Annotated in this window: 54 protein-coding genes and 1 other RNA gene (2 of these 55 only partly in view); 40 read left to right on the top strand and 15 right to left on the bottom strand. The window is 44.6% G+C overall.

What is annotated here, in order from left to right; all coding sequences use genetic code 11:
- Positions 1-471, bottom strand: partial view of a DUF2189 domain-containing protein gene (locus tag QWZ04_RS15480; protein WP_290329152.1) — the 5' portion only. 327 nt of this gene lie to the left of the window's left edge; the window shows 471 of its 798 coding nt (coding positions 1-471); its start codon is at positions 469-471; its stop codon lies off the left edge, out of view.
- Between the two features lie 258 nt (positions 472-729).
- Positions 730-1,884, bottom strand: a complete 1,155-nt coding sequence (gene metK, locus QWZ04_RS15475; RefSeq protein ID WP_290329150.1) for a methionine adenosyltransferase — start codon at positions 1,882-1,884, stop codon at positions 730-732.
- Between the two features lie 352 nt (positions 1,885-2,236).
- Here metK and tkt point away from each other — a divergent pair, with 352 nt between their 5' ends.
- Positions 2,237-4,246, top strand: coding sequence for a transketolase (gene tkt, locus QWZ04_RS15470; protein ID WP_290329149.1), 2,010 nt, complete (start codon positions 2,237-2,239; stop codon positions 4,244-4,246).
- Positions 4,247-4,328: 82 nt separating this feature from the next.
- Here the strand turns inward: tkt and QWZ04_RS15465 are convergent, their stop codons facing one another.
- Positions 4,329-4,565 carry a hypothetical protein gene (locus QWZ04_RS15465; protein WP_290329148.1) on the bottom strand — a complete coding sequence of 79 codons (237 nt, stop codon included), beginning with the start codon at positions 4,563-4,565 and terminating at the stop codon, positions 4,329-4,331.
- A gap of 198 nt (positions 4,566-4,763) precedes the next feature.
- Between QWZ04_RS15465 and epd the strand changes: the two genes are divergently transcribed.
- From epd to mscS, 4 genes are all read left to right on the top strand, one after another.
- Positions 4,764-5,789, top strand: a complete 1,026-nt coding sequence (epd, locus tag QWZ04_RS15460) for an erythrose-4-phosphate dehydrogenase (protein WP_290329147.1) — start codon at positions 4,764-4,766, stop codon at positions 5,787-5,789.
- Positions 5,790-5,939: 150 nt separating this feature from the next.
- Positions 5,940-7,103 (top strand): phosphoglycerate kinase, encoded by a 1,164-nt coding sequence (locus QWZ04_RS15455; RefSeq protein WP_290329146.1) that lies wholly within the window; start codon positions 5,940-5,942, stop codon positions 7,101-7,103.
- A gap of 135 nt (positions 7,104-7,238) precedes the next feature.
- Entirely contained in the window at positions 7,239-8,315 is a 1,077-nt protein-coding gene (gene fbaA / locus QWZ04_RS15450) for a class II fructose-bisphosphate aldolase (protein WP_290329145.1), read from the top strand.
- Positions 8,316-8,560: 245 nt separating this feature from the next.
- On the top strand, positions 8,561-9,427 hold the full coding sequence (gene mscS, locus QWZ04_RS15445; RefSeq protein WP_290329144.1) for a small-conductance mechanosensitive channel MscS: 867 nt from the start codon (positions 8,561-8,563) through the stop codon (positions 9,425-9,427).
- Between the two features lie 126 nt (positions 9,428-9,553).
- Here mscS and QWZ04_RS15440 read toward each other — a convergent pair whose 3' ends face one another.
- Positions 9,554-10,183, bottom strand: a complete 630-nt coding sequence (locus QWZ04_RS15440) for a LysE/ArgO family amino acid transporter (RefSeq protein ID WP_290329143.1) — start codon at positions 10,181-10,183, stop codon at positions 9,554-9,556.
- A 221-nt stretch (positions 10,184-10,404) separates the two neighbouring features.
- Here QWZ04_RS15440 and QWZ04_RS15435 point away from each other — a divergent pair, with 221 nt between their 5' ends.
- The 3 genes from QWZ04_RS15435 to QWZ04_RS15425 all read left to right on the top strand — a co-directional run bounded on the left by QWZ04_RS15435 (position 10,405) and on the right by QWZ04_RS15425 (position 14,201).
- On the top strand, positions 10,405-11,301 hold the full coding sequence (locus QWZ04_RS15435; RefSeq protein ID WP_290329141.1) for a LysR family transcriptional regulator ArgP: 897 nt from the start codon (positions 10,405-10,407) through the stop codon (positions 11,299-11,301).
- 84 nt (positions 11,302-11,385) lie between these two features.
- Entirely contained in the window at positions 11,386-12,078 is a 693-nt protein-coding gene (locus tag QWZ04_RS15430; protein ID WP_290329140.1) for an oxidative stress defense protein, read from the top strand.
- Between the two features lie 251 nt (positions 12,079-12,329).
- Positions 12,330-14,201: a methyl-accepting chemotaxis protein gene (locus tag QWZ04_RS15425; protein WP_290329139.1), complete on the top strand. Its 1,872-nt coding sequence runs from the start codon at positions 12,330-12,332 to the stop codon at positions 14,199-14,201.
- 63 nt (positions 14,202-14,264) lie between these two features.
- On the opposite strand, the gene serA is transcribed toward QWZ04_RS15425, so the two are convergent.
- From serA to zapA, 5 genes are all read right to left on the bottom strand, one after another.
- Positions 14,265-15,494 carry a phosphoglycerate dehydrogenase gene (serA, locus tag QWZ04_RS15420; RefSeq protein WP_290329138.1) on the bottom strand — a complete coding sequence of 410 codons (1,230 nt, stop codon included), beginning with the start codon at positions 15,492-15,494 and terminating at the stop codon, positions 14,265-14,267.
- A gap of 239 nt (positions 15,495-15,733) precedes the next feature.
- Positions 15,734-16,390, bottom strand: a complete 657-nt coding sequence (rpiA, locus tag QWZ04_RS15415) for a ribose-5-phosphate isomerase RpiA (protein WP_290329137.1) — start codon at positions 16,388-16,390, stop codon at positions 15,734-15,736.
- 57 nt (positions 16,391-16,447) lie between these two features.
- Entirely contained in the window at positions 16,448-17,098 is a 651-nt protein-coding gene (locus tag QWZ04_RS15410; RefSeq protein WP_290329136.1) for a 5-formyltetrahydrofolate cyclo-ligase, read from the bottom strand.
- A 1-nt stretch (position 17,099) separates the two neighbouring features.
- A non-coding RNA gene (gene ssrS, locus QWZ04_RS15405) (6S RNA) lies at positions 17,100-17,282 on the bottom strand.
- 1 nt (position 17,283) lies between these two features.
- Positions 17,284-17,589 (bottom strand): cell division protein ZapA, encoded by a 306-nt coding sequence (gene zapA / locus QWZ04_RS15400; protein WP_290329135.1) that lies wholly within the window; start codon positions 17,587-17,589, stop codon positions 17,284-17,286.
- Positions 17,590-17,836: 247 nt separating this feature from the next.
- On the opposite strand from zapA, the gene QWZ04_RS15395 reads away from it, so the two are divergent.
- The 3 genes from QWZ04_RS15395 to QWZ04_RS15385 are packed head-to-tail and all read left to right on the top strand — an operon-like array spanning position 17,837 to position 20,801.
- Positions 17,837-18,406 carry a YecA/YgfB family protein gene (locus QWZ04_RS15395; RefSeq protein WP_290329134.1) on the top strand — a complete coding sequence of 190 codons (570 nt, stop codon included), beginning with the start codon at positions 17,837-17,839 and terminating at the stop codon, positions 18,404-18,406.
- A 9-nt stretch (positions 18,407-18,415) separates the two neighbouring features.
- Positions 18,416-19,594 (top strand): 2-octaprenyl-6-methoxyphenyl hydroxylase, encoded by a 1,179-nt coding sequence (gene ubiH / locus QWZ04_RS15390; protein ID WP_290329133.1) that lies wholly within the window; start codon positions 18,416-18,418, stop codon positions 19,592-19,594.
- A gap of 1 nt (position 19,595) precedes the next feature.
- Positions 19,596-20,801 carry an FAD-dependent 2-octaprenylphenol hydroxylase gene (locus tag QWZ04_RS15385; RefSeq protein ID WP_290329132.1) on the top strand — a complete coding sequence of 402 codons (1,206 nt, stop codon included), beginning with the start codon at positions 19,596-19,598 and terminating at the stop codon, positions 20,799-20,801.
- 98 nt (positions 20,802-20,899) lie between these two features.
- On the opposite strand, the gene QWZ04_RS15380 is transcribed toward QWZ04_RS15385, so the two are convergent.
- The 3 genes from QWZ04_RS15380 to ygfZ all read right to left on the bottom strand — a co-directional run bounded on the left by QWZ04_RS15380 (position 20,900) and on the right by ygfZ (position 23,080).
- Positions 20,900-21,106 (bottom strand): DUF1107 domain-containing protein, encoded by a 207-nt coding sequence (locus tag QWZ04_RS15380; RefSeq protein ID WP_290329131.1) that lies wholly within the window; start codon positions 21,104-21,106, stop codon positions 20,900-20,902.
- A gap of 536 nt (positions 21,107-21,642) precedes the next feature.
- The gene (locus tag QWZ04_RS15375; RefSeq protein WP_290329130.1) at positions 21,643-22,119 is read right to left on the bottom strand and encodes an aminoacyl-tRNA deacylase; all 477 of its coding nucleotides are present in this window, start codon (positions 22,117-22,119) and stop codon (positions 21,643-21,645) included.
- Positions 22,112-23,080 (bottom strand): tRNA-modifying protein YgfZ, encoded by a 969-nt coding sequence (gene ygfZ, locus QWZ04_RS15370; protein ID WP_290329129.1) that lies wholly within the window; start codon positions 23,078-23,080, stop codon positions 22,112-22,114. The genes QWZ04_RS15375 and ygfZ overlap by 8 nt, the downstream gene beginning before the upstream one ends.
- Before the next feature lie 238 nt (positions 23,081-23,318).
- Between ygfZ and QWZ04_RS15365 the strand changes: the two genes are divergently transcribed.
- Positions 23,319-23,579 carry an FAD assembly factor SdhE gene (locus QWZ04_RS15365; protein ID WP_102520979.1) on the top strand — a complete coding sequence of 87 codons (261 nt, stop codon included), beginning with the start codon at positions 23,319-23,321 and terminating at the stop codon, positions 23,577-23,579.
- A 510-nt stretch (positions 23,580-24,089) separates the two neighbouring features.
- Here QWZ04_RS15365 and nadB read toward each other — a convergent pair.
- Entirely contained in the window at positions 24,090-25,700 is a 1,611-nt protein-coding gene (gene nadB / locus QWZ04_RS15360; protein ID WP_290329127.1) for an L-aspartate oxidase, read from the bottom strand.
- Positions 25,701-26,019: 319 nt separating this feature from the next.
- Here nadB and rpoE point away from each other — a divergent pair, with 319 nt between their 5' ends.
- The 11 genes from rpoE to acpS all read left to right on the top strand — a co-directional run bounded on the left by rpoE (position 26,020) and on the right by acpS (position 35,150).
- Complete coding sequence (gene rpoE, locus QWZ04_RS15355; RefSeq protein ID WP_290329126.1) at positions 26,020-26,598, top strand: RNA polymerase sigma factor RpoE; 579 nt, start codon at positions 26,020-26,022, stop codon at positions 26,596-26,598.
- A gap of 12 nt (positions 26,599-26,610) precedes the next feature.
- On the top strand, positions 26,611-27,219 hold the full coding sequence (locus QWZ04_RS15350; RefSeq protein ID WP_290329125.1) for an RseA family anti-sigma factor: 609 nt from the start codon (positions 26,611-26,613) through the stop codon (positions 27,217-27,219).
- The gene (gene rseB / locus QWZ04_RS15345; protein WP_290329124.1) at positions 27,216-28,214 is read left to right on the top strand and encodes a sigma-E factor regulatory protein RseB; all 999 of its coding nucleotides are present in this window, start codon (positions 27,216-27,218) and stop codon (positions 28,212-28,214) included. Before QWZ04_RS15350 ends, rseB begins: the two co-directional genes overlap by 4 nt.
- Positions 28,211-28,714, top strand: a complete 504-nt coding sequence (locus tag QWZ04_RS15340; protein ID WP_290329123.1) for a SoxR reducing system RseC family protein — start codon at positions 28,211-28,213, stop codon at positions 28,712-28,714. The genes rseB and QWZ04_RS15340 overlap by 4 nt, the downstream gene beginning before the upstream one ends.
- Before the next feature lie 91 nt (positions 28,715-28,805).
- Complete coding sequence (gene lepA / locus QWZ04_RS15335; protein WP_290329122.1) at positions 28,806-30,599, top strand: translation elongation factor 4; 1,794 nt, start codon at positions 28,806-28,808, stop codon at positions 30,597-30,599.
- Positions 30,600-30,713: 114 nt separating this feature from the next.
- Positions 30,714-31,613: a signal peptidase I gene (gene lepB / locus QWZ04_RS15330; protein ID WP_290329121.1), complete on the top strand. Its 900-nt coding sequence runs from the start codon at positions 30,714-30,716 to the stop codon at positions 31,611-31,613.
- Positions 31,614-31,623: 10 nt separating this feature from the next.
- A complete protein-coding gene (gene rnc, locus QWZ04_RS15325) occupies positions 31,624-32,301 on the top strand; it encodes a ribonuclease III (RefSeq protein WP_290329119.1) in 678 nt (225 codons plus the stop codon).
- Positions 32,294-33,262, top strand: a complete 969-nt coding sequence (gene era, locus QWZ04_RS15320) for a GTPase Era (protein WP_290329118.1) — start codon at positions 32,294-32,296, stop codon at positions 33,260-33,262. Before rnc ends, era begins: the two co-directional genes overlap by 8 nt.
- Before the next feature lie 60 nt (positions 33,263-33,322).
- Positions 33,323-34,042: a DNA repair protein RecO gene (recO, locus tag QWZ04_RS15315; protein WP_102520989.1), complete on the top strand. Its 720-nt coding sequence runs from the start codon at positions 33,323-33,325 to the stop codon at positions 34,040-34,042.
- Positions 34,039-34,770 (top strand): pyridoxine 5'-phosphate synthase, encoded by a 732-nt coding sequence (gene pdxJ / locus QWZ04_RS15310; RefSeq protein WP_290329117.1) that lies wholly within the window; start codon positions 34,039-34,041, stop codon positions 34,768-34,770. Before recO ends, pdxJ begins: the two co-directional genes overlap by 4 nt.
- Positions 34,770-35,150: a holo-ACP synthase gene (gene acpS / locus QWZ04_RS15305; RefSeq protein WP_290329115.1), complete on the top strand. Its 381-nt coding sequence runs from the start codon at positions 34,770-34,772 to the stop codon at positions 35,148-35,150. The genes pdxJ and acpS overlap by 1 nt, the downstream gene beginning before the upstream one ends.
- Positions 35,151-35,288: 138 nt before the next feature.
- Here the strand turns inward: acpS and barA are convergent, their stop codons facing one another.
- A complete protein-coding gene (gene barA, locus QWZ04_RS15300) occupies positions 35,289-38,063 on the bottom strand; it encodes a two-component sensor histidine kinase BarA (protein WP_290329188.1) in 2,775 nt (924 codons plus the stop codon).
- 190 nt (positions 38,064-38,253) lie between these two features.
- Here barA and rlmD point away from each other — a divergent pair, with 190 nt between their 5' ends.
- The 13 genes from rlmD to rpoS all read left to right on the top strand — a co-directional run bounded on the left by rlmD (position 38,254) and on the right by rpoS (position 52,213).
- Positions 38,254-39,570, top strand: coding sequence for a 23S rRNA (uracil(1939)-C(5))-methyltransferase RlmD (gene rlmD, locus QWZ04_RS15295; RefSeq protein WP_290329114.1), 1,317 nt, complete (start codon positions 38,254-38,256; stop codon positions 39,568-39,570).
- Between the two features lie 75 nt (positions 39,571-39,645).
- Positions 39,646-41,868 (top strand): GTP diphosphokinase, encoded by a 2,223-nt coding sequence (gene relA, locus QWZ04_RS15290; RefSeq protein WP_290329113.1) that lies wholly within the window; start codon positions 39,646-39,648, stop codon positions 41,866-41,868.
- Positions 41,869-41,997: 129 nt separating this feature from the next.
- A complete protein-coding gene (gene mazG / locus QWZ04_RS15285; protein ID WP_290329112.1) occupies positions 41,998-42,801 on the top strand; it encodes a nucleoside triphosphate pyrophosphohydrolase in 804 nt (267 codons plus the stop codon).
- A gap of 209 nt (positions 42,802-43,010) precedes the next feature.
- Positions 43,011-44,648, top strand: coding sequence for a CTP synthase (gene pyrG, locus QWZ04_RS15280; RefSeq protein ID WP_290329111.1), 1,638 nt, complete (start codon positions 43,011-43,013; stop codon positions 44,646-44,648).
- Positions 44,649-44,726: 78 nt separating this feature from the next.
- Positions 44,727-46,028 carry a phosphopyruvate hydratase gene (gene eno / locus QWZ04_RS15275; protein WP_102520997.1) on the top strand — a complete coding sequence of 434 codons (1,302 nt, stop codon included), beginning with the start codon at positions 44,727-44,729 and terminating at the stop codon, positions 46,026-46,028.
- Positions 46,029-46,189: 161 nt separating this feature from the next.
- Positions 46,190-46,477, top strand: a complete 288-nt coding sequence (ftsB, locus tag QWZ04_RS15270; RefSeq protein WP_102520998.1) for a cell division protein FtsB — start codon at positions 46,190-46,192, stop codon at positions 46,475-46,477.
- A 38-nt stretch (positions 46,478-46,515) separates the two neighbouring features.
- Positions 46,516-47,223: a 2-C-methyl-D-erythritol 4-phosphate cytidylyltransferase gene (gene ispD / locus QWZ04_RS15265; RefSeq protein WP_435433621.1), complete on the top strand. Its 708-nt coding sequence runs from the start codon at positions 46,516-46,518 to the stop codon at positions 47,221-47,223.
- Positions 47,224-47,225: 2 nt separating this feature from the next.
- Positions 47,226-47,702 carry a 2-C-methyl-D-erythritol 2,4-cyclodiphosphate synthase gene (ispF, locus tag QWZ04_RS15260; protein WP_290329109.1) on the top strand — a complete coding sequence of 159 codons (477 nt, stop codon included), beginning with the start codon at positions 47,226-47,228 and terminating at the stop codon, positions 47,700-47,702.
- A 4-nt stretch (positions 47,703-47,706) separates the two neighbouring features.
- The gene (gene truD / locus QWZ04_RS15255) at positions 47,707-48,756 is read left to right on the top strand and encodes a tRNA pseudouridine(13) synthase TruD (RefSeq protein WP_290329108.1); all 1,050 of its coding nucleotides are present in this window, start codon (positions 47,707-47,709) and stop codon (positions 48,754-48,756) included.
- A gap of 12 nt (positions 48,757-48,768) precedes the next feature.
- Positions 48,769-49,515 carry a 5'/3'-nucleotidase SurE gene (surE, locus tag QWZ04_RS15250; protein WP_290329107.1) on the top strand — a complete coding sequence of 249 codons (747 nt, stop codon included), beginning with the start codon at positions 48,769-48,771 and terminating at the stop codon, positions 49,513-49,515.
- A complete protein-coding gene (locus QWZ04_RS15245; protein WP_290329187.1) occupies positions 49,515-50,141 on the top strand; it encodes a protein-L-isoaspartate(D-aspartate) O-methyltransferase in 627 nt (208 codons plus the stop codon). The genes surE and QWZ04_RS15245 overlap by 1 nt, the downstream gene beginning before the upstream one ends.
- Before the next feature lie 10 nt (positions 50,142-50,151).
- A complete protein-coding gene (locus QWZ04_RS15240) occupies positions 50,152-51,141 on the top strand; it encodes a peptidoglycan DD-metalloendopeptidase family protein (protein WP_290329106.1) in 990 nt (329 codons plus the stop codon).
- Positions 51,142-51,214: 73 nt separating this feature from the next.
- Positions 51,215-52,213, top strand: coding sequence for an RNA polymerase sigma factor RpoS (gene rpoS, locus QWZ04_RS15235; protein WP_290329105.1), 999 nt, complete (start codon positions 51,215-51,217; stop codon positions 52,211-52,213).
- Positions 52,214-52,337: 124 nt separating this feature from the next.
- Here the strand turns inward: rpoS and mutS are convergent, their stop codons facing one another.
- On the bottom strand, positions 52,338-54,896 hold the full coding sequence (mutS, locus tag QWZ04_RS15230; RefSeq protein ID WP_290329104.1) for a DNA mismatch repair protein MutS: 2,559 nt from the start codon (positions 54,894-54,896) through the stop codon (positions 52,338-52,340).
- Positions 54,897-54,992: 96 nt separating this feature from the next.
- Here mutS and pncC point away from each other — a divergent pair, with 96 nt between their 5' ends.
- The 4 genes from pncC to QWZ04_RS15210 all read left to right on the top strand — a co-directional run.
- A complete protein-coding gene (gene pncC, locus QWZ04_RS15225) occupies positions 54,993-55,499 on the top strand; it encodes a nicotinamide-nucleotide amidase (RefSeq protein ID WP_435433622.1) in 507 nt (168 codons plus the stop codon).
- A gap of 132 nt (positions 55,500-55,631) precedes the next feature.
- Entirely contained in the window at positions 55,632-56,672 is a 1,041-nt protein-coding gene (gene recA / locus QWZ04_RS15220; RefSeq protein WP_290329102.1) for a recombinase RecA, read from the top strand.
- 304 nt (positions 56,673-56,976) lie between these two features.
- Positions 56,977-57,381, top strand: a complete 405-nt coding sequence (locus QWZ04_RS15215) for a DUF2170 family protein (protein WP_290329101.1) — start codon at positions 56,977-56,979, stop codon at positions 57,379-57,381.
- Positions 57,378-57,671 carry the 5' end (the start) of a PspA/IM30 family protein gene (locus tag QWZ04_RS15210; protein WP_290329100.1) on the top strand. The gene runs 393 nt beyond the window's last position, so 294 of the gene's 687 nt are visible here — the first part of the coding sequence; the start codon lies at positions 57,378-57,380; its stop codon lies beyond the right edge, outside the window. Before QWZ04_RS15215 ends, QWZ04_RS15210 begins: the two co-directional genes overlap by 4 nt.

Raw genomic sequence — 57,671 nt, 5'->3', positions numbered from 1 at the left:
TTGCACTGACGGGTATAGAGCATGGAGCAGCGCTGCAATTCTCATCCAAAATATCATAGCAACCGCAAGCAGCACGGCAAAAGCCCATTGCGAAGACGAGTTACGCTGAATGGCTTTCATTGAGTGAAGTAAGCTAGTGGGTTGGCCTTTCTCTCTGGCCCAACTGGCATCATATAACCCTAGTGCTAAGAATGGGCCTATTAACATATAGACAACCAGGCTGGGCATAACCACAAGGTGCGTGCCTTGCCATTGTACCAAGAGCACAATACCAATGGCTGCAGCCATAAAACAGAGCCCATAAAAAGCACTGATGAGTGGCATGCGAACAAAGTCGTGTAGGCCTAATGCTAGCCAATGAAAAGGAGCTGAAATACTCAGCTTGTTGCAAGGGACGGTTCGGGCGTACAAATGATCCGGTACTTCGTTTTGCTTGCCGGATGCGTCTGACGGGTTAATCGTACGAGGCATATATCCTCCTTGATCGATTCTCGTTTTCGCTGGTGCAATTCCAACGACCAATTAAGATGAACAATGACGAAATACCACGACGCTGTGCATCAAATAACCTTAACAATACGGGGAGCCTATATTAGGTTTATTGTTAATGTAATGTTAACTATTGACGCTGTTTTACAAAAACACAAATGTTATTAAGGCCGATCTCCGCATAAAAAAAGCCCCTGCATTATGCAAGGGCTTGTATTTGTTAGTGAATGCTCACAAGAATTATTTAATTCCAGCGAACTCACGTAAGATGCTTGCTTTGTCTGTCGCTTCCCAAGGGAATTCTTCACGACCAAAGTGACCGTAAGCAGCTGTCTTCTTATAGATAGGCTGAAGTAAGTTCAACATTTCTTGTAGGCCGTATGGGCGTAGGTCGAAGTTTTGACGTACCGCTTCAATGATGATGTCTTGTGATACTTTCTCAGTACCAAACGTTTCAACCATGATAGATGTTGGATCAGCAACACCGATTGCGTAAGACAATTGAATCTCACAACGGTCAGCCATGCCAGCAGCAACAATGTTCTTCGCTACGTAACGAGCTGCGTATGCTGCAGAGCGGTCTACTTTTGAAGGATCTTTACCAGAGAATGCACCGCCACCGTGACGAGCTGCGCCGCCGTAGGTATCAACGATGATCTTACGACCTGTTAGACCACAGTCACCCATTGGGCCACCGATAACAAAACGACCGGTTGGGTTAATAAAGAAGTTGGTGTCTTTATTTAACCATTCAGCAGGTAATACTGGCTTGATGATCTCTTCCATTACCGCTTCACGTAGATCTGGTGTAGATACTGAATCACAGTGCTGAGTAGATAGAACAACCGCATCAATACCCACAATCTTGCCTTGGTCGTATTGGAAAGTCACTTGAGATTTCGCGTCTGGGCGAAGGAAGTCTAGTTTGCCGCTTTTACGAACTTCCGCTTGCTTTTGAACAAGTAGGTGAGAGTAAGTAATTGGTGCAGGCATTAGAATTGGTGTTTCGTTGGTTGCGTAACCAAACATAATACCTTGGTCGCCGGCGCCTTGCTCTTTTGGATCTGCTTTATCAACACCTTGGTTGATGTCTGGAGACTGCTTACCAATGGTGTTCAATACTGCACAAGAATCTGCATCGAAGCCCATGTCTGAGTGCACATAACCAATCTCACGAACGGTTTCACGAGTGATCTCTTCGATATCAACCCATGCTGAAGTGGTTACTTCACCGCCAACCATGACCATGCCGGTTTTTACGTAAGTTTCACAAGCAACACGTGCTTTTGGATCTTGTTCGATGATTGCATCAAGTACAGCATCTGAAATTTGATCGGCAATTTTATCTGGGTGACCTTCTGATACTGACTCAGAGGTAAATAAGTGCTTAGCCATGAGAGCTCCAATATTTCTTTTGAAAGAACAGGAATGCACCAAAAAAGCAGACCTATTCACAAGTTAAACGGTATAAACTGTAGGTGTATCTACATCTAGACGTCTATTCTAATTTGAACTGACCGAATTACAAGCTAAATTTTCTTGGTGTAGAAGCCAATCGATTGCGTTTTTGGCCTATTAAATTCAATTAGTTCGACAACATGTTAGAAAATAGTAGCAAAAATCACCAATTTCCCCAGTAAATCGTTTGCAGTGCTAGAGGGGCTTTGAGACAATATGCGCCGCCGAATTTGGTTATTCGGCGTCTTAATCCCTATTTTTTGATTCGCTTATGCACTCAGGAGCGTAAATGTCTTCTCGTAACCTTACTTCTAATAAAGAACTCGCTAATGCTATTCGTGCGTTGAGCATGGATGGTGTTCAACAAGCTAACTCAGGTCACCCAGGTGCACCAATGGGCATGGCTGATATCGCCGAAGTTCTTTGGCGTTCTCACCTAAACCACAACCCACAAAACCCAGAGTGGGCCGATCGCGACCGTTTTATCTTGTCTAACGGCCACGGTTCAATGTTGATCTATTCTTTACTGCACCTTTCTGGTTACGATCTTTCAATTGACGATTTGAAAAACTTCCGTCAATTGCACTCAAAAACTCCGGGTCACCCAGAGTACGGCTACGCGCCGGGCATCGAGACAACAACGGGTCCACTAGGCCAAGGCATTACTAATGGTGTTGGCATGGCAATGGCTGAAAAAGCACTAGCGGCTCAGTTTAACCGTGAAGGTCACGAGATCGTTGACCACAACACATACGTGTTCATGGGCGATGGTTGTTTGATGGAAGGTATTTCTCATGAAGCATGTTCTCTTGCGGGTACTTTAGGTCTAGGTAAGCTGGTTGCATTCTGGGATGACAACGGCATCTCTATCGATGGTGAAGTTGAGGGCTGGTTCTCTGATGACACGCCTAAGCGTTTTGAAGCTTACGGCTGGCATGTTATTCCAGCTGTAGACGGTCACGATCCTGAAGCTATTAATGCAGCAATCATTGCGGCTAAAGCTGATCCACGTCCTACGCTTATCTGTACTAAGACGGTTATCGGCTTTGGTTCTCCAAATAAAGCGGGTACGCACGATTGTCACGGTGCTCCACTAGGTGCTGATGAAATCGCAGCGACTAAAGCGGCACTTGGTTGGGAACACGGTCCTTTCGAAATCCCTGCTGATGTCTACGGCCAATGGGATGCGAAAGAAGCGGGTACTGCGAAAGAAGCGGCTTGGAACGAGAAGTTTGAAGCATACGCGGCAGCATTCCCTACAGAAGCGGCTGAGCTTAAGCGTCGTCTAAATGGTGACCTTCCTGCGCAGTGGGAAGAGAAAACAACTCAAATCATCGCTGACCTTCAAGCTAACCCAGCGAACATTGCTTCACGTAAAGCGTCTCAAAATGCCCTAGAAGCATTTGGTGCGATGCTACCAGAATTCATGGGCGGCTCTGCTGACCTTGCGCCTTCTAACCTAACCATGTGGTCAGGTTCTAAGTCGTTAACTGCTGATGACTTCTCTGGTAACTACATCCACTACGGTGTTCGTGAATTCGGTATGACGGCTATCATGAACGGTATTGCTTTGCACGGTGGCTTCGTACCATACGGCGCAACTTTCCTAATGTTTATGGAATACGCTCGTAATGCAATGCGCATGGCTGCTCTGATGAAAACTCAGAATATCCAGGTGTACACGCACGACTCAATTGGCCTAGGTGAAGATGGTCCAACTCACCAACCTGTTGAGCAAATCGCTTCTCTACGTGTTACTCCAAACATGAGCACATGGCGTCCATGTGACCAAGTTGAATCTGCAGTTGCATGGAAACTGGCCATTGAGCGTAAAGATGGCCCTACGGCACTGATCTTCTCTCGTCAGAACCTTGCACAGCAAGCTCGTGATGAAGAGCAAGTCGCTAACATTGCTAAGGGTGCTTACATCCTAAAAGACAGCGCCGAGAAACCAGAGCTTATCTTCATTGCTACCGGTTCAGAAGTTGAACTGGCTGTTGCTGCGCACGCAGAACTTACAGCACAAGGTAAGCAAGTACGTGTTGTTTCAATGCCATCTACGGATGCATTCGATAAGCAAGACGCTGCTTACCGTGAAGCGGTACTTCCTTCAGACGTAACCGCTCGCGTTGCGGTTGAAGCGGGCATTGCTGATTACTGGTATAAGTACGTTGGCCTAGACGGTCGTATCATCGGTATGACAACATTTGGCGAGTCTGCACCAGCAGGTGAACTATTCAAAATGTTCGGCTTTACGGTTGAAAACGTAGTTGAAACAGCACAAGAACTTTTAGCTTAATTCGATAGCTAAACGATAAAATAAAAAACCGAGCCCTAAACAGGCTCGGTTTTTTGTTTATCGGAATTAAAATAACACGAAGTTATTCGAACTCATTACCCCAATTATCCAACTCTTTAGCGCCACATACTTTACATTTCACATGACGATCCATGTCGTAGTAGTGACCACCATTGATAAATGTATGAACTAACAACTTAATTCTACTCACCAATGATGGATTAGAGTCGTAGCTGCTGCTCTTTCGTGTAAGAACTTCGCTATGAGGTGTCTCTTTATTACATTTTTTGCAAAAATGAGTCGCTGGAAAGCCAGACATAACCTTTTCCTTTGGTTGAAAAACTAGAAAAGAAACAGCCGAAGAAATAGGTAAATGCTCATCATTGGTATTTATACTTGAGGGTGGATGTATTTGCTATGACTATAATGTGTTTTTCCTCGCAAATAATGCTCTTTGTTGACTATTCAGTTACTATCAACGGCATAAAATTTGTAAAACGTGCTGGAGAAGGAATTGATGCTAAAAGTAGCGATTAATGGTTTTGGCCGCATTGGCCGAAATATATTGCGTGCCGTATACGAAAGTGGCAAAAACCATCAAATTAAAGTGGTGGCAGTAAACGAGCTTGCTCAGCCTGAAGCCATGGCCCATTTGTTGCAATACGATACCTCTCATGGGCGCTTTTATAAAAAAATCTCTCACGATCAAGAGCACCTATTTATCGAACACGATAATGGCGACAGAGACTCAGTTCGTATTTTGCATTTAAAAGATATTGATTTACTGCCTTGGCAAGATTTGGATGTTGATATCGTTCTAGACTGTACAGGTGTGTATGGCTGCCAAGACGATGGGCAACGTCATATTGCTGCAGGTGCAAAAAAAGTGATTTTCTCTCACCCTGGCGCAACCGATCTCGATAACACCATTATTTATGGCGTGAACCACGACACGCTTAAGCCTGAGCATAAGGTCATCTCGAATGGCTCATGTACCACGAACTGCATCGTGCCTATCATAAAAGTGCTTGATGATGCATTCACGATCGAATCTGGTACCATCACCACGATCCACTCTTCTATGAATGATCAACAGGTTATCGACGCCTATCATCCTGATCTACGTCGTACGCGTGCTGCAAGTCAATCTATCATTCCTGTGGATACAAAACTTCATGTGGGCATTGAACGAATTTTTCCGAAATTTTCCAACAAATTCGAAGCGATTTCAGTGCGCGTCCCTACAGTGAATGTCACCGCAATGGATTTAAGTGTAACTGTTGCAACAAAAGTGAAAGTTAATGACGTAAATCAAACCATAACTGACGCTTCTAGGTGTACATTACATAACATTGTTGATTATACTGAAGCACCGCTTGTTTCCATCGATTTTAATCACGATCAACATAGTGCGATAGTAGACGGCACTCAAACCCGTGTAAGCAACGGGCATCTGATTAAAATGTTAGTATGGTGTGACAATGAGTGGGGCTTTGCCAATCGCATGTTGGATACTGCGTTGGTAATGCATTCGCTTAAATAAGAGCGATGAGAAGGAACTTGGAAAAGATTTATTTTCCGTATTGAAATAAATCACTATCGCCCCAAGTTAAAACAGTAGTTAAAGAATTAATCGGCTTAGCATGATGCTGGGCTTTCAAAACTTTGTAATTTAACGTTGAGAGGACAAACAATGTCTGTAATCAAGATGACTGACCTGGAACTAGCAGGTAAACGCATTTTCATCCGTGCTGACCTAAACGTACCAGTGAAAGACGGTAAAGTAACTTCAGATGCACGTATTCTTGCATCACTACCAACTATCAAAATGTGCCTAGAAGCTGGCGCAAAAGTAATGGTTACTTCTCACCTTGGTCGTCCTACTGAAGGCGAATACAACGAAGAGTTCTCTCTAGCTCCTGTTGTTAACTACCTAAATGACGCTCTAGATTGTGATGTTAAGCTAGCAAAAGATTACCTAGACGGCCTAGAGCTGAACGCTGGTGAGCTAGTTGTTCTTGAAAACGTTCGCTTTAACAAAGGCGAGAAGAAGAACGAAGAAGCTCTTTCTAAGCAATACGCTGCACTTTGTGACATCTTTGTGATGGACGCATTTGGTACAGCTCACCGTGCTCAAGCGTCAACTCACGGTGTTGGTACAAACGCTCCTGTAGCGTGTGCTGGTCCTCTTCTTGCTGCAGAGCTTGAAGCACTAGGCAAAGCAATGGACAACCCAGCTCGCCCTCTAGTTGCGATTGTTGGTGGTTCTAAAGTTTCTACTAAGCTGACTGTTCTTGAGTCTCTTTCTAAAATTGCTGACCAACTTGTTGTTGGTGGTGGTATCGCAAATACGTTCATCGCTGCTGAAGGTCACAACGTAGGTAAGTCTTTGTACGAAGCTGACCTAGTAGATACTGCTAAAAAGCTAATGAAAGAGTGTGCAATTCCAGTTGCTACTGACGTTGCATGTGCAAAAGCATTTGATGAAAACGCTGAAGCTGAAATCAAGCACGTTTCTGAAGTTCAAGACGACGACATGATCTTCGATCTTGGCCCAGATTCAACAGCGGCGCTTGCTGAAATCATCGGCAACGCAAAAACAATTCTTTGGAACGGCCCTGTAGGCGTATTTGAATTCAAAAACTTTGAAGCAGGTACCGCGGGTATTTCTAAAGCTATCGCAGATTCTGAAGGATTCTCTGTTGCTGGTGGCGGTGATACGCTTGCAGCTATCGACAAATTTGGCATCAAAGCAGACGTTTCTTACATCTCTACAGGTGGCGGTGCTTTCCTTGAATTCGTTGAAGGTAAAGTACTTCCAGCGGTTGCGATGCTAGAAGAGCGCGCGAAAGCATAACGATTTTATAGCGGGGAAAGTAATTTCCCCGTTTTCACGTTTGCTGCGGCGCATTATTTATTGATACAATGCGGCCCGTTGTGAGCAAACGATTGCAAATTTTAAATTAATACGACAGAAAATAGGATTATTTCCATGTCTAAGATCTTCGATTTTGTAAAACCTGGTGTGATTTCTGGCGATGACGTACAGAAAGTATTTGAAGTAGCAAAACAAAACAAATTTGCACTTCCTGCTGTAAACGTTGTTAACACTGACACTATCAATGGTGTTCTGGAAGCGGCTTCTAAAGTTAAAGCTCCAGTAGTTGTTCAGTTCTCTAACGGCGGCGCTGGTTTCTTTGCTGGTAAAGGCGTGAAACTTGAAGGTCAAGGTGCACAAATCCTTGGTGCTGTTGCTGGTGCTAAATACGTACACGCTGTAGCGGCTTCTTACGGCGTTCCTGTGATTCTTCACACGGACCACGCTGCTAAGAAATTGCTTCCTTGGATCGACGGTCTTCTAGATGCAGGTGAAGAATTCTTCGCTGAAACTGGTAAGCCTCTTTTCTCTTCTCACATGATCGACCTTTCTGAAGAGTCTCTAGAAGAAAACATCGAAATCTGTGGTCAATACCTTGAGCGTATGGCTAAGATGGGCATGACTCTAGAAATCGAACTAGGTTGTACTGGTGGCGAAGAAGACGGCGTTGATAACTCTGATATGGATGCATCTGAGCTATACACTTCTCCTGAAGATGTAGCTTACGCATACGAGAAACTAACGGCTATCAGCCCACGTTTCACTATCGCTGCTTCTTTCGGTAACGTACACGGTGTTTACCAAGCGGGTAACGTTGTACTGACTCCAACTATCCTACGTGACTCTCAAGCACATTGTGCAGAGAAATTCGGTATTGCTGCTGACGCACTGAACTTCGTATTCCACGGTGGTTCTGGTTCTTCTGAAGCTGAAATCCAAGAGTCTATCGGCTACGGTGTTATCAAAATGAACATCGATACTGATACTCAGTGGGCTTCATGGGATGGCGTTCGTACTTACGAAGCTGAAAACCGTGATTTCCTACAAGGTCAAATCGGTAACCCAACTGGTGAAGCTGCGCCAAACAAGAAGTACTACGATCCACGCGTATGGCTACGTGCTGGTCAAGCTTCAATGGTTGCTCGTCTAGAGAAAGCTTTTGCTGACCTAAACGCAATCGACGTACTATAATTCGTCTTTCGCGATGAGCTAGCGAAGCCTATTTGTTGGTTCAAAAGACAGATTATTAAAAGCCCACTCTTCTGAGTGGGTTTTTTTATACCACCGTATCGTCATTTACTGGCTTAATATTGATACTGGTGATGTAATATGCTTTATGGTTATCGATAAACTCTTTTAAATACAGTGGAAGTAAGATATTTTGTCAAAAATTATCGCTTTCAGCGGTGCATTAAAATAAGTAAAGGAAGCTCAACATGGCACAAGAATCATCCGTAATAGATGCAGTGGATATTGGTGAAAATATCTCTATGGTTAGCACTTGGCTGACGGACAACAGTGATCTTTTAGTTCAATATGGCGTCAACATTATTTCAGCATTACTGATTCTATTTATCGGTAACATGATAGTAAAAGGCATTGCCAACAGTGTCGGCAAGCTACTTAAAAAACGCAAAATGGACAAAGCGGTGGTGGAGTTCATCAGTGCCTTAGTTCGTTATACGTTATTTGTTATTGTTCTTATTGCCGCTCTTGGTCGAATTGGCGTTCAAACTGCTTCTGTCGTTGCGGTGATTGGTGCGGCTGGTTTAGCGATTGGTCTGGCACTGCAAGGTTCTCTATCTAACTTTGCTGCAGGCGTATTGATTGTTGCGTTCCGTCCGTTTAAGTCGGGCGATTACGTTGAAATTGGTGGTGTTGCTGGTTCTGTTGAATCAATCCAAATCTTCCAAACAGTGCTAACCACACCTGATAACAAAATGGTCGTAGTACCAAATGGTGGTGTTATTGGTAGCCCAATCACCAACTATTCTCGTCATGCTACTCGTCGTATCGATCATGTTATTGGTGTTTCGTATGGTGCCGATCTGAAGAAGACAAAAGATGTGATCACTAAGCTTCTTGAAGCTGACGAGCGTATTTTGAAATCGCCAGCTCCAACAGTAGGTGTCGTTGCACTGGCTGACTCTTCTGTTAACTTTGTGGTTCGCCCATGGGTTAAAACTGCTGATTACTGGGATGTGTACTTTGATTCACTACAAGCAATCAAAGAAGGTCTGGATGCAGAAAATATTGAAATTCCATTCCCGCAAATGGACGTTCATTTGAATAAAGCAGATTAGTATTTGCAAGGCTAAAGGCTAAAGGCTAAAGGCTAAAGGCTAAAGGCTAAAGGCTAAAAGAAAAGGGAGAGATCATACGATCTCTCCCTTTTTTGGTTCTATGTCTCATCCTGAAATGCGTTTAGGTTACATGTATTGAATCCATAGCCCTTTTGTTAGGAAGAAGGCGATGGTAAACATCATGGTAGCAACAGCAAAGTCGATGCCTTTTTTCACTTTTGGCTTAGAGAGTGTAGGCCCTACTTTTGCTGCGCCAATAGATAGACTATAAAACCAAACGAACGAAGCCATGATGGTGCCAATAGCAAACGCTATGCGATCATTGCCGTCAAATTGGCCGCCAATAGACCCTAAGATCACGACCGTATCTAAATATAAGTGAGGGTTTAAAACCGTTACCGCTAATGCGCCGAGAATCACAGCGCGCTTACCCCTAGCTGTCATTTGCTTTTTGGATTCGCTCTTACTTGGTGACTTCAGTGCGCTTCGTAGTGAAATGACGCCGTAGATCGAAAGGAATGCGATTCCGCCTAAGGTGACTGAGGTCAGTAGCATTTCATTTTTTGACAACAATGCACCACCACCGAATACACCCAGTGAGATAAAAAACGCATCTAGGCAGCTACAAATTGTGGCGGTTGTTAGGTGATGATTGCGCTTAATGCCTTGATTCAAAACATAAGCATTCTGAGCGCCGATCGGAATGATCATTGTTGCGCCTAATCCAAAACCCTGCAATAAAACCCAAATGTTCACGGCAAAATCCTTACAAAAAACTGAAGATAAATCAAAGTTCGGCAAGCATACCTAGGGTCACTAAATAAATGAAACTAATAATATTAATGAATCATAAGTTTGACTTATAATTAGGCGGAAGGCGGAAGGCGGAAGGCGGAAGGCGGAAGGCGGAAGGCGGAAGGCGGAAGGCGGAAGGCGGAAGGCGGAAGGCGGAAGGCGGAAGGCGGAAGGAGAAGAGAGTGAGAGGATTAGATTATCGTTGGATTGAGGCGCTAGATAGTGTGCTTAATCAAAGAGGGTTTGAGCGGGCAGCGGAGCAGTTGTGTATTTCACAGTCTGCCGTTTCTCAGCGGATCAAGCAGCTAGAGAAGTGGTTGGCACAACCTGTTTTGGTTAGGGAGCAGCCACCCAGAGCGACTCAGGCCGGAAAAAAGCTGCTTGGTTTGTATCGTCGAGTTTGTTTACTAGAGCAAGAGCTACTGCCTGAACTGAGTACTGAAAACCGCGAAAGACCGCTATCGATTAGCCTTGCTACCAATGCTGATAGCCTAGCAACATGGCTATTGCCAAGTATGACAGACTTACTGAAGCAGAAACGGATTGAACTCAACCTTATTGTCGATGATGAAGGTCGAACATTGGATAAAATACGCAATGGTGAAGTGGTGGGGGCAATAAGTTTAGAATCTCAGGCTATTCAAGGTTGCGATGCAGACTATTTAGGCCGAGTAGATTATTTGTGTGTCGCTAGCCCAGAATTTCATGCTCAGTATTTTCCACAAGGGGTTACCCGTGAAGCGCTTAAACGAGCTCCAGCGGTGGCTTTTGATCAACATGACGATATGCATGAGCGTTTTGTTCATCAGCACTTTAACTTACCTCACGGCAGTGTACTCAAGCATACCGTGAGAAGTTCGGAAGCGTTTGTTAAGTTAGCTCTGGATGGCGTCGCGTATTGTTTGATACCAAGACAGCAGATCGAAACTGAGCTGAAACAGGGCAAATTGATTGAGGTTGCTCCGGGTTTTTTGTTGTCGCATCGTATGTATTGGCACCACTGGCAGCTCGAAAGTGGGGTGCTTAAGGAAGTGTCACAAAGCATTATCTCATACGCTAGGCGGCATCTTCCTCAGTAAAAGTTCTGTCAATTGTGGAGAGGTAAGGATCAAATTTGAATGAACAAGCGCTATGATGAAGTGGAATTCATTTGGAGTCACATAATGAAAAAACTTTCTATAGCAGCGTTGCTTGTTTCAGCGCTTAGCCTACCGCATATGGCGATGGCTCAACCTGATTTCCCTCATCTAGCGACAACAGGCTACGGTGAAGTCGTTGCAACACCAGATATGGCTGTGATTTCGGTTCAGGTTGAAGAGACCATGCTTAATGCTGAACAAGCGAAACAGGCGGTTGATAAAGCCATTGGTGCATTTGTAGAGCGCTTATTAAAAGAGGGCATAAGTCGAGATAGCATCAGCAGTACCAACTTGTATTTATCCCCTCAATATCATTACCCTAAGGCGGGACAAGCAGAGCTCGTTGGGTACCAGGCTTCACGTAGTGTGACTCTGACTATCGATGATCTTGAGAACCTTAATGCGTATTTGGAAGGTGCATTGGGTGATGGCATCAATCGCATTAATGACATTGCACTCAAAGTGAAAGATGAATCTAAGTACCAAGAGCAAGCCCGATTGGCTGCCATTAAAGATGCCAACACAAAGGCCAAGTCTTTAGCTAAAGGCTTTGAACAGACCTTGGATGGTATTTGGAAGATCAGCTACAACAATAGCAGCAGTCGTCCAGTTCTAATGAAATCGATGGCGATGGACGCCCGGGGTGAATCCAATAGCTACCAAGACTCTCAGATTGTTATTCGTGATCGAGTGGATGTGACCTATAAGCTGAAGTAATCGACTGCTTTTTGATTAAATGTCATGCATTTTATTTTGAATGCGAGTCTTATGGCTCGCATTTATTTTATCTAATTGTTAATGATTGGTGTTAATCTCTGCTGGGATTCGCATTCTCTAATGAATGTGATGAACACGCATATACTAAAAATTGCCAGCTAAGGTAATTAGATCCGTAAAATACACGCGACATTTATCAAGGTTTGAGGGTTTATGACCTTGATCGGTTTACTTTCACAATAAGAAAACGAATGAAAAATCTATCTTTAAAACACAAAATATTGTTATCCGTCACCATTGCCTTGTCATTGGTAATTGCGTTACTTTCTTGGCGTAGTTACTCCATTCAAAAAACACTTTTACTCGAGGAGAGTACAGAACAAGTGCATCGCCTTGGTATTCAAAAAGTGGATAGCATTAGTACTTGGTTATCCGCTCGACAAGACGTGATTAAAGGCTTAGCAAAAAAAACATCTTCTTCTCCTTTAGACTCTTTGCAACAAGCTCAAATCTCCGGCAGTTTCCAACTTACCTACTTTGGTGAAAATACAGGAAAAATGCATGACTCTGATCCAAGTATCGACCGTACAGGTTACGATCCTCGTCAGCGTCCTTGGTATAAAGAAGCCATGAACAGCAGCCAACAAATCGTAACTAAGCCTTATTATGACGTGGCTTACAATATTATGGTCGTAACATTAGCTGAGTCGATACCACAAGGTGTTGTCGGGGGCGACTTATCTATCGACTCTCTGGTGAAAGACATCACGGACATGACATTGCCCGCTAACGGTGTGGCTTTGTTAGCGCACAAAGACGGTACTGTTATTGCCTATAAAGATACTAATAAAGCAATGAAGCCTGCTTATGAGATCGATAATGATCTCACTTCTGCCAATATTGAAAACATGAATGGCAAGCAAGATATGCTGCCAATTATGATGGAATCTGAACGAAGAGAGAAGTTAGCTTGGGCGGCAGATGTTCCTGGTACTGATTGGCAATTGGTCTTATTGCTTGATAAACAGACACTAGAGTCTCCGTTATCTTCTTTACTGGTGGGGCAGTTGACCATCGCGTTGGCTGTACTTGCTGTGAGCATTATAGCGATTTCATGGCTTATCAGTGTATTGCTCGGTCCGTTATCAAACGTTTCACAAGCACTTGCTCGTATTGCCGATGGTAATGGTGACCTAACTCAGCGAATTGACGTGGTAAATAAAGACGAAGTCGGTTTGTTGGCGGAAAATTTCAACCGATTTGTTGGTAGCCAGCATCGCTTGATAAGCCATATTCGCACCTTGGCGCATGAGTTGGATGCCGATGCGGAACGGAGCTTAGTCACCAACCAAAATTCGGTTGCCGAGCTGCAAAGGCAGCAACAAGAAGTCACCATGGTGGCAACCGCAGTAACAGAGATGGCATGTGCGACGTTAGAAATCGCAAATAATGCTGAAAATACGGCAACCGCTTCTCAGCAATCGGCGCAAAGTAGCTCTGATGGTAAACTATTGGTTGATAAAACGCGTAATTCGATTAATAGCTTGGCTGAAGAAGTGGAGCAAGCTACCCAAGTTATTGCTGACTTAAGTCATCATGCCCAATCTATATCAGGTATTTTATCGACGATTCAGAGCATTGCAGAGCAGACGAATTTACTGGCTTTGAATGCGGCTATTGAAGCTGCTCGAGCTGGTGAGCAGGGCCGTGGCTTTGCGGTTGTTGCTGATGAAGTTCGTGTCCTCTCTCACCGAACTCAACAGTCCACCCTTGAAATTCAGTCAACGATAGAGACTCTTCAACAGACAACGGCAAGTGCAGTTGCTTTGATGGAAAGTAGCCAAGGGCTGGCAAACAATAGTGTTGAAGATGCTGATGCGGCGGTGCGTTCACTTGAAGAGATCACTCAAGCAATAACGTTGATCTCTGATATGGCTGGGCAGATTGCAACCGCTGCGGAAGAACAAACACAGGTGACCGATGAGATCACGAAGAATACGACGGAAATTAAAAGCGTGACTGATGAAATTACCGATGCTGCAGAAAATGGCTTAGGCCAAGCACATGGCCTCAAGGGGCGTGCTACTGACTTGAATCAGCAAGTGGCGACCTTCATCCTTTAACTTTTGAAGAGTATATGAAAAGGGCAGCTTTCGCTGCCCTTTGTTGTTTTTTAATAGGAGCAATTAATGAAGAATACGAGCACGAATAGTGCCGTCGATTTTCTTCAATTGAACCAAGGCTTCTTCAGAGCGATCGACTTCTACGTCGATGACAACATAGCCCATTTCTGCACTGGTTTGTAGATACTGACCTGCGATGTTAATGCCAGCCTCTGCAAAGATGGTGTTGATTTGAGTAAGAATACCCGGGCGGTTTTGGTGAATGTGAAGTAAACGTGACGTCCCTCGGTGGGTCGGCAGTGATACCTCAGGGAAGTTAACACTTGATAGTGTTGAACCGTTGTCTGAGTATTTCGCGAGTTTACCAGCCACTTCTACTCCGATGTTTTCTTGAGCTTCTTGTGTTGAACCGCCTACGTGCGGAGTCAGGATAACGTTGTCGAATTTCATGAGAGGAGATTCGAATGCTTCCTTATTCGTGCCTGGTTCCACGGGGAATACATCCACAGCAGCGCCTGCAAGGTGGCGTGACTCTAATACTGAACACAGTGCTGGAATATCAACGACTGTGCCGCGAGCGGCGTTAATGAAGATTGAGCCAGGTTTCATGCGGGCAAATTCAGCTTCACCCATCATGTCTTTGGTTTCTGCCGTTTCTGGAACGTGTAAGGTGATCACATCACACTTATTTAGCAATTCACTCATGGTGTGAACCTGCGTTGCATTACCCAAAGAGAGCTTGTTCTCAATATCGTAAAAGTAAACGCGCATGCCTAGGTTTTCAGCAATAATGCCGAGCTGGGTTCCAATGTGGCCATAACCAATAATACCTAAACGTTTACCGCGCGCTTCATAAGAGTTGTCGGCACTTTTCTTCCAAATACCACGGTGTGCTAATGCGTTCTTCTCTGGAATGCCACGTAGCAGAAGTAATATCTGGCCTAGAACCAACTCAGCAACACTACGAGTGTTTGAGAATGGGGCATTGAAGACAGGAATACCACGTTTGGCAGCCGCCGTTAAATTAACCTGATTGGTACCAATACAGAAGCAACCGACACTAACCAGCTTTTCTGCGGCGTCAAAAACTTCTTGAGTGAGGTTTGTGCGCGAGCGAATACCAATAAAGTGTGCATCTTTCACGGCTTCTAACAGTTCGTCTTGGTCTAATGCGCCTTTGTGATACTCAATGTTGGTGTAACCGGCAGCTTGAAATACTTCAACAGAAGATGGGTGTAAGCCCTCTAAAAGAAGAATTTTAATTTTGTCTTTTTCCAGTGATACTTTGGCCATGTATTAGCGTCCTTAACTTTTTAGAGGGTATAAATTGCTCACACACTTTGATGATAAAAATTCCTTGTGTGTATTCTGTTCAATAAAGTATCAAAATTTTATTATGTTGGGTAAGAAAATTACGGAATAAGGCATACTATTTATGTTTGAAGCAAAAAAACTTAGGTTAGAAGCAAAAAAAACGGCACCTTAAGGTACCGTTTGTAATCTAATAACAGAAATAATCGGTTATTTTATAATTATTCAGCGATATGAGCGCCTTCAGGGGTGCCGGTAATCACTACGTCAGCACCACGGTGAGCAAATAGACCAACCGTTACCACTCCAGCAATGGCGTTGATTTTGTCTTCTAGCGCTTTAGCATCGGTAATTTTAAGGTTATGTACGTCTAGAATGATGTTGCCATTATCCGTCAATACACCTTCACGGTAAGCGGGATCACCGCCTAGTTTTACTAGCTCACGGCCAACGTAAGAACGTGCCATTGGGATCACTTCAACAGGAAGTGGGAATTCACCTAATACGTCGACCGCTTTTGTGCCGTCTACGATACAAATGAATTTGTCTGCAATTGCCGCCACTATTTTTTCACGAGTCAATGCAGCGCCGCCGCCTTTGATCATATCGCGAGTTGCGTTAATTTCGTCTGCACCATCTACATAAACATCCAGATTAGCAACTTCGTTACAATCGAACACTTCGATGCCAAGCTCTTTTAGCTTTTCGGTAGAAGCAATAGAGCTTGATACCGCGCCTTTAATGTCGTCTTTGATTGAACCAAGGGCATCAATGAAGTGATTTACCGTAGAGCCAGTACCTACACCAACAATGCTGCCTTCTTCTACGTATTTAAGCGCCGCCCAACCAGCTGCTTTTTTCATTTCATCTTGAGTCATGCCTATCTCCTGAATATAAATGGTAACGTTTGCTAAAAACGGCGCGATTATAGCCTGTTACTCTTTAGATTCCCATTGCCAAGTGTGGCTTGGTGTCAAAATAATGGGAAGTGGTACGTCCCAGGTTTCGCAAGTTAACTTAGTCACTTGTTGGCAGTCATGGGCAAGGCCTATAGCGATGGCATTTGGGTTATGATCAAGCCAAGGGGCAAGAGTTCGGTCATAATATCCGCCGCCCATTCCCATTCGTTGACCATGGGCATCAAAGGCGACTAACGGCGTGAATATGATGTCGATGTCGTTGACGGGCACAATATCGCATGCGGCAAGCTTAGGCTCCTGGATTTGATAGCGATTGAGCACCATTGCGGTATCCGGCTGATATTTCAGAAATAACAACTGGCCTTTTGAAAAAGGGTGGATCACCGGCAAGCAGACTTGGTATCCATGTTGCCAAAGCCATTGAATGCTCGGCATTGGATCTATTTCACCATCGGCGGCCAAATAGATAGCGACGTTTTTAGCTGTTATCAGTGCCGGAAGTTGGGATACTTGTTTGAGAAGCTGCTGTGAAGCTTGCTGCTGTTGTACCGAAGTAAGGGCTTGACGCTTGGTTCTAATGGATTGACGCAGTTGCTTTCGATAAGCGAGTTGGTGTTGTTCTGGCTGTGATTGCGTTGTCGATGAATTAAGCGGTGTTTGTTGCATGAGGTACCCCAGAGTGCCGTTGAGAACAATGACCCTTGAACCAGTTCGTTCAAGGCGGGTCAGCAATGATTACCGTAGGCTTCTCGGTACAAGCCGAGCATGCTCAATAGCAACTAAATACTAACCCTTAAGGATTGCTTATCGGCTCGGGGACTTAGTCCTCTGACAAACACCCCAGGGTAAAATTATTTTTGCTGTCCTAGCTGTTTTAACGCCCCATCAAGTGACGCTGCAAGCGATTCCATGCGCTCGGTAATTTGGCTCGACTTTCCATCGGCTTTTTCTTTTGATACTTGCAATTCATAGCAAATATTAAGTGCGGCAATCGTCAGCAGTTTTTCAACGTTGTTGACTTTTGTTCGCTCAGTCATGTCTTTCAAACGAGTATCTAGGTCTTGTGCTGCCTTGATCAGTGACTCTTCTTCACCGGGAGGACAGTTTACACGGGTTAACTTACCTAAAATTTCAACTTCAACAGCTTGATTACTCATTCAAATAAACTCTTTCATGTTACGAAGACAGCCTGACTACGTGTATGCCGCCGAGAGGGAAACTATAGGTAATGCCTCTCTAAGATTCAAGCTTTTCACTCACGCTTTGCTCAATTGAGTGACTAACTAGCTACGAAAGCAGCAAATTGACGCATTGCTGCGCAGAATACTCACCTAGAGCATTTTCGCTGGCAGGCTGAAATGATAGCATTGCTGTAATTATTATCTATCAGTGAATCTTTTGCATATGAGTAAAATATCTTTGCCGACCTATCAGGCACTTGAAAATGAACTAAAGTCAGCACAAATTGCAGTGACGCCAGCGGAATTGCATGGCTTGTTAACTGGGATGGTCAGTGGTGGGCTTGAGATAAGTGCAAGCACATGGCAAACACTGTTATACGATTACACCAACGACGGCATGGGTTGGCCAATGACGTCACTGGCAATGGCTGAAAATATGGTTAAGTCAACCAGCGCAGAGCTATTGAGTAGTGATTTTGAATTGACGTTACTTGTGGCTGAAGAGGGAGCTGACTTGGTGACATTGGCCGATAGTCTGTCAGACTGGGTTAACCACTTTATCTCAGGACTAGGTTTAATCGATGCTCAGTTAAATAAAACAGAAGAAGATGTTAAAGAGGCACTGCGTGATTTAGAAGAGATCGCCAAGCTTGGCATTGATGAAGACGACGATATGGCCGAGCAAGCTGTCTTACTTGAGCAAGTGATCGAACACGTAAAAGCGTGCGTGATGACGATTCATCTCGCTCTTGGTAGCAAGCAGACCATCGAAACTAAACCGACTCTTCATTAATGGAATAATATGAAACGTTACGACATCGTTATCGCTGGTGGCGCAATGGCTGGAGCGACGCTGGCACTGGCTCTTAACGCGTATTGCCAAGAGACACTTTCAATCGCGGTGGTTGAGCCATTTTTAGCTCAACATGATGAGCACCCTGGCTATGATTCTCGGTCGATAGCGCTTTCATATGGCACGGTAGAGTTACTTAAAAACATGCAGTTGTGGTCGGCTATTAAGCCTTATGCGGTGGCGATAAACCATATTCACGTTTCCGATCGCGGTCATGCTGGAATGACCGATATGGACGCCAATGAAATGGGAATCGAAGCATTGGGTTACGTGGTTGAATTGGCTGATACTGGCCGAATTTATCACGAAAAATTGCAACAAGCGGCTAATATCGACTTTTTATGCCCAGCTTCAGTGACGTCGATTGAGCGTGATGCAATGTCGGTTTCCTTGTTGTTATCGAGCGGCGAAACTATCCAAGCTCCACTGTTGGTGGCAGCGGATGGTACACAGTCTGTTTGTTGTGATGAAATTGGCTTAAAGCAAACGGAACAAGATTTTGGGCAGGTTGCCGTTATTGCGAATATTACGGCTGAACAAGCGCATGAAGGGCGTGCCTTCGAACGGTTTACTGAGTCAGGTCCGTTGGCTCTGCTGCCGATGTCTGAAGGGCGATTATCGTTGGTTTGGTGTTTGTCTTCTGACGAAGCTAACAAAGTGCTGTCTTTATCTGACAGCCAGTTTTTAGTTGAGCTTCAGAGCGCGTTTGGCTGGAGGCTTGGCAAATTTACTTTAGCAGGTTCTCGGACGAGCTATCCATTGCTACTTCGTACCCGAGATCAGTTTATTTCTCATCGAGTTGCGGTGATTGGTAATGCGGCACAAACGCTTCATCCAATTGCAGGTCAAGGGTTTAACCTCGGAATCCGTGATGTCGCAACGTTGGCGCAAGAAATTGCTAAAGCAGGTCAAGATATTGGTGAATATCGACTTCTCAGCCGTTATGCACAACGTCGTAATTCAGACAGAGAGCAGACTATTTCATTAACGGCCGGGCTGGTTCACTTGTTTTCCAATGATTATCCAGCCATGCGTATTGGACGTAACTTAGGCCTTATGTTGATGGATAACGTTTCACTTGTTAGAACACCGCTATTACGCAGAACCATGGGGTTAGTAGAGAGATAATATGATGCAGAGTTTTGATATTGCGATCGTCGGTGGTGGCATGGTGGGTTTGACACTGGCGGCTGCACTGGCAAAAACGGAACTGCGAGTTGCGATTGTCGAGGGCAAACTGCCAAGTAGTGAATTGAATGAATTGCCGGATATTCGAGTGTCGGCATTGAGCCGCTCAAGTGAGCAGGTGTTGAGAAGTGTTGGTGCTTGGTCAGGAATAGAGCAGCGCCGCGCTAGCCCATATGTCGCGATGGAAGTGTGGGATAAAGACAGCTTTGCCTCTATCGATTTTCATGCCAACCACTTATCGCAGCCTAATTTGGGGCACATTGTTGAAAACCGTGTCATTCAGCTTTCCTTACTGGATCGAATCAAACAACTGGATAACGTGACGTTATTTGCTCCTCAGAAGTGTCAGTCTGTTGTTGTCGGTGAGAGCGAAGCGTGGATAACACTAGATTCTGGCCAAGCCCTCACGGCTAAGTTAGTGGTGGGAGCGGATGGTGCACACTCATGGTTACGTCAGCAACAAGACATACCATTAACCCATTGGGACTATGGTCACCATGCGCTGGTTGCCAACATTAAAACTGAGCTGCCGCATCATTATACCGCAAGACAAATCTTCACCCCGCAAGGGCCGTTGGCATTTTTACCGATGCAAGACGCTAATATGAGTTCTATTGTTTGGTCAACAGAGCCAAAGCAAGCAGATGCGCTCATGGCCATGTCGGACAAAGAGTTCAATAAAGCTCTTTCTGCCGTGTTCGATCTTCGATTGGGGTTGTGTGAAGTAAAAGGAGAGCGTCAAGCTTTCCCATTAAAAATGCGTTATGCACGAGACTTTGCTAAGGATCGTGTCGCACTTATAGGTGATGCTGCGCACACGATACATCCATTAGCAGGGCAAGGTGTGAATCTTGGCTTGTTGGATGCAGCAAGCTTGGCACAAGAAGTCACAAGGCTATGGCAAGAAGGCCAAGATATCGGCTTGAAACGAAACCTAAGGCCATTCGAACGTTGGCGTAAGGCGGAAGCTGCAAAAATGATAACGTCAATGCAAGGCTTCAGGGATTTGTTTGCTGGGGATAATCCGGCTAAGAAATTGCTTCGTGGTGTGGGGATGTCGGTTGCTGACAAGTTACCGGGCGCAAAAAACCTCATAATGGAGAGAGCGCTTGGCCTGAAAGGGCAGTTACCGGATATTGCTAGGTAGCCAGTAGGTTGAAATAAAACAGGGCTGATGCAAGCATCAACCCTGTATAAATTCTTATATTATTAGCAAAGCCTTAATTTAGTGTAAATACTCAATTTTTATGCATAAGCACATTTCAATCGAGATATCTCTTGGTTTACTTCGTTCACGGTCTGAAAGTGACGTTTCTCTGCCTTTGCAGGCAAAATCAGTTTACCGTTATCGAACTCGAATTTCCCTATTCCGTAGATATAAATTCTACCTTTAAAAAGCCGACTTATGTGTTTAGCTATCATGCCAGGCGTGTAGCGCTTAAACAGTCTCATACCTTTATCCTTATTCTTCTAGCGCGACAAATTATAAGAAATCTACCGTGACAATATTGTGACTGGACTGGGGTAAAATGCAGTATTTTTGATTTCAGTTGGCGAATTGTGCTGGGATTATCATTTACCCAATACAAATCCCTACTTTATGTGACTGGTTCCTCATTTAACACGGACGAAAGATTAAAAAATAATCAGTGACTCATGCGCATGTATTTGCGTCGATTATAAGAGTAGACCAAGTTAGAAAGGATTTAGTTTCATTGTAACAAAAATAAAAAAAAGCCCGCATTGAGAATGTCGGGCAAATAGTCACAGATGTATTACACAAAAAGTGGATTCACTTTTACCGCCTAGTAGATCGAACGCCCGTATTAAAAGGGCCGAATCAACATTAGCGGCAGGAAGTACATTACATGAAAAGTATATTGATGACTAATTATTCATTAATATCGTATAAATATATATTATCTTTGGTTGTTATATGAGGTCGTTGTCAAGTTTAGGGTGTAACATCATGGCTGTTACATTCTAAACTATAGATCTCGGACGATATTCGATATGACGGGGGAGCAAAGTGCTAATAGGTCTTCTAGCTTGAGCGCGATACCAGCCATGTTCGAACCACTGCTAATAGTGACTTCGTTCTGTTTTAATAGCTCGAAATCAAACACAATCGGCATTTGAGTAGACAGTGTTATCGGAGCCACACAACCCACTTCGTAACCGGTGATTTCTAGCAACTCATTAGAACTTACGCAAGTCATTCGTCTGCAATTAAGTTCCGCTCGAACTTTTTTGGGGTCAACCTGCCTATTGCCTGGCACGCAAGCCAAAGCATATTGATTGCCCATATCTCTAAGTAAAATGGATTTTACCATTTGCTCTGGACGGCATTTTCTTTGTAAAGCGGCGTCTTCAATGCTGGTGGCTGGCGTTTTGTGGGGAAGCAGGCGATAACTCACCTGCTTTTTTTCAAGATATTGAGTTATAGAGGTAGCGGTATTACTCATCTTCTTCCAAAGAGTAGGGTAGAGCTTGAATTTTCCAACGAGTTTCTGGTTGGTCAGTTAAGCGTAGTGCCGTATCGAGCTCGATGTCTTTCGGTAAGACGATGAGGCCACAGGCTTTATTGTCGTCAAACTGGTACTGAACAATAAGAGAGCCAGCATTACGCCAGTTTTCACCGACAGCGCGCTCTAGAGTGGCTTCTGCAGGCAATTCTGCAGATAGCTCGCCCGTTACCTTAAACAATGCTCGCTTGTTCATGCCACGATACTTTGCTCGCGCGACGGTTTCTTGGCCTGTGTAGCATCCTTTGGTAAAACTGATCCCGCCTAGAGCTTGTAGGTTAAGCGCCTGTGGGATGTGTTGGTTCTGTTGAGTGGCAGAGATACTTGGCAAGCCAGACTCAATTTCTGCCCAGTCCCAAATACTATCGTTACTTAACTCAACGGGACTATTAGCAATAATAGCGTCTGAATGAGTTGGGGTAACCGCGAGTAACCATCGTTTGTCGTCGATCTTGACTGCGGTGCCACCTTCAAATGCGGCCACGTTTTCTTCGGTGTTTACAAAGCTACTGAGCCACTGTTTGGCATTTTCACCCATCACACCGAGTAACATATCGTCACTTTTTTTGATGTCGACTTTGGAAAAAACCGCGTATTTTTTTATTTCATTCAGCGCGGTCTCAAAAGCGTTCGCACGAGTAATCAGGGCGTAGCCATCAAGATGATGGAATAGACGGAAGATGCTCCACATTTTCCCTTTTGCATCACAGTGAGCCCCCAATGTGGACTGGTTCGCTTCTAGAGAGACAACATCACAAGTGACCTGACCTTGTAGGTAGGATTTTTTGTCATCGCCAACCATGGTAATTGCCGACCAAGAGGTTAACGGGCATATAACCAGTGGCGGTAATGCTTGAGTTGAAGTGTGGGCGTGTTGCTTGAGCGATTGTTGCCAATTCATATTGAGGCTACCTAAGTTCTTTGTCTTATGCAGTTATGGTAAACGGTCTGTTACGATTTGTCAGTGTTTGTGCTTTTTCTCATCAATAAAAGTTATTCCGGGCTGGAGTCTGTGACTTGCTTAGTGGTTGTAAGCATTGGCTCTTGCTAAACTGCTTTCACAATGACATAACGCCAATAGATACGATGCCTACAAGGTATTTTTTGGTGAATTTATTGATTCTTATTGAGGAGTATCCATGTACACGCCAGAAGCAAAAGCACGCGTTAAATGGGGCTGTCGCCGCGGAATGCTAGAATTAGACGTAGTTATGATGCCATTCTTTGATGAATGTTTTGAAGCATTGACCGAGCAAGAGAAAAACGACTTTGTTTCTTTGTTGGAATGCGATGACCCAGATCTATTCACTTGGGTCATGGGGCACGGACGCAGTGAAAATCTAGGGCATGCCTCTATGGTAGATAAAATTGTTGCTCATAACCTCAGCAAGGTCCGTTAGTTTTCGATTAACGACGTCTTATCACGCCTGCATAATTCGCAGTTTTACCGCCGCGATCATTGTGTGGGCGTTATGCACTTCTTGGCTACCGACCGCAGCCACACTATCTCTATGTTGTGTTGTTTTTAATTCTCGCAATTTGGCTCTCCTTTATCCATCCCAAACATCACGCTTAGTTGCTTGTACTTTAAATGGTGACATAGCCATTAATCGTAGCAACGACAAAATCACACGAAGTTGGCGATTGTTATTTGCATTGTTTGTCGTTATACAGACTCGTGAACATGGGCGTATTTTCATCTGGCGAGATCAATGCGAAGAACCGCAATACCGTCGACTGTTGTATCTTTTGCAACAATTAGAACACAGTGATGAATGCGTGAATTAGCGAGCTCATCACTATTAGTGAATGCAAGTGTGGGATGCATGGGCGAAAAAAAGAGCGCTCAGCGCCCTTTTTGTCACGTTACCAGAATGGTTACCGAATTATCCCACTTTAAAGCTGCAAGTTTATTTCTTACTTGGAACGAGAATGGTCGGCTGGCTGTTTTCGGCAAGTTCAGGGTAGTCCAACGTGTAATGTAACCCTCTACTTTCTTTACGTTGCATTGCACATTTCACCATTAACTCGGCAACTTGCAATAAGTTTCGCAGCTCAAGCAAGTTGTTAGATACTCGGAACGTGCTGTAATACTCATTGGTTTCTTGTTGCAGCAGTTGGATGCGACGCAATGCGCGTTCAAGGCGCTTATCAGTGCGAACAATGCCCATGTAATCCCACATAAACAGACGTAACTCATGCCAGTTATGTTGGATCACGACTTCTTCATCAGAGCAATTCACCTGACTTTCATCCCAATGAGGTAAGCTAGGGGGTAGTTCGGCATCTTTGATGTGTTTAACGATGTCTTTGGCTGCAGACCATGCGTAAACGACACACTCAAGCAAAGAGTTCGACGCCATGCGGTTAGCGCCATGAAGCCCGGTGTAGCTCACCTCACCAATGGCATAAAGCTGGCTTAAATCTGTTTTACCTTGTTGATTGACCATCACACCACCACAGGTGTAGTGCGCTGCCGGAACAATTGGAATCGGCTCTTTGGTCATATCAATGCCTAAATCTTGCAGGCGCATATGAATAGTCGGGAAGTGCTTGGTAATGAATTCTGCCGGCTTGTGGCTAATGTCTAGGTACATGCAATCTGCACCCAGTCTTTTCATTTCAAAGTCAATGGCTCGAGCGACCACATCCCTAGGTGCCAGTTCTTCTCGTTCATCGAAATCGGGCATAAAGCGAGAGCCGTCGGGGCGACGAAGATAAGCACCTTCACCACGCAAGGCTTCCGTTAATAGAAAGTTTCGAGCTTCAGGATGGAATAAGCATGTTGGGTGGAACTGATTGAATTCCAAGTTTGCAACTCGGCAACCTGCACGCCACGCCATAGCGATACCATCACCAGATGAAACGTCAGGGTTCGACGTGTACTGGTAAACTTTTGATGCTCCGCCTGTGGCAAGCACAACAAATTTAGCTCGTACAGTTTCAACGTGCTCTCTGTCGCGGTTCCAAATATAGGCTCCGACCACTTTATTGGCATCGCCACCGACTTTGTCTTCGGTGATCAAATCTAATGCATTGTGACGTTCAAAAATATCAATGTTTGGGTGATTGTGAACGTTGTCTTGTAGCGACGTTTGCATGGCCATGCCTGTGGCATCTGCTGCGTGCAGAATACGACGATGGCTATGTCCGCCCTCACGAGTTAAGTGATAGCGAGGGCTGTCATCAGAGTCGTCATCCTCGCGATCAAATGGCACTCCGCCGTCAATGAGCCACTGAACGCATTTCTTTGCGTTTTGAGCAATGAAGGTCACGGTGTCTTCTTCGCATAGGCCGCCACCAGCAATTTGAGTATCTTCTACGTGAGATTCAATACTGTCAGATTCGTCGAATACAGCGGCGATACCACCTTGTGCGTAAAAGGTGGCCCCTTCGCTGCGAGGTCCCTTGCTAAGTACAATAACTTTACCATGTGGTGCAACACGTAACGCGAGTGATAAACCCGCGGCACCACTACCAACCACTAACACATCACATTGATGTTCACGGTGTATGTTCATATAACTTTCAAAATCCCAGAATATCCTAGAGCCAACTAACGGCCTCTATTTACGTCATTAGCAAACTGCTAATCCCTTTATCCACTCAATGGTGATGACGTTTTTTTATTTGTTTTCTACGCCCGACTGAGTCGCTACACTGCAGGATACATCACATTGCGACAGAAAATTGGTAAAAAAAACACAAAGCATTGAACTTTTTTTCTACCAATGAGTCACAATAGTGCTCATGTAAGCGGTGGTGTCAATACTATAATTGGCAGATTTTAGCCTATCCCTGTAAAGGTGAGGGTTAATAACTATAGGAGTACACGCTCGAATGAGCGAGCAGCTAACTGATCAAGTATTGATAGAGCGAGTTCAGCGAGGAGATAAGCAGGCGTTTAACCTTTTGGTGATTAAATATCAAAACAAAGTTTGCAATCTAATTTCTCGCTATGTGAGCAACTCCGGAGACGTACAAGATGTAGCACAAGAGGCGTTTATTAAAGCGTATCGTGCCATTCCTAATTTTAGGGGTGAAAGTGCTTTTTATACTTGGCTCTATCGGATTGCCGTCAATACGGCTAAAAATTATATCGTTGCCCAAAGTCGTAGACCGCCAGCAACGGACTTAGATGCTGAAGAAGCAGAATATTACGAATCAGGCAGTGCGTTAAAAGAAATATCGAACCCTGAGAACTTAACGTTGTCCAAAGAATTGCAGAACGTTGTGTTTGACGCGATTGAAACACTACCTGAAGACCTAAAAACGGCAATGACATTGCGAGAACTGGACGGCCTTAGCTACGAAGAAATAGCTGAAGTAATGGATTGTCCAGTAGGCACAGTACGTTCCCGAATATTCCGTGCTCGAGAAGCGGTTGAGAAGAAAATCAAACCTCTTATTGCGCACTAACCAGTGAATGAAATGGTGAAAATAATGGCTGACAAAGAAAAGCTTTCGGCTCTCATGGATGGAGAAAGTGTCGACCAAGCTCTGCTTGCAGAATTGGCGCACGATGCAGAAGGTCAGAAGTCTTGGCAGAACTATCACTTAATTGGTGATGTTATGCGGGGTGAAAATCCTGTAAATGCTGATTGGGACATTGCCGGCAAAGTTGCTTTAGCACTTGAAGATGAGCCTGCGCACCATATTAATCCAACCCCAGTGGTTGAAGCGCAACCAACACCAAGGGAAGCTCGCAGAGCAATGCCTAGTTGGCTGTCACAGTTTGGCCAAGTCGCAATGGCAGCGTGTGTTTCTCTTGCGGTTATACTTGGTGTTCAACAGTATGGTGGTGTAGAAGGTGATCCTGCTCAAGCTGAATTGCCTGTACTGCAAACTATCCCATTTACGGGTAGCGCAGAGCCTGTAAGTTTAACGGCAAACAGCGCTCAGTCTTCATCTTCTGAAGCCCAATTGATGGAGCAACGCCGCCGCGTGAACGCTTTATTACAGGATTACAACCTTCAGTTACGTCTAAATAGTAAAGCTATTGATGACGAAGCGAATAATCTAGAACCGGTAGTAGAATGAAAAAAACTCTGATCAGTGCACTAGCACTGTTCAGTTTGGTCAGTTACTCAGCCTCGGCAGAAGAAGCTTCTGCCGAGGCTTTGTTGCATCAAATGAACGAAGCTAGTCAGCATTTAAACTATGAACTCTCGTATATTCTGATCAAAAAGAACAGCATTGAGCCTTTGTTATATCGTCATGCTAAAAAAGACGATTTACACTTAGCGCACTTGGTTTATTTGAGCGGGCCTAATCGAGAAGTGATTCGTCGCGGTGATGAAGTCAGTTACATTGAGCCGGGCGTTGATCCGTTTTCAATCGAGTCTGGAGAGATGGTCGCACCGATCATTCCAATGCTAAAGACGGATATCACTAAGCTGAGCGATTATTATGATTTCGTTAAGTTAGGCCGTGCTCGTGAGGCTGGCTCACCAAGCCAAGTGATCCGTATCGTGCCTAAAGACGGTGAGCGTTATTCTTACGTCTTGTGGGTGGATGAACGCAGTTACTTACCATTGCGAGCCGATCTTGTTGATCGTGATGGTGAGGTGTTAGAACAATACCGCACAATCTCTTACGCAGTGAATGATAAAATCTTCGAGCATATGTCGGGCCTAAATGACATTCAGTTACCAGAAATCTTAACCTTACCAGAAGCAGCCAAAACGGATTCATTCTGGAAAGTCACTTGGGTACCTGATGGTTTCAAAGCGAATAATATGAATCGCTATCGAATGGCGATAACGGATAAAATCGTTGAAAGCCAAATGTTCACCGATGGCCTGTTTAGTTTCTCTGTGTATGTTGCAGAAAAAGACGCCATGTCATTAAAAGGGCAACTGGTTCGTCAAGGCAGGCGTACGCTGCATTCTTTTGTCGTCAATGATAAAGAAGTGTCCGTGGTCGGCGACATACCACCTTCCACGGCTAAGCGCATTGCGCTGTCGGTAAGAATGGATGATGTCAGTGGTCCAAAATCTACCGGTCTTGATAACAAAGCGGTCGCAACGCCATGATGACCGCACTGGCGACCGTTGCTTCTGTTGAACCAACGGTACATGGTTTTCGAGCCGAGCTCAGCTGTGAGCAACAAACCAGTTGCTCACACTGTTCCTCGCAAAAAAGCTGTGGAACGGGCATTGTCTCTAAAGCGGTTGGCAATAAGAGTCATACATGGTGGCTTGAGACGTCCGCTAAGGTTGAATCTGGTCAAGTGGTTGAAATAGGCCTTCCTGAAAAGCAACTTTTGCAATCCGCAGCCGTTGTCTATTTATTTCCATTGTTTTTTTTGATGCTCGGTGCGGCGATTGGCCAGCTTTGGCTCGCTCCAATGTTGGGCGGCGGCGAAGGCATTATCATTTTGTTATCCTTTGCCTTTGGTGTCATTGGTTCCATGCTAGCTCGACATTGGACTCAGAAAAATGAGCACCAATCGGTTGAAAAAGTCACGTTAATCCGGATTATGGGGCAACCTTTGAAAGGAATTGCTACATTTGATGATAGCGACAACGCCTGAAATTCGGTAGAATCGGCCAACTTGATCGAAATGCCAGCAAATTTTGGCGTTTCTCCTATCCATTTTGTAAGAGTTAAGTCACCCCATACCTATGAAAAACATTCGTAATTTTTCGATTATTGCCCACATCGACCACGGTAAGTCGACCCTTTCTGACCGTTTAATCCAAGTTTGTGGTGGATTGAGTGAGCGTGAAATGGACGTACAGGTCCTTGACTCTATGGATATCGAGCGTGAGCGCGGTATTACCATTAAAGCACAAAGTGTAACCCTAGATTACAAAGCCAAAGATGGTGAAACCTACCAGCTTAACTTTATCGATACTCCAGGACATGTCGACTTCTCGTACGAAGTTTCTCGCTCTCTAGCGGCGTGTGAAGGTGCATTGCTTGTTGTTGATGCCGGTCAGGGCGTAGAAGCTCAGACATTGGCGAACTGCTACACTGCTATCGAAATGGATCTTGAGGTTGTGCCAATCTTAAACAAGATCGATTTACCAGCAGCCGATCCTGAGCGTGTTGCAGAAGAGATCGAAGAAATTGTTGGTATCGACGCAATGGAAGCGACCCGTTGCTCAGCAAAAACAGGCTTAGGCGTTGATGATGTTCTAGAAAACATCGTATCAGCAATTCCTGCACCTGAAGGTGACCCTGAAGCGCCGTTACAAGCACTGATTATCGACTCATGGTTTGATAACTATCTCGGTGTTGTCTCTTTGGTTCGAGTTAAGAATGGCTCACTAAAGAAAAACGCTAAGATTAAAATGATGAGTACTGGTCAGGTATGGGGCGTTGATCGTCTTGGTATCTTTACACCAAAACAAATTGATACAACGGAACTAAACACTGGCGAAGTTGGCTGGGTTGTTTGTGGTATTAAAGACATCCTAGGTGCGCCAGTAGGTGACACCATTACACTTGCAAAAGATGGCTGTGATGAGCCATTACCAGGTTTCCAGAAAGTGAAGCCACAGGTTTATGCGGGGCTGTTCCCTGTATCATCTGACGACTACGAAAACTTCCGTGACGCTTTGGGCAAATTGAGCCTGAATGATGCCTCGTTGTTTTACGAGCCAGAAAGCTCAGCGGCGCTTGGTTTTGGTTTCCGTTGTGGTTTCTTGGGTATGCTCCACATGGAGATCATCCAAGAGCGTTTAGAGCGTGAATACGATCTAGACCTGATCACGACAGCGCCAACCGTAGTGTACGAAGTCGTGAAAACAGACGGCGAAACTCTGTATGTAGATAGCCCTGCTAAACTACCAGCGGTTAACGATTTAGAAGAAATTCGTGAGCCGATTGCTCGCTGTAATATCTTAGTGCCGTCGGATTACCTAGGTAGCGTTATTACCCTATGTGTAGAAAAACGCGGTGTGCAGGTAGACATGGTTTACCACGGAAACCAAGTAGCGATTACTTACGACTTGCCTATGGCTGAAGTCGTATTGGATTTCTTCGACCGTTTGAAGTCAACGTCTCGTGGCTATGCGTCATTAGATTACAACTTCCACCACTACCAAGAATCAAGCATGGTTCGTGTTGACGTTCTACTGAACGGCGACAAGGTAGATGCGCTGGCTATCATCACTCACAAAGACATCGCACAATCACGTGGTCGTCTATTGGTTGAGAAGATGAAAGAGTTCATTCCTCGTCAAATGTTTGATATCGCGATTCAAGCAGCAATTGGTAACCACATTATTGCGCGCTCGACTGTGAAGCAATTGCGTAAAAACGTAATCGCAAAATGTTACGGCGGCGATATCAGTCGTAAGAAGAAACTGCTTAAGAAGCAGAAAGAAGGTAAGAAGCGTATGAAGCAGATCGGTAACGTTGAACTGCCTCAAGAAGCCTTTTTAGCAATCTTGCACGTAGGTAAAGATTAATAGAACTTAATCTTGGCTCAAGGCTCCAATAAATAACCAATCAAGGAAAGGGTACTTAGTTGCCCTTTCTTGTTTTATTGATTCAACCCAAATTTCAACCGCAAAGGGATTTTAATGGCTAATACATTTTCACTCATCCTAGTGATCGTAACTTTGGTTACTGGCATTGTTTGGGCACTAGAGAAATGGGTATGGGCAAAGAAACGCCAACAAGCGTTAGGGCAAGTTGAAGCGCAAACCGCAAACGGTCTTGATGCTGCAACTCAAGCGAAAGTAGTTGCTCAGCCTTGGTGGATTGAAAATAGCGTTTCTATATTTCCTGTGATTGCGTTTGTATTGGTGCTTCGCTCATTTGTGTACGAACCATTTCAAATTCCATCTAGCTCGATGATGCCAACGCTACTTGTTGGTGATTTTATCTTGGTAGAGAAATACGCATATGGTCTTAAAGACCCTGTGTGGCGTACACAATTGGTTGAAACGGGTAAGCCAGAGCGTGGTGACGCCGTGGTGTTTAAATACCCACCTCAGCCAAACATTGATTACATCAAGCGTGTTGTTGGTTTGCCAGGCGATACAGTGAAATATAATGCTAGCAAGGAACTATGTATTCAGTCTGCAGGTGAAAATAGCTGTAAGCCCGTTCCAATGAACAATGTAAAAGAGAGTCCGTTTGTTCAAAATGGCATTCCGCTGATTCAAATGAATGAGCAGCTTGGTGAACAAGAACATCAAATTTTGGTGCATCCATTAGCACGAGATCAGGTTGATCGTTATCAGCCTCGTCCAGGTGTTTCAGAATGGGTAGTACCTAAAGGTCAGTACTTTGTTATGGGTGATAACCGTGACAACAGTGCAGACAGCCGTTACTGGGGTTTTGTCCCTGAAGGCAATTTAGTCGGCAAGGCGGTCGGTATTTGGATCAGCTTTGAATTTGAACGAGACCCAAGCAGCGTATTACCGTCTTGGATCCCTACTGATGTACGCTTTAATCGCATCGGTGGCATTAATTAATAGAGAGAGTATGACTACTCCAATAGCGAAACTACAAAGAAGGATCGGTTATCAGTTCAATGATACCGATCACCTAGATTTGGCACTAACACACCGTAGTGCCAATAGTAAACATAACGAGCGTCTTGAGTTTCTGGGCGATTCAATTTTAAGTTTTGTCATTGCAGATGACCTCTATCACCGTTTCCCTAAAGTAAACGAAGGTGATATGAGCCGCATGCGCGCAACACTTGTGCGTGGAAAAACACTGGCTGAATTAGGCCGTGAATTTCAACTTGGAGACGACTTAAAATTAGGTCCAGGCGAGCTGAAAAGTGGCGGATTCCGTCGTGATTCAATTTTGGCTGATGCAGTCGAAGCCATTATTGGCGCAATATACTTAGACAGTGATAGCGAGACGATTCGCCAAGTCATTTTAGCGTGGTACAAGACCCGCTTAGATGCCATTGAGCCGGGTATTTCGCAAAAAGATCCTAAAACTCGTCTACAAGAGTTTTTACAGGGCCGAAGAAAGCCGCTTCCTGTCTACGAAGTGACTAAGATTAAAGGTGAAGCACATAACCAAGAGTTTACGGTTGCGTGTGAAGTGGCAGGTTCAGATGAGCCTGTAATAGGTAAAGGCAGCAGTCGTCGCAAGGCAGAACAGTCGGCCGCTGAATTGGCATTAGGATTATTGACAGATGTCTGATAATAACGAATTCGATTTGGATGCGTACTTTGCGTCTGGTGAAGGAAAAAGTACTGATCCAGAAAATCAGCATTGTGGTTTTGTAGCAATCGTTGGTCGCCCTAATGTGGGCAAATCAACCTTGCTAAACCAACTGCTTGGTCAGAAGATTTCAATTACTTCACGTAAGCCGCAAACCACTCGTCACCGTATTATGGGTGTTGAGACAGAAGGTGACTATCAAGCAATCTTTGTTGATACCCCAGGCCTGCATATAGAAGAAAAACGTGCAATTAACCGTTTGATGAACCGCGCTGCAAACAGCTCACTAAGTGATGTGAACTTAGTGTTGTTCTTAGTTGATGGTACGCATTGGACTGCTGACGATGAAATGGTGCTTAACAAGTTAAACAAAGCCAATTTCCCCGTAGTGCTGTGCATGAATAAAGTCGATAACGTTAAAGACCGTAACGACGTAATGATGCACATGCAAGCACTGACTGAAAAAATGGACTTCGTTGATGTTGTGCCAATTTCAGCAAAGCATGATACTAACATCGACGTTTTACGTAAGCATGTTCGTGCACATTTGCCGAAAGCAACGCATCATTTCCCTGAAGAATATGTGACAGACCGTTCTCAGCGTTTTATGGCGTCTGAAATTGTCCGTGAAAAGCTGATGCGATTTACCGGTGAAGAACTGCCATATTCAGTAACGGTTGAGGTTGAGCGTTTTGACTACAACCCAGAAACTGATGGTTTTCATATCAATGCGCTTATCTTAGTTGAGCGTCTTGGTCAGAAGAAAATGGTGATCGGTAAAGGTGGTGAGAAAATAAAAATCATCGGCCGTGAAGCTCGTCTGGATATGGAAGAACTATTCGAACGCAAAGTGTACCTAGAAACTTGGGTGAAAGTGAAATCAGGTTGGGCAGATGACGAACGCGCACTGCGTAGCTTAGGTTACATTGACGATTTATAATCGGCACCATCAATAATTTCAAAGGGAGTTTCGACTCCCTTTGTTGTATTTGGAAAACACATGTCAGATGGACTACAGCGTTGCTTTGTTTTACATCGCCGCCCTTACAGTGAAACCAGCCTAATACTCGATGTGTTCAGCGAAGAGTACGGTCGCGTGTCTGTCATGGCAAAAGGAGCGCGAGGCAAGCGTTCGAACTTGAAAGGTGCTTTACAGCCATTCACCCCATTGTTGATGAAATGGTCTGGCAAAGGCTCTATGCGGACGCTCAGGCAGGCAGAGCCTATCAGCTTAGGTTTGCCTATCTCGGGCATTAACCTCTATTCCGCCATGTATGTAAACGAGCTAATTGGCCGTGTGATTGAAAACGAAACCCCGTATCCAGCCCTATTTCACGACTACCTGCAAGCACTCACTGAACTTGCTCAAAACGACAATCCAGAGCCAGGTTTACGTCGATTTGAGCTGGCGCTATTGTCAGCATTAGGCTACGGCGTCGATTTTTTACATTGCGCCGGAACGGGCGAAGCTATTGATCCGACTATGACTTATCGTTATCGTGAGCAGAAGGGGTTTATTGCGAGCGTTAGAAACGATAATCTCACCTTTCTAGGCGATGAACTGATTGCTATCAGTGAACGCCGCTTTTTGACTCAACAGCAGCTTAAAGCGGCAAAGCGCTTTACCAGAATTGCATTAAAGCCGTTTTTAGGCGGTAAACCATTAAAAAGTCGAGAACTGTTTATCCCAGTTCTACGAGCACGGAGTATTGGAAAATGAGCTCAATCCTTTTAGGCGTCAATATTGATCACGTAGCCACATTGCGAAATGCACGCGGCACTAAGTACCCAGATCCTGTCCATGCAGCTGAAGTTGCAGAGCGTGCAGGCGCGGACGGCATTACCATTCATTTACGTGAAGATCGCCGTCATATTACTGATCGCGATGTACGCATTCTAAAAGAAACCATACAGACACGTATGAACTTAGAGATGGCCGTCACCGATGAAATGGTCGAGATTGCTCTTAAAACTCAGCCTGAGTTTGTTTGTTTAGTGCCTGAAAAGCGTGAAGAGCTAACAACAGAAGGTGGCTTAGATGTCGTCGGTCAACTGGACAAGATTAAAGCTGCGACAGAAAAGCTGACCGCCGCTGGTATTAATGTCTCTTTGTTTATTGACGCTGACCGCGCTCAGATTGACGCTTCAAAAGCGTGTGGTGCACCGTACATTGAACTTCATACTGGTCAATATGCTGATGCTGAAAACGAAGTTGATCAAAATGATGAGCTGAAAAAAATTGCTGCTGGTGCAAGCTACGCTGACAGCCTTGGCATCAAAGTGAATGCTGGTCATGGTTTGACTTATCATAACGCAGCACCGATTGCGGCCTTACCTGAGATTTTTGAGCTTAACATTGGCCACTCCATTATTGGTCGTTCATTGTTTGATGGCTTAGGCAAAGCGGTAGCAGATATGAAAGCCGTATTGGAACAAGCACGTCGTTAATGGCTATTTTGGGGCTAGGTACTGACATAGCTGAAATTGAACGAGTTGAAAAAGCGTTAGCAAGAAGCGGAGACGCCTTTGCCAAGCGTATTTTAACCGATTCGGAATATGAGCAATTCAGTCAACTGAAGCAACAAGGTCGCTTTTTGGCCAAACGATTTGCCGCTAAAGAGGCGGCCTCTAAGGCGCTAGGCACAGGTATCGCTTGTGGTGTGACATTTCATGATTTTGTCATTTCAAACGATGACAGAGGCAAGCCTTGTTTGACGTTACAAAACAAAGCTCAAGAGTTGGCATTAGAGATGGGGGTGACGAGCAGTCATCTTTCTATCTCCGATGAACGTCATTACTCAGTCGCTACGGTCATTCTCGAAAGCTAGCTCGGTGCTAGAAAGTGAATTTGACGGTAAAAGTAATAGTTAAAATAGATTCAAAAAGCCCGCTGATAGTGATATCGGCGGGCTTTTCTTTTTTCGTGCCATGGGCAGTGGCAGTGTTCTTGTTATGATGCCCGGGTGCTATTCTAGGTAAGGTTTAGCACTTGCCATGACTTTTTCCATTTCGTCTTGAAGTTCAAATAGCTCAGGTTCCACATCCTCGATGGCATCACCAGAACGCAGTGATTTCTCAATGACAGCGCATAATTGCTTTAATCTTGGAACGCCGCTGTAGGAGCAACTGCCGTGCAGTTTGTGGATATGATGGATCAATTGATCGCTGTCGCTTTGCTCTGAATTTAGTATTTGCTCAACAAACACTTCGACCTCTTGAATATATTCCACCAGCATCTGCAGCATTTCTTTGGCGAGATCTTCTTTGTTTGCGGCTTGTTTCAACGCTTGCTGCCAATCGATGATCACATCGGTAGGCATATCTGGTGCACTCGCAACTTCAGCCACGGTGGATAGATCGACGCGATCAACCTGATGTTCAATAATTTGTGGGCTCCAGTGAACCAATACTTGCTGTAAAATGTGTTCTTCAATTGGTTTGGTTAGGTAATCATCCATGCCAGCTTTGAGTAATCGGTCGCGCTCTCCAACCATGGCGTGTGCGGTGACCGCTATGATGGGGGTGTGCGAATTCAACTCAATCTTTTTAATTTCTTGGCAGGCGGTTACTCCATCCATTTTCGGCATTTGGATGTCCATCAAGATCATATCAAAACTTTGTTCCAACGCGGCCTGAACCGCTTCTTCACCATTGGAGCACGTTACCACTTCTTCTACACGCTCCGACAGTAGCGCTGAAATTAATTTGAGGTTAGCTCGGTTGTCGTCAACGGCCATGATTTTAAGTGGCAGTCGAGTAGACGTTGGCTCGATAGCCGCTTCATACATAATGGCATCAGGCTGATCTTTCGCTAAGCTATTAAGCAGCTTACGGCGAGAAATCGGCTTGGTAATGCACTGAACGTTGTTATTCGCGACTAAGCGCTCCGCAAGCGCCAGTTCGTTACTTGGTAAGCCAACCACCACTTGCGGCGCGATGCTTTGGGCTTGTTTTAGCCACTTATCAATGGTATTGCTGTCGTATTTTTGGTTAGGCGATAAGTTCAGTAAAGCATAGTCATGGGCTTCAATGCTTTCTGGCATACTCGAACGGTAGTTAACGATAAAGCCTTGCTGGCTTAATTGCTGTTGAATGACAGAAGCGGCCTGCATGTTTGGTTCAACCAGCAGTAAACGTTTTTGTTGGAATTGGCTTAGATCGATATCGTGTGTCATTGGTAGATCGCTAGCGGCCAAACGCAACGTAAACCAGAACGTTGAACCCTGATGCAATCGGCTGGTTAAGCTGATTTCTCCCCCCATTTGTCCAACCAGTTTCTGAGTGATGACAAGGCCAAGCCCTGTGCCACCATAGCGGCGGGAAATACTGGCGTCTGCTTGGCTAAACGCTTGGAAAAGCTGAGACTGCTGACGTTCCGAAATACCAATACCGGTATCTCTCACCATAAACTGCAATTCGATGATGTCGTCTTTTTGTGAGCGTAATTCAACGCTAATATCAATGTTACCGCGCTCTGTAAATTTGATGGAGTTACCCACCAAGTTGGTCAGAATTTGTTGAATACGCAATGGATCGCCAACTACGCCGGCAGGTACTTTAGGGTCGACTTTCAACGTAAGCTCTAAGCCTTTCTCGTGCGCACCTGTCGCTTGCAATGCAGCCACTTCTTCAAGACATTCTTGGAATTCAAATGGGATGTTCTCTAGTGCAAGTTTACCGGCTTCAAGTTTAGAGAAATCCAAGATATCGTTAATAATGCTGAGTAAGTTATTGGCAGAGCGCTCGATGGTAACCAAGTAATCTTCTTGGCTAGGAGATAGGCGTGTTTTAAGCATTTGACGGGTAAAGCCAATCACACCATTTAGCGGTGTTCGCAGTTCATGGGACATGTTGGCCAAGAACTCTGACTTCACTCGTGCCGCTTCTTGAGCGCGTTTCTTCGCAATATCCAATTCAACGTTTTGTATTTCTAGCTGTTCTAGGGTTTCACGTAAATCCGATGTTGCTTGGTCGATACTGTGCTGCATCTCTACATGGTATTCCGACAGCGACATCGCCATCGCATTGATACCGTTCTTTAGCGCATCGAGCTCGCCGTGCATTTTTCCCTCAATCCGCACGTCCAAATGGCCTCGGCGAATTCTATCCACCATGTTCTTCATGTGTGTGATCGGAAGAGTGACATCTTGCATTAAGCGATAAGCAAATAAACCGGATAAACCAAGACCTAAGATCAACACCAGAAGCGCGGCAAAGATCTCTTGGTACTGCTGGAGGCGCAAAGCGGAAAGATCCAGCTCGATCGCAATGTAGCCTAATGCTTGGTTCAGTTCAGTTTTGCCACCTTGTGGTGAAGAAAACTGACCCTCTGCTAAAATGGGAGTGCGAATGATGAGATCGGTGTCGATCAGCTCAATGGTACTTAGCAGTGGAATAGGCCGTGTTTTATCGAACGTTAATGACGCAAAATTAGGGTGGAAGTTCGAGGTAACAAATAGCTCATGGTTGGTATCAAATACCGCAATACTGCGTACTATTTGAGAGTTTTTACGATGGGCGTAACTAATTAGGCGGCGAACGGCTTCACGACTTTGCTGAGTCATGCCATATTCACTGGCGATGGCCAAAGGTTCTATGATGCTTTGGCCGGTCGAAATTAGCTGATTTTCTAAGTCGTTATAGCGATTTGAAGTGAAGAAAGCACTCAGCAGCAGACCAATAATTAGGGTTGGCGCTAAGGTTAAAGTGATCACGCGCGCTCTTAAGCCGTATCGGGTCATGTTCTCATTACTGTCTGGATATGGGAAAATACTCGTACAGACAAGTATAATCATAGAAATAAGCCGCTAGCTTAATAAAGTCTGTATTATTCGACAATCTCTCTGGTGTCAAATAGTGACTCTATCGGAGAAAACGCCGATACCATAGAAAAATACTCTGAAAAGCACTTGAGCAAATAGGCAAATAACTATGGCCCGCTTCTATAAGCCGACTAAAAATACAAAAATTAATACAAAACACCAACAGGTTACCGTAACAAAGTTGGATCATCACGGCGCTGGGATGGCCTTTGTTAATAAAAAACCGGTGTTTATCGAGGGTGTTTTACCTGGTGAAGAGGTAGTGATTCAATTTACTGAACAAAAAAGTAAATACGCTAAAGCTAAGCTCATCAAAATGAAAACCGCCAGTGAGCAACGGGTAGAAGCGCCTTGTCGTTACTACAACGAGTGTGGGGGCTGTAACATGCAGCATTTGGCACACGAGGCGCAAGTGGCAAACAAGCAACAAGCCCTGACTCAGTTGATGGGAAAGTTTGCTGGTGAGTCCATCGGGTTAACCGATTCTATCATTTCTCGCGCCGAAGGCTATCGTCGCCGTGCTCGTATTAGCATGCAGCGAGATAAGAAAACCAATCAGTTCATGTTTGGTTTTAGACAAAAAATGAGCAAGCAAATCGTGACGGTTACCGACTGTATGGTACTGGCCCCTGAGTTAAACGTGTTACTGCCTAAGCTAGAGCAATTATTAAGTGGGTTTAAACCGATTGATAAGCTCGGCCACCTTGAGTTGGTGTTAGCAGATAGTGGCGTTGTGCTTGTACTGAGGCACTTAGCGGACTTGAAAGCGCAAGAACATCAATCGCTAGTCGAGTTTGCCGAACAGCACGAATTAACACTGTATATGATGCCAGAAGCAGGGCAGCTAGACCCTATCTGTGGTGACGAACCGTATTACCAAGAAGTGGGTTTGCCTTTGTCGTTTGCGCCGAATAATTTTGTTCAAGTTAACCAAGCCGTTAATCAATCGATGGTGGAGCAAGCGCTTAATTGGTTAGACGTAAAGACCGATGAGCGAGTACTGGATCTGTTTTGTGGTATCGGTAACTTCAGCTTGCCTTTGGCAAAACAAAGCAAAGAAGTGGTCGGCGTTGAAGGGATAGATGAAATGGTGCAACGTGCCACTCACAATGCCCAGTTAAATCAGATTGAAAACGCACATTTTTACCAAGCAGATTTAGAACAAGACATGACTCAAGCCGTATGGGCTAAAAGTCATTTCGATAAAGTCTTACTTGATCCCGCGAGAGGAGGTGCGGCTGGCATTGTTGAACAGATTTCATCGCTAGGCGCCAAAGCCGTGGTGTATGTATCGTGCAATCCTGCTACCCTTGCTCGCGACAGTCAGAGCCTGTTACAACAGGGCTATACACTGAAAAAACTCGCAATGTTGGATATGTTTCCTCATACCAGTCATTTAGAGAGCATGGCACTGTTTGAAAAATAAAAAATCCCGTAAAATAAGGGAACCATAAGGCCCGGAGTGGTCTATTAGTCTGTTGCTAGAAACTAGGAAAGAAACATGGTCGCAGTACGCAGCGCGCACTTAACTACAGATACAGAGTTTGAGTTAGAAAACTGGGTTGTCAGCTTAAATCAAGACAGCAAAACCAGCCGTAAATTAGTGGATGTCTACCAGCAGTGTGAATTGCTGCTAGAGGGGCATGAAGATGCTGAGCTGCTATTGTGGCGTGGTCGGGAAATGATCGAGATTCTCACTACGTTATCCATGGATAAGCCGACACTGATCGCTGCGCAGTTATTTCCTTTAGTTATTGCCAAGGTTTACGACCGAGAACTGCTCACTGAGAAGCATGGCAATGAAATCGTTAAAATGATTGATGGTGTCGAGGAAATGGCGGCGATCGGCCAACTCAACGCAACACTAGACGGTTCGGGAGCTTCCTCTCAAGTCGATAATGTGCGTCGCATGTTGTTGGCGATGGTTGATGACTTCCGCTGTGTCGTTATTAAACTGGCTGAGCGTATTTGTAATCTGCGTGAAGTGAAAGATGAAAGTGATGAAGTGCGCCAAGCTGCGGCAAAAGAGTGTGCCAACATTTATGCGCCATTGGCCAACCGTTTAGGCATAGGCCAACTTAAGTGGGAGATTGAAGATTACGCATTTCGTTATCAACAATCGTCGACTTACAAGCAAATCGCTAAGCAGCTTTCAGAGCGCCGAATTGTTCGTGAGCAATACATCGAAGACTTCGTTACCGATCTCTCGTCAGAGATGGACACCTATAACATCAATGCTGAAGTGAGTGGCAGGCCCAAGCACATTTACAGCATCTGGCGAAAAATGCAGAAGAAAAGCCTCGCATTCGATGAGCTTTTTGATGTACGAGCAGTGCGCATTATTGCTGACCAGCTACAAGACTGCTATGCCGCTTTAGGTGTGGTGCATACTAAATACAAGCATCTACCCAGCGAATTTGATGACTATGTGGCCAACCCAAAGCCGAATGGCTATCAATCGATCCACACGGTGATTTTGGGCCCTGAAGGCAAAACAATCGAAATCCAAATTCGTACTAAGCAGATGCATGAAGAATCAGAACTCGGCGTTGCTGCCCACTGGAAGTACAAAGAGGGGGCATCAACGGCTCGTTCTGGTTACGACGAAAAAATCACCTGGTTACGTAAGTTACTCGACTGGCAAGAAGAGATGTCAGACTCGGGCGAAATGCTCGACGAGCTGCGCAGCCAAGTATTTGATGACCGTGTGTATGCCTTTACCCCTCGCGGCGACGTGGTTGATTTACCGATGGGCGCAACGCCGCTCGATTTTGCCTATCATATTCACTCAATGGTCGGTCACCGTTGCATTGGTACAAAAGTCGCGGGCAGAATTGTTCCGTTTACTCATAAATTGGCTATGGGTGACCAAGTTGAAATTATTACGCAAAAAGAGCCGAATCCATCTCGTGATTGGTTAAATCCATCACTGGGTTTTGTACATTCAGGCCGTGCTCGTGCAAAAATCAACGCATGGTTTAGAGCGCAAAGCCGAGAGAAAAACCTCGAAGCGGGTCGTGATATTCTTGAAGCTGAATTGGCAAAAATTGGTGCTACCTTTAAAGATGCCGAGCAGTACGCGCTGAAGCGATTCAACGTCAATACTCCTGATGAGCTGTTTGCTGGTATTGGTAGCGGCGATCTTCGTATTAACCAAGTGGTTAATCACATCAATGCCTTGGTCAACAAACCGACGGCGGAAGAAGAAGATCAACAGGCGCTAGAGAAGCTGCAAGAGTCACAAGATAAACCCACAGTACAAAGTCGCCCGCGCAAAGATGCCGTTGTCGTTGAGGGAGTCGACAACCTAATGACGCACCTTGCTCGTTGTTGTCAGCCGATACCTGGTGACCAAATCAAAGGCTATATCACACAAGGCCGTGGTATATCTGTTCACCGTAGCGATTGTGAACAACTAAGCGAACTGAATTTGCACGCACCAGAGCGTATCATTGATACCGTTTGGGGCAGTGGTTTTGTGGGTTCTTATATTTTGACACTAAGGGTTGAAGCGCTAGAGCGTAACGGCCTACTTAAAGACATCACCGCCTTGTTCACCAGTGAAAAGGTCAAAGTGTCGAGCATGAACAGCCGTATAGACTATAAACGCCAACTGTCGGTGATGGATTTCAACTTGGAAGTCACCAATGTGGAAGTTCTCTCAAGAGTCATTACACGACTTGAACAAGTTAAGGATGTGATGTCGGTGACGCGTTTAGGCTAACTTTTATCTTCGCATGTGTCTGCTTCGATTACCGTTTGTGGTTGAAGTAACACTCTAGAAAATCAAATTGTTAATTTTAAAAGGTGAGTGGTGTTTGCTGCTCACCTTTTTGTTTAAGGAAACAGAGTCATGAATGACCCAATTGAACAACTAAAACAGATCATGGCAACCCTACGTGATGATGAGAAAGGATGCCCGTGGGACAAACAACAAACGTTCGATAGCATCGTACCTCATACCATTGAAGAAACGTATGAGGTGGTGGACGCGATTCACAACCGCGATTGGCCTAACTTGCAAGAAGAGCTCGGAGACCTGTTATTTCAAGTGATCTTCTATAGCCAGATGGCAAAGGAGCAGGGGCTGTTTGAGTTTGATGATGTGGTTTCGGGTTTAAACGAAAAGCTAACCCGTCGTCACCCACATGTTTTTTCTGATCTCAAATTTGAGGATGATGAAGAAATAAATGCCAATTGGGAAAAAGAAAAAATTAAAGAAAAAAAACGACAAGGAAAAACAGATAAAAGTGTTCTAGACTCAATTCCAAGATCGTTACCTGCGCTCAGCAAAGCCAATAAAATCCAGAAAAAAGTCGCTAAATATGGCTTTGATTGGGCTGCGCTTGGTCCAGTGGTCGACAAAGTAAAAGAAGAAATCGACGAAGTGGTTGAAGAGGCCATCCAAGTGACACCCAATGAAGAAAACATTGAAGCGGAGCTAGGGGATTTACTGTTCGCCACCGTGAATTTAGCCAGACATTTGGGTAAAAACCCAGAGTCGGCGCTAAATAAAGCCAATATCAAGTTTACTCGACGTTTTAATGGTGTTGAAGAACAGGTCAGAGCAAAGAATAAACAGCTAACGGACTTTGACTTGGATGAATTGGATGCCATGTGGGATGAAGTAAAGCGAAGAGAGCGAGCTAAAAATTAAACTATCAACAACTTAGAGTCGAAACGAGTTAATAGTGACTCATTTCATTTTCAATTAGAATGATTTGAGTCGCTACATTTGATTTGAAGCAAAAAATAAAAGATCACAGTGTGATAGATTTCACGTTGTGGCGATAAGGGGCTTCTGGTATATTCACATCCCGTCCAGAAGTAATCTATTTCCCTCATTCAACCAATTTCAGGTTAAACATGACGACAAATTATATTTTTGTTACTGGCGGGGTTGTATCCTCTCTAGGTAAAGGTATTGCAGCGGCATCGCTAGCAGCCATTTTAGAAGCTCGTGGTCTTAAAGTGACTATGATGAAGCTTGACCCTTACATCAACGTTGACCCAGGCACAATGAGCCCAACTCAACATGGTGAGGTGTTCGTCACGGAAGATGGCGCTGAAACAGACCTTGACCTTGGTCACTACGAACGTTTCATTCGTACCAAGATGACTAAGCGTAACAACTTCACTGCAGGTCGTGTTTATGCTGACGTTCTACGTAACGAACGTCGTGGTGATTACCTTGGCGCAACCATTCAGGTTATCCCACACATTACTAACTCCATCAAAGAACGTGTAATTTCTGGCGCTGAAGGCCATGATGTTGCTCTAGTTGAAGTTGGTGGCACGGTTGGTGATATTGAGTCTCTGCCATTTATGGAAGCGATTCGTCAGCTAGCAGTTGAATTAGGCCGTGAACGCGCAATGTTCATGCACCTTACTTTGGTTCCTTACCTAGCAGCCGCAGGTGAAGTGAAAACCAAACCGACTCAGCACTCAGTTAAAGAATTGCTCTCTATCGGTATCCAGCCAGATATCTTAGTTTGTCGTAGTGATCGTGTTATCCCTGCGAACGAGCGTAAGAAGATTGCACTTTTCTGTAATGTTCAAGAAAAAGCAGTTATTTCAATGAAGGACGTAGATTCAATCTACAAAATCCCTCAATTGATCAAAGCACAAGGTATTGATGACCTAGTTTGCCAACGTTTTGGTATTGAAGCTCCAGAAGCGGATCTATCAGAGTGGGAGCAAGTTATTTACGAAGAAGCTAACCCTACGGGCGAAGTGACCATTGGTATGGTTGGTAAATACATCGAATTGCCAGATGCATATAAATCAGTTAACGAAGCATTGAAACATGCGGGCTTGAAAAATCGTCTAAGCGTCACAATAAAATATGTAGACTCACAAGATGTAGAGTCTAAAGGCGAAGAAGCACTAGCAGGTCTTGATGCGATTCTAGTACCGGGTGGCTTTGGCGACCGTGGTGTAGAAGGTAAAATCCTTGCGGCTAAATTTGCACGTGAAAACAAAGTGCCTTACTTAGGTATTTGTTTAGGTATGCAAGTTGCGCTAATTGAGTACGCTCGTAATGTCGTTGGCATGAAAGACGCGCATTCAACAGAATTTAATAAAGACTCAAAGTACCCAGTGGTTGGCTTAATCACTGAATGGATCGATGGTGAAGGTAAAGTTGAAGAACGTACCGAATCTTCTGATTTAGGTGGTACTATGCGTTTGGGTTCACAGCTGTGTCACCTAGAAAAAGGCACTAAAGCTCATGAACTTTACGGTAGCACGACGATCCATGAACGTCACCGCCACCGTTATGAAGTTAACAACGTGCTTCGTCCAAAACTTGAGAAAGCAGGCCTGAAAGTGTCTGGTTTGTCAGCGGACAAAAAACTTGTAGAAGTTATCGAAAACCCTGCTCACCCATGGTTTGTCGCAGCGCAATTCCACCCAGAATTTACTTCGACGCCTCGTGATGGACACCCATTGTTCTCAGGCTTCGTAAAAGCTGCTGGTGAATACCAGAAAGGCGAGCAAGATTAAGTAAAAGGATATGGGCGCTGTTCAAGGTCGAGCAGCCCCTTTAGTTTTGACATTTAAATTCAACGAGAGGAAACATTAATGTCTAAGATCGTTAAAGTTCTAGGTCGCGAAATCATCGATTCACGTGGTAACCCAACTGTAGAAGCTGAAGTTCACCTAGAAGGCGGTTTCGTCGGTATGGCAGCTGCTCCTTCTGGCGCATCTACTGGTTCACGTGAAGCTCTTGAGCTACGTGACGGCGACAAATCACGTTTCCTAGGTAAAGGTGTTCTTAAAGCAATTGAAGCTGTAAACGGCCCAATCGCTGAAGCACTAGCTGGTAAAGATGCGAAAGCACAAGCTGACGTTGACCAAGTGATGATCGACCTAGATGGTACTGAAAACAAATCTAAGTTCGGTGCTAACGCAATCCTTGCTGTTTCTCTAGCGAACGCTAAAGCAGCAGCAGCGGCTAAAGGCATGCCTTTGTTCGAGCACATTGCTGAGCTAAACGGTACTGCTGGTCAGTTCTCTATGCCTCTTCCAATGATGAACATCATCAACGGTGGCGAGCACGCTGATAACAACGTTGACATCCAAGAGTTCATGATTCAGCCAGTTGGCGCGAAAACTCTTAAAGAAGCTCTACGTATCGGCGCTGAAGTATTCCACAACCTAGCTAAAGTTCTTAAGGCGAAAGGCCTAAGCACTGCAGTTGGTGATGAAGGTGGCTTCGCTCCTAACCTTGAGTCTAACGCTGCTGCACTAGCTGCAATCAAAGAAGCTGTAGAAGCTGCTGGTTACGAGCTAGGCAAAGACATCACTCTTGCTATGGACTGTGCTGCTTCTGAGTTTTACGACAAAGAAACTGGCAAGTACAACATGAAAGGCGAAGGCAAAATCTTCACTTCTGAAGAATTTAACTTCTACCTACAAGACCTTGCTAACCAATACCCAATCGTATCTATCGAAGACGGTCTTGACGAATCAGATTGGGCTGGCTTTAAGCACCAAACTGAACTGCTAGGTGACAAGCTTCAACTAGTTGGTGACGATCTATTCGTTACAAACACTAAGATTCTTGCTCGTGGTATCTCTGAAGGTATTACTAACTCGATCCTTATCAAGTTCAACCAAATCGGTTCACTTACAGAGACTCTAGCTGCAATCAAGATGGCTAAAGACGCTGGCTTCACTGCAGTTATCTCTCACCGTTCTGGCGAAACTGAAGATGCAACTATCGCTGATCTAGCGGTTGGTACTGCTGCAGGTCAAATCAAAACTGGTTCTATGAGCCGTTCTGACCGTGTTGCTAAGTACAACCAACTTCTTCGCATCGAAGAAGCTCTAGGTGAGCGCGCACCTTTCAACGGTCTTAAAGAAGTTAAAGGCCAAGCTTAATTCTTAATTGAATTAGACTTAGCATAAAGCTTTGAATGCCCCGCCTAGTGCGGGGCATTTTTTTACCTGTACTTTAGTGAGCCCTGCGAATGCTTTCTTTTCGCTCTAACCGTCTGAATATGGTATATATGCGGTTATTATTTTTTTCTTGGTGAGCATTCATGCGAGTTTTTGCTTTTGGACTTTTAACGCTGGTGGCAATACTGCAATACAATGTGTGGTTTGGTAAAAATGGCGAGGCTGATTTAGCAAAAGTTCAAGGGGATATCGTGATTCAAGAGGGCGTGAATGCGAAACTTAAGCAGCGTAACGATGAAATGTACGCCGAGATCGACGACTTACGCCAAGGACTCGATGCCATTGAAGAAAGAGCCCGGCACCAGCTTGGAATGGTAAAAGAGGATGAAACCTTTTATCGTATAATAGGCGATGATGCGCCGTCCAAATAACCTCCTAACAGTACCCAATACTCATGTCAGATAACACCATGAACCAAGAAAAAATCGCTGTGATTGTTCCCGCAGCAGGAGTGGGCAGTCGTATGCAAGCATCGCTGCCAAAGCAATATTTGACCATTCACGGCATTACGATTTTGGAGCATACCATTGCTTGTTTATTGCAGCACCCGCGTGTAGATAAAATTGTTATCGCAATAGGTAAAGACGATCCATATTATACAAAACTGTCGATGGCCAATGACGCGAGAGTTATAAGAGTTGCGGGTGGTAGTGAGCGAGCTGATTCTGTTCTTTCTGGCTTAAACTATCTTGATGTTCACCTGTCTGAGTATCAATGGGTTATGGTGCATGATGCTGCGCGGCCATGCCTCACCATCGAGGACATCGACAAGCTGATTTCAAGCTGCCTAGTCCATGACGTTGGTGGGATTTTGGCGTCTCCGGTGCGAGACACCATGAAACGTGGAAATGGAGAACATCAAATCGGAGAAACGGTAGAACGCGCTGACTTATGGCATGCTCTTACCCCTCAAATGTTCCGCCGAGCCGCTCTGAAACAGGCGCTAAGTTCCGCGCTGGAGCAAGGTGTTACTATTACGGACGAAGCATCAGCAATGGAGTGGGCTGGATTATCCCCATTGTTGGTTAGCGGAAGAGCCGACAATATTAAAGTAACTCAGCCTGAAGATTTAGCCTTAGCTGAGTTCTATTTACAAAAATCTTTTAATAAGGAATGACCATGATTCGTATTGGACACGGCTTTGATGTACACAAATTTGGTGGCGAAGGACCGGTTATTATTGGTGGTGTGGCTATTCCTTATGAGCACGGTTTAATTGCTCACTCTGATGGTGATGTCGCACTGCACGCGTTATCCGACGCTTTGTTAGGTGCTATTGCACAAGGTGATATTGGCCGTCACTTCCCGGACACCGACGATAAGTGGAAAGGCGCAGACAGCCGCGCTCTTTTAAGAGAGGTCTATCGCTTTGTAAAAGAAAAAGGTTATATCATTGGTAATGCTGACGTCACTATCATGGCACAAGCACCAAAGATGGCACCACATATCGAAGCGATGTGTCAGTGTATCGCACAAGATCTGGAAACTGATCTTGCCAACGTTAACGTTAAAGCGACCACAACTGAAAAACTTGGCTTCACTGGTCGTAAAGAAGGCATCGCTTGTGAAGCGGTTGTCCTCATAACTAAGAAGTAACACCATGACTGATATTTTAGCTCCATTTGCTTATCAATTGGGTAAGCCAACCTCACGTGCGAAACTGAAAGCAAAACCAGAACATTTTGTGGTTAAAGAAGACTTAGGTTTTGAATTTACAGGCAGTGGTGAGCATTTAATGGTGCGCATCCAAAAGACCGGTGAAAATACCAGTTTTGTAGCAAATGAGTTGGCAAAAGCCTGTGATGTGAAATCAAAAGACGTAAGTTGGGCTGGCTTAAAAGACCGCCATGCTGTGACTGAGCAATGGTTAAGCGTGCACTTACCGAAAGGTGACACGCCAGATTTCACAGCGTTCTTACAGCAATACCCGTCAATTAAAATTCTGGCTACAGACCGCCACAATAAGAAACTTCGCCCAGGGGATCTTATCGGTAACGAGTTTGAAGTGACGTTATCTGAAGTGACTGATATTGAAAGTGTGCTTGCACGACTTGAGCAGATCAAACTGCAAGGCGTGCCAAATTACTTCGGTGCACAACGATTTGGTAACGAGGGCAATAACGTGTCGGAAGCACGTCGTTGGGGGCGTGATAATGTCCGCACTCGTAACCAAAACAAACGTAGCTTATATCTGTCGGCCGCTCGTTCTTGGATTTTTAACCATATTTTGTCTGCCCGTATTGAAGCAAAAGCATTCAATCAGTTACTTGTAGGTGACTTGGTAAAAGAAAACGGTCAACTGACGGCAATTGATGAATCTAACCTTGGTGCAATCCAATCTCTAATCACTACAGGTGAAGCTCAGCTAACGGCTGCACTGGCTGGCGATAACGCCTTACCAACGCAACTGGTGGCATTAGAGATAGAGCAAACCGTCGTGGATAGCGAGCCGGATCTCATGGCTTTGATTCGTGGAAATCGCATGCGTCATGAGCGTCGCGAAATCAGCTTAAAACCTCAAGATTTTAACTGGAGCACGAATGGTGATGAAATCACATTAACGTTTTCACTGTCGTCAGGCTGCTTTGCAACCGCGATTGTTCGAGAGTTGGTTGAAGAAATTGAAGTTGAGCGTCACTACGATAATTAAGGAATCATGAGCATGAAGATTTTATTGAGTAATGATGATGGGGTGCATGCGCTTGGTATTAAGACGTTGGCCAAACATCTATCGGATATCGCTGAGATCATCATCGTCGCGCCTGATCGAAACCGTTCAGGTGCATCAAATTCATTATCGCTGGATAATCCGTTACGTATTATTGAACTTGAAAATAACATTTTTTCAGTTCAAGGAACCCCGACAGATTGCGTTCACTACGCGCTTAATGAATTACTTAAAGGCCAAGCTCCTGACCTTGTTGTTTCTGGAATAAACCATGGTGCCAACTTAGGTGACGATGTTTTGTATTCCGGTACAGTAGCTGCCGCGATGGAAGGGCACTTTCTAGGTGTCCCATCCATTGCCGTGTCATTAGTTGGGCAAACGAATTTTGATACCGCTGCGATTGTCGTTCGTAATTTGATCGAAAAGCATCGTCAATCTCCAATTCCAACCAATCGCCTGATTAACGTAAATGTTCCAGATGTGCCGTATGAAGCATTAAAAGGTACATCGATTACTCGATTAGGCGCTCGTCATCACGCAACCGATATGATCAAACATCAAGACCCACGTGGTCATGATATATATTGGTTGGGCCCTCCAGGGCCTCGTCAAGATGCAGGGCAAGGGACTGATTTTCATGCGATCGAAGCGGGTTATGTTTCGATTACCCCAATTTTAGTCGACTTAACTGCCCATGAATCTTTGCCTGTTATGGAAAAATGGATTGAAGGTGAGCTGTGATACATAACCCACAAGCTGAAAAGTTGATTAACTTTCTAGTTGAAAGTGGCATTCGTGATCAGAATGTACTTGAGGCGATTCGTCAGTTACCTCGTGAGCGATTCCTTTCCGAGGCCATGATGCATCAAGCCTACGACAATAACGCACTGCCAATTGGGGCGGGGCAGACGATTTCACAGCCTTATATTGTCGGTAAGATGACAGAACTGCTTGAACTGACACCTCAAAGTAAAGTGTTAGAAGTTGGAACTGGCTCGGGCTATCAAACCGCTGTGCTGGCTCAGTTGGTCGAACATGTATACTCTATTGAGCGAATAAAATCGTTGCAATGGGATGCTAAACGTCGCTTAAAGCAACTTGATATTTATAACGTATCCACCAAACACGGTGATGGTTGGCAGGGGTGGGAGGCAAAAGCTCCGTTTGATGCCATCATAGTGACGGCTGCTGCTGCATCGATACCGGATGCTCTACTTAGCCAGTTGAGTGACGGTGGACGACTCATTATTCCTGTTGGTGAAGAGCAGCAGACATTAATGAAGATTCAAAGGGTCGGAGACCATTTTGAATCGAGCGTTATCGAGATGGTTCGTTTTGTTCCATTAGTTGCTGGTGATCTTGCATAAAGGATTGGTTGTGTCACTCAAGCTAAAGACTGTATTTATTCAATGCGTTGCCATTTCAGTGCTGTCAGGGTGTGCGGCGCATACTCCTGCGCCTGTGACAAGCTTGAATAAAAAAGGGTACGACACTGTTGATAAAGGCAGTTATCACGGCAGTTTTTATGAAGTTGAAAAGGGTGACACACTTTACTTTATTGCTTACATGACAGGTAAAGATGTTAAAAAAATAATTGCCTATAACCGTTTAAAAGCCCCTTACACAATTCACCCTGGTCAGAAGCTTCGTTTGTGGACGCCATCCTATGTGGCACCAAGCTATGGTGATTCTGGAAGCTCCCCAGCTCCAGTCTCTACTATCGCAGCGACTAAAGCGAAACCGACCGCTCCCGCAGTCACAACTGCAGCCGCGGCAACGACAACGGCATCCGCCACTTCAACAAAAAGTTTAGATTCGAGTAAAAATTCTAAACCATCGTCAGCCCAGCAAACATCAGGGGTTGCTAATTCAACGCAAAAAACGGCGAAAAAAGAATCGACAAAAGCGGTTGATCAATCGAAATCAAAGGAGTATGTTGAAGTTAAAGGTAAACAGAATGTTACAAAACCTGTACCGAAAACTATAACAAAAAATACTAAAGTTTCTAAATGGTTATGGCCGACAAAGGGTCGAATCATTAAAGGGTTCTCAGCAGGAGATCAGGGCAATAAAGGGATCGATATTGCAGGTCAGCGCGGCCAATCAATCGTATCTACTGCTAACGGAACAGTCGTTTATTCGGGCAACGCACTTAGAGGTTATGGGAACCTCGTCATAGTAAAACATAATGATAATTACTTAAGCGCTTATGCACATAATGAACGGTTGCTAGTAAAAGAAGGACAAAGTGTTAAAGCAGGACAAAAAATTGCAACCATGGGAAGTTCTGGTGCAAATGGAGTCCGGTTACATTTCGAAATCCGATACCAAGGAAAGTCGGTGAATCCAAATCGCTACTTACCTTAATAATCAAAAAAAGCGACATTGATAGCGACATTTTAAGTAGTAATGTCTTGCTAACTCGCCAGGGGGAGGCACTATGAGTATCAGCAATGCAGTAAAAGCCGAAGAATCGTTTGATATTAATACAGTTGAGAAGGAACAATCACCTGTAAAAGCAGTTTCGAAGCCAAAAAGCACACCTAAGTCAAAAAGCACATCTAAGCCAAAAGAAGAATTTGAAGCAACAGCAAAAAGCTTAGATGCCACTCAACTATATCTTGGAGAAATCGGTTTTTCACCGCTCCTGACCGCCGAAGAAGAAGTCTTATATGCTCGTCGTGCCCTGCGTGGTGACGAAGCTGCTCGCAAGCGTATGATCGAAAGTAACTTGCGTTTGGTTGTAAAAATCTCACGCCGTTACGGCAATCGTGGTCTTGCTCTATTGGACCTGATTGAAGAAGGTAACCTTGGTTTGATCCGTGCGGTTGAAAAGTTTGACCCTGAACGTGGTTTCCGTTTCTCTACTTACGCAACGTGGTGGATTCGCCAAACGATTGAACGTGCCTTGATGAACCAAACACGAACCATCCGTTTGCCTATTCATGTGGTAAAAGAGCTGAATATTTATCTGCGTACAGCTCGTGAACTTTCTCAAAAACTGGATCACGAACCAACAGCGGAAGAAATCGCACACAAGCTGGATAAGCCTGTTGAAGATGTCAGCAAAATGCTTCGTCTTAACGAGCGTGTCAGCTCTGTAGATACCCCAATTGGTGGTGAAAGCGAAAAAGCACTACTGGATATTATCCCTGATATACATAATTCTGATCCTGAAGTGTGCACGCAAGATGACGACATTAAGTCTTCACTCATTGATTGGTTGGACGAGCTTAATCCAAAACAAAAAGAAGTCCTTGCACGTCGCTTTGGTTTGTTAGGCTACGAGCCTTCAACACTAGAAGAAGTCGGGCGAGAAATTAACCTGACACGTGAACGCGTTCGTCAAATTCAAGTTGAAGGTCTACGTCGCCTAAGAGAGATCCTGATTAAGCAAGGGCTTAATATGGAATCACTATTTAATGTAGAAAATGACTAGTTAGATCGCACTTAATTTAAAAGATCAAAAAGGCGCTGTAAGAAATTACAGCGCCTTTTTATGCTTCGTAACAGGTAACAGGTAACAGGTAACAGGTTATAGGTTATAGGTTATAGATTACGGGTTACAGGAGTTTTTTTAGTCTGTATAACGCTTCGAGTGCTTGGCGTGGGCTAAGATCGTCGGGATCTATATTGCCCAATGCCAACTCCACTTCGCTAGGTTCGGGGATCAAACTCAACTGATTGGCGATGTCAACCTCACTAGGAATCGAGCTATCACTGGCGCTCAATTGTTCTAACTGAGTTAATTTTCCACGCGCATTTTTTATGACGGTTTTTGGTACACCAGCAAGGCTTGCGACGGCCAGGCCATAAGATTTACTTGCCGCGCCTTCTTGAACCGCATGCATGAATGCAATGGTATCACCGTGCTCTACCGCATCGAGATGAACATTGGCTAAGCCTGCTATTTGGTTCGGCAGTTCCGTTAGCTCGAAGTAGTGGGTAGCGAATAACGTCATGGCACTAATTTGGTTTGCTAACCATTCTGCACTTGCCCAAGCCAAAGAAAGGCCATCATAAGTGCTGGTGCCTCGGCCAATCTCATCCATTAGTACTAAGCTTTTCGCTGTGGCGTTATGGAGAATATTGGCTGTTTCCGTCATTTCAACCATGAAAGTTGAACGGCCAGAGGCGAGATCATCAGAAGCGCCAATACGCGTAAATATACGATCTATCGAGCCAATGGTGGCTGACTCTGCTGGCACATAACAACCAATGTGAGCCATCAGTGCAATAAGAGCAGTTTGACGCATGTAAGTCGATTTACCACCCATGTTAGGGCCCGTAACAATCAACATTTTACGTTTTGGATGCAATTCAATCGGGTTTGCGATAAATGGTTCATCCATTACCTTTTCGACCACTGGGTGGCGACCGGCTTGAATATGTATGCCAGGCTCTTCTGTTAGCGTTGGACGGCAGTAGTCTAGACTTTCTGCTCTTTCTGCCAAGTTTTGTAATACATCAATTTGTGAAACCGCAGAGGCGAGGTTTTGCAGCTGCTCTAGGTGTGGTAGCAACAGATCGAACAGTTCTTCCCACAGCTGTTTTTCAATTGCCAACGCTTTGGATTTTGAACTGAGCACTTTGTCTTCGTGTTCTTTGAGCTCTGGAATGATGTAGCGTTCAGCATTTTTGAGGGTTTGTCTGCGTACATAATGAGGCGGTACAAGGTGGCTTTGGCCGCGACTGACTTGGATAAAGAAGCCATGTACGTTGTTGTAACCTACTTTTAGGGTATCTATGCCATGGCGTTCGCGTTCTTCTTGTTCAAGTTTTGTTAAAAACTCTGTAGCGCCATCGGCCAGTGCTCGCCATTCATCAAGTTCTGCGTTGTAACCTTCTGCTAGCACACCACCATCACGTATCACGACAGGTGGATTCTCTTTAATCGCCCTTTCTAATAAATGGCAAACCTCGTCTAACGGTGCGATAAATTGGCGCAGCTTTTTCAAGTATGGTTGTCTGGCTGATTCGAGATCTTGATGTAACTCTGGTAATTGCTGCATAGCGTGACGTAATCGAGCCAGATCTCTTGGGCGTGCAGATCGGAGCGCAAGGCGAGCTAAGATCCGTTCAATGTCACCAATCTGTTTTAGAGTGGGTTGCAGCGTATCGAATAAGGCGGATTCTTTTAATTCGGTGATCACATCCAAACGCTGATTTAAGGTATCTAATGTGCGCATTGGTTGATGCAACCAGCGTTTAAGCATGCGGCTACCCATTGCGGTTGCTGTGTGATCGAGTACCTCTGCCAAAGTGTTATTGTATCCGCCCGCTAAATTTTGGGTTAACTCTAAGTTACGTCTTGTTGCGGCATCTAAGATCACTGAGTGATCTTGGCGATCAATCGTTAATGAGCGAATATGGGGCAGAGCGGTGCGCTGAGTATCTTTAACGTATTGAATCAAGCAACCAGCAGCACATAAACCAAGTTTGGCATTTTCAACGCCAAAACCAACCAAATCTTTGGTTCCGAATTGTTGGTTTAGTTGTTGTTTAGCGGTATCTAGTTCGAATTCCCAAACGGGGCGACGACGATTACCATTTCGGTTCGCCATCAAATAAACAGGCTCAAAATCTTCAGAGAAAAGTAGTTCTCTTGGCGCTGTACGTTGAAGCTCCGCGGCCATTGCTTCTTCTGTTTCTGGTTCGGTCAGCTGAAAACGGCCCGAGGTAATATCTAACGTTGCGTAGCCAAACTTATCGTTGTGGTGATAAATGGCAGCAATCAGGTTATCAACACGCTCAGATAGTAAGGCTTCATCGGTGACCGTACCCGGAGTAACGATGCGTACCACTTGACGTTCTACAGGGCCTTTACTGGTCGCAGGGTCACCAATTTGCTCACAAATAGCAATGGACTCTCCAAGCTGAACAAGCTTAGCCAGGTAGCCTTCAACGGCATGAAAAGGTACGCCTGCCATTGGTATCGGTTCACCTGCTGAAGAGCCGCGTTTAGTTAACGAAATCTCAAGCAACTGAGAAGCACGTTTAGCATCATCATAAAACAGCTCGTAAAAGTCACCCATACGATAAAAAAGCAGAATATCGGGATTTTCTGCTTTGAGTCTATGGTATTGCTGCATCATGGGTGTGTGTTTTTGATCTGCTTTCACTTTGATGACCTTAGTAACTGCTTTCGTTTATTGTCTATGGCGCTTAGGATACGTGAATCACCTGCTCGCGCAAAGTTGAAAAGAGGATTTTCCATGATTGAAATAAGAAATGAATTGAGCCTTGAATTGGGACAATACTTGCAAGAAAGCAAACAAGTTATGACCACTGCTGAATCCTGTACAGGTGGTGGGCTTTCTATGGCGATAACGGACATCGCGGGCAGTTCGGCTTGGTTTGACCGAGCATTTGTTACCTATAGTAACGAAGCAAAAATGGAGATGCTTGGTGTAAATGAAAGTACGCTAATGACTCACGGTGCAGTCAGTGAGGCAGTCGTCGAAGAAATGGCTGCAGGTGCGCTGACTCATTCTAATGCAACCATTGCTGTATCAATCAGCGGGATCGCAGGCCCTGGTGGAGGCAGTAAAGAAAAGCCTGTCGGTACTGTGTGTTTTGGTTTTTCAGATCAATCAGGCTGGTGCAAAATTTCTACGCAGTTATTTAGTGGCAACCGGTCAGAAGTGAGAGAAAAAGCAGTCGTGTATTCGTTGCGTGTTTTGATTGAGTATTTGCAGTCAGGCTCTAAGTTTTCAACTCTGTAGGTTGCGCGCTTTATTGCAAGCGATAGTTTAGCGAGTCGAACAAACAAATTTATTTTCATACAGGTATAGACACTGTATGAATCAACAGTATAATAAGCAGCATATCAAAAAACACGTTGTGTGGAGAAAGTGATGGATGACAACAAGAAAAAGGCACTAGCCGCGGCGCTTGGCCAAATTGAAAAACAATTCGGCAAAGGCTCTATTATGCGTCTTGGTGATAACCGTACAATGGATGTTGAAACCATCTCTACTGGTTCACTTTCATTAGACATCGCTTTGGGTGCTGGTGGTTTACCAATGGGTCGTATCGTTGAAGTATACGGGCCTGAAAGTTCTGGTAAAACAACCCTGACTCTAGAGCTTATTGCAGCCGCGCAACGTGTAGGTAAAACATGTGCATTTATCGATGCAGAGCATGCCCTTGACCCTATTTATGCTAAAAAGCTTGGCGTTGATATCGATGCTCTTTTGGTCTCTCAACCGGATACTGGTGAGCAAGCATTAGAAATTTGTGATGCATTAGCACGCTCTGGCGCAATCGACGTAATGGTTATTGACTCCGTGGCAGCATTAACGCCAAAAGCTGAAATTGAAGGTGAAATGGGCGACAGCCACATGGGTCTTCAAGCTCGTATGCTTTCTCAAGCCATGCGTAAGCTTACGGGTAACCTAAAGCAGTCTAACTGTATGTGTATCTTCATCAACCAAATTCGTATGAAGATTGGTGTGATGTTTGGTAACCCAGAAACCACAACAGGTGGTAATGCGCTTAAGTTTTACGCTTCTGTTCGTCTTGATATCCGTCGTACGGGTTCGATTAAAGATGGCGACGAAATCGTGGGTAACGAAACTCGCATTAAAGTGGTTAAAAACAAAATTGCCGCACCATTTAAGCAAGCTGAAACTCAAATTCTTTATGGCCAAGGCTTTAACCGTAATGGTGAGCTCATTGACCTAGGTGTTAAGCACAAGTTGGTTGATAAGGCCGGTGCTTGGTATAGCTACAATGGTGACAAGATTGGTCAAGGTAAAGCGAACGCAGGTAAATATCTTGCAGAGCACACCAATATTGCCCTAGAGATTGATAGCAAGTTACGTGAAATGCTTTTGACGCCAGTTGAGCTGGATGAGTCAGAAGATGAGAAAGAAGCACCACAAGAAGAATTATAACTAAAACCTGTTTTATTATTGTTTTGGTTAATAAATATAAAAGCCTCGCATTGCGAGGCTTTTTGCTATTTAAAGAGTAACAATATGTTAGCGAACGGAAATGGCAAATAGTGAACTTTAATATAGATATCATATCTAACTAAATAAATGTGAATTAGATATTCGGTGGCGAGAGGGTATTAAATTGAATTCAATTTCTAATATGAATTATGTCTAATATTATTTGTTGTTTAAGTTAATAGTTGAAAACGCATCTCCAAGGTGAGATTGTAATGGTGTCATTTTCTAATTTGGAATACTTATTATGGCTTGGACTTTATCAGAACTCACTTCAATTCTTGGCAAACATGAAGGTTGGAGTGTCGATTCATCTACGTGTAAAGAATCACTGGTGTTAAAAAATGAAGACGGTATTGACGCTTATGTCGCCGTTGCTGGGGAGCAAATTATTGCCGAGGTAATTCTATTTCCTACGCTATCAGTATCTGATGTGCATGCATTGAATAATGTAATTTTGAGAACGCATAAGATGTTCCCACTCTCGACCATTGGTATTAATACCATTGCAGGCGAGGACTACTACGTTGCATTCGGTTCATTGTCTTCTCAATCAAAAGAAGAAAGTGTGGTTATTGAAGTCGCTACTTTGTATCGCAATGTGGAAGCATTTATCGATTTGTATGATGAATATTTAGGAGTGTCAGCATGAGTGTTTGGAAAAAACTATTTACCGCGATTAAAGGTGGCGTAAATGAAGCCGCTGAAGGTGCTGCCGATAATCAAGCGTTACGAATCTTGGATCAAGAGATCAGAGAAGCTAAAGAAGAATTAAGAAAGTCAGATCAAGCTCTTGTGTCTATTGTGGCCAAAAGAAAATTAGCTGAAAACAAAGCGTCAGGGTTTTCTGCCAGTATTTCAGAATACGAAGCGCATGCTCGCTCTGCAATGGAGAAAGGAGAGCAGGCATTAGCATTAGAGTGTGCAGGCAAGGTTGCTGAA

Origin of the sequence: Vibrio tapetis subsp. quintayensis, assembly GCF_030409945.1 — a bacterium.
Lineage (GTDB): Bacteria > Pseudomonadota > Gammaproteobacteria > Enterobacterales > Vibrionaceae > Vibrio > Vibrio quintayensis.
The sequence above is the reverse complement of the archived record's forward strand: the minus strand, read 5'-3'. Positions and strand labels throughout refer to the sequence as shown.

Bases quoted from the DNA above. Each gene is read 5' to 3' on its own strand.
- metK (WP_290329150.1), bottom strand. From the start codon at position 1,884: ATGGCTAAGCACTTATTTACCTCTGAGTCAGTATCAGAAGGTCACCCA.
- tkt (WP_290329149.1), top strand. From the start codon at position 2,237: ATGTCTTCTCGTAACCTTACTTCTAATAAAGAACTCGCTAATGCTATT.
- QWZ04_RS15465 (WP_290329148.1), bottom strand. From the start codon at position 4,565: ATGTCTGGCTTTCCAGCGACTCATTTTTGCAAAAAATGTAATAAAGAG.
- epd (WP_290329147.1), top strand. From the start codon at position 4,764: ATGCTAAAAGTAGCGATTAATGGTTTTGGCCGCATTGGCCGAAATATA.
- QWZ04_RS15455 (WP_290329146.1), top strand. From the start codon at position 5,940: ATGTCTGTAATCAAGATGACTGACCTGGAACTAGCAGGTAAACGCATT.
- fbaA (WP_290329145.1), top strand. From the start codon at position 7,239: ATGTCTAAGATCTTCGATTTTGTAAAACCTGGTGTGATTTCTGGCGAT.
- mscS (WP_290329144.1), top strand. From the start codon at position 8,561: ATGGCACAAGAATCATCCGTAATAGATGCAGTGGATATTGGTGAAAAT.
- QWZ04_RS15430 (WP_290329140.1), top strand. From the start codon at position 11,386: ATGAAAAAACTTTCTATAGCAGCGTTGCTTGTTTCAGCGCTTAGCCTA.
- QWZ04_RS15425 (WP_290329139.1), top strand. From the start codon at position 12,330: ATGAAAAATCTATCTTTAAAACACAAAATATTGTTATCCGTCACCATT.
- serA (WP_290329138.1), bottom strand. From the start codon at position 15,494: ATGGCCAAAGTATCACTGGAAAAAGACAAAATTAAAATTCTTCTTTTA.
- rpiA (WP_290329137.1), bottom strand. From the start codon at position 16,390: ATGACTCAAGATGAAATGAAAAAAGCAGCTGGTTGGGCGGCGCTTAAA.
- QWZ04_RS15410 (WP_290329136.1), bottom strand. From the start codon at position 17,098: ATGCAACAAACACCGCTTAATTCATCGACAACGCAATCACAGCCAGAA.
- zapA (WP_290329135.1), bottom strand. From the start codon at position 17,589: ATGAGTAATCAAGCTGTTGAAGTTGAAATTTTAGGTAAGTTAACCCGT.
- QWZ04_RS15395 (WP_290329134.1), top strand. From the start codon at position 17,837: ATGAGTAAAATATCTTTGCCGACCTATCAGGCACTTGAAAATGAACTA.
- ubiH (WP_290329133.1), top strand. From the start codon at position 18,416: ATGAAACGTTACGACATCGTTATCGCTGGTGGCGCAATGGCTGGAGCG.
- QWZ04_RS15385 (WP_290329132.1), top strand. From the start codon at position 19,596: ATGATGCAGAGTTTTGATATTGCGATCGTCGGTGGTGGCATGGTGGGT.
- QWZ04_RS15380 (WP_290329131.1), bottom strand. From the start codon at position 21,106: ATGAGACTGTTTAAGCGCTACACGCCTGGCATGATAGCTAAACACATA.
- QWZ04_RS15375 (WP_290329130.1), bottom strand. From the start codon at position 22,119: ATGAGTAATACCGCTACCTCTATAACTCAATATCTTGAAAAAAAGCAG.
- ygfZ (WP_290329129.1), bottom strand. From the start codon at position 23,080: ATGAATTGGCAACAATCGCTCAAGCAACACGCCCACACTTCAACTCAA.
- QWZ04_RS15365 (WP_102520979.1), top strand. From the start codon at position 23,319: ATGTACACGCCAGAAGCAAAAGCACGCGTTAAATGGGGCTGTCGCCGC.
- nadB (WP_290329127.1), bottom strand. From the start codon at position 25,700: ATGAACATACACCGTGAACATCAATGTGATGTGTTAGTGGTTGGTAGT.
- rpoE (WP_290329126.1), top strand. From the start codon at position 26,020: ATGAGCGAGCAGCTAACTGATCAAGTATTGATAGAGCGAGTTCAGCGA.
- QWZ04_RS15350 (WP_290329125.1), top strand. From the start codon at position 26,611: ATGGTGAAAATAATGGCTGACAAAGAAAAGCTTTCGGCTCTCATGGAT.
- rseB (WP_290329124.1), top strand. From the start codon at position 27,216: ATGAAAAAAACTCTGATCAGTGCACTAGCACTGTTCAGTTTGGTCAGT.
- QWZ04_RS15340 (WP_290329123.1), top strand. From the start codon at position 28,211: ATGATGACCGCACTGGCGACCGTTGCTTCTGTTGAACCAACGGTACAT.
- lepA (WP_290329122.1), top strand. From the start codon at position 28,806: ATGAAAAACATTCGTAATTTTTCGATTATTGCCCACATCGACCACGGT.
- lepB (WP_290329121.1), top strand. From the start codon at position 30,714: ATGGCTAATACATTTTCACTCATCCTAGTGATCGTAACTTTGGTTACT.
- rnc (WP_290329119.1), top strand. From the start codon at position 31,624: ATGACTACTCCAATAGCGAAACTACAAAGAAGGATCGGTTATCAGTTC.
- era (WP_290329118.1), top strand. From the start codon at position 32,294: ATGTCTGATAATAACGAATTCGATTTGGATGCGTACTTTGCGTCTGGT.
- recO (WP_102520989.1), top strand. From the start codon at position 33,323: ATGTCAGATGGACTACAGCGTTGCTTTGTTTTACATCGCCGCCCTTAC.
- pdxJ (WP_290329117.1), top strand. From the start codon at position 34,039: ATGAGCTCAATCCTTTTAGGCGTCAATATTGATCACGTAGCCACATTG.
- acpS (WP_290329115.1), top strand. From the start codon at position 34,770: ATGGCTATTTTGGGGCTAGGTACTGACATAGCTGAAATTGAACGAGTT.
- barA (WP_290329188.1), bottom strand. From the start codon at position 38,063: ATGACCCGATACGGCTTAAGAGCGCGCGTGATCACTTTAACCTTAGCG.
- rlmD (WP_290329114.1), top strand. From the start codon at position 38,254: ATGGCCCGCTTCTATAAGCCGACTAAAAATACAAAAATTAATACAAAA.
- relA (WP_290329113.1), top strand. From the start codon at position 39,646: ATGGTCGCAGTACGCAGCGCGCACTTAACTACAGATACAGAGTTTGAG.
- mazG (WP_290329112.1), top strand. From the start codon at position 41,998: ATGAATGACCCAATTGAACAACTAAAACAGATCATGGCAACCCTACGT.
- pyrG (WP_290329111.1), top strand. From the start codon at position 43,011: ATGACGACAAATTATATTTTTGTTACTGGCGGGGTTGTATCCTCTCTA.
- eno (WP_102520997.1), top strand. From the start codon at position 44,727: ATGTCTAAGATCGTTAAAGTTCTAGGTCGCGAAATCATCGATTCACGT.
- ftsB (WP_102520998.1), top strand. From the start codon at position 46,190: ATGCGAGTTTTTGCTTTTGGACTTTTAACGCTGGTGGCAATACTGCAA.
- ispD (WP_435433621.1), top strand. From the start codon at position 46,516: ATGAACCAAGAAAAAATCGCTGTGATTGTTCCCGCAGCAGGAGTGGGC.
- ispF (WP_290329109.1), top strand. From the start codon at position 47,226: ATGATTCGTATTGGACACGGCTTTGATGTACACAAATTTGGTGGCGAA.
- truD (WP_290329108.1), top strand. From the start codon at position 47,707: ATGACTGATATTTTAGCTCCATTTGCTTATCAATTGGGTAAGCCAACC.
- surE (WP_290329107.1), top strand. From the start codon at position 48,769: ATGAAGATTTTATTGAGTAATGATGATGGGGTGCATGCGCTTGGTATT.
- rpoS (WP_290329105.1), top strand. From the start codon at position 51,215: ATGAGTATCAGCAATGCAGTAAAAGCCGAAGAATCGTTTGATATTAAT.
- recA (WP_290329102.1), top strand. From the start codon at position 55,632: ATGGATGACAACAAGAAAAAGGCACTAGCCGCGGCGCTTGGCCAAATT.
- QWZ04_RS15215 (WP_290329101.1), top strand. From the start codon at position 56,977: ATGGCTTGGACTTTATCAGAACTCACTTCAATTCTTGGCAAACATGAA.